The 45,198-nt window shown below is 39.8% G+C and carries 47 protein-coding genes and 2 pseudogenes; 24 read left to right on the top strand and 25 right to left on the bottom strand.

Features of this window, described 5'->3' with window-relative positions; translation table 11 throughout:
• Positions 1-216: 216 nt before the first annotated feature.
• The 5 genes from lpdA to AC1DVB_RS12260 all read right to left on the bottom strand — a co-directional run bounded on the left by lpdA (position 217) and on the right by AC1DVB_RS12260 (position 6,514).
• Complete coding sequence (gene lpdA / locus AC1DVB_RS12280; protein WP_057279024.1) at positions 217-1,629, bottom strand: dihydrolipoyl dehydrogenase; 1,413 nt, start codon at positions 1,627-1,629, stop codon at positions 217-219.
• Positions 1,630-1,632: 3 nt separating this feature from the next.
• Positions 1,633-2,991, bottom strand: coding sequence for a dihydrolipoamide acetyltransferase family protein (locus AC1DVB_RS12275; protein ID WP_477589427.1), 1,359 nt, complete (start codon positions 2,989-2,991; stop codon positions 1,633-1,635).
• A gap of 120 nt (positions 2,992-3,111) precedes the next feature.
• Entirely contained in the window at positions 3,112-4,089 is a 978-nt protein-coding gene (locus AC1DVB_RS12270; protein ID WP_034314063.1) for an alpha-ketoacid dehydrogenase subunit beta, read from the bottom strand.
• A gap of 3 nt (positions 4,090-4,092) precedes the next feature.
• Positions 4,093-5,208: a pyruvate dehydrogenase (acetyl-transferring) E1 component subunit alpha gene (gene pdhA / locus AC1DVB_RS12265; protein ID WP_034314064.1), complete on the bottom strand. Its 1,116-nt coding sequence runs from the start codon at positions 5,206-5,208 to the stop codon at positions 4,093-4,095.
• 643 nt (positions 5,209-5,851) lie between these two features.
• Complete coding sequence (locus AC1DVB_RS12260; RefSeq protein WP_057279023.1) at positions 5,852-6,514, bottom strand: YkyA family protein; 663 nt, start codon at positions 6,512-6,514, stop codon at positions 5,852-5,854.
• A 210-nt stretch (positions 6,515-6,724) separates the two neighbouring features.
• Between AC1DVB_RS12260 and AC1DVB_RS12255 the strand changes: the two genes are divergently transcribed.
• A complete protein-coding gene (locus AC1DVB_RS12255) occupies positions 6,725-6,880 on the top strand; it encodes a YjcZ family sporulation protein (RefSeq protein WP_063576945.1) in 156 nt (51 codons plus the stop codon).
• Positions 6,881-7,117: 237 nt separating this feature from the next.
• Positions 7,118-7,672 (top strand): peptide deformylase, encoded by a 555-nt coding sequence (def, locus tag AC1DVB_RS12250; protein ID WP_057279022.1) that lies wholly within the window; start codon positions 7,118-7,120, stop codon positions 7,670-7,672.
• A gap of 46 nt (positions 7,673-7,718) precedes the next feature.
• On the opposite strand, the gene AC1DVB_RS12245 is transcribed toward def, so the two are convergent.
• The gene (locus AC1DVB_RS12245) at positions 7,719-8,486 is read right to left on the bottom strand and encodes a Cof-type HAD-IIB family hydrolase (RefSeq protein ID WP_095680025.1); all 768 of its coding nucleotides are present in this window, start codon (positions 8,484-8,486) and stop codon (positions 7,719-7,721) included.
• 882 nt (positions 8,487-9,368) lie between these two features.
• Between AC1DVB_RS12245 and AC1DVB_RS12240 the strand changes: the two genes are divergently transcribed.
• Together AC1DVB_RS12240 and rnjA are read left to right on the top strand one after the other, a co-directional pair.
• Positions 9,369-9,578, top strand: a complete 210-nt coding sequence (locus AC1DVB_RS12240) for a DNA-dependent RNA polymerase subunit epsilon (protein ID WP_034314070.1) — start codon at positions 9,369-9,371, stop codon at positions 9,576-9,578.
• A gap of 3 nt (positions 9,579-9,581) precedes the next feature.
• Positions 9,582-11,252, top strand: coding sequence for a ribonuclease J1 (rnjA, locus tag AC1DVB_RS12235; RefSeq protein ID WP_034314071.1), 1,671 nt, complete (start codon positions 9,582-9,584; stop codon positions 11,250-11,252).
• Between the two features lie 468 nt (positions 11,253-11,720).
• Here the strand turns inward: rnjA and AC1DVB_RS12230 are convergent, their stop codons facing one another.
• From AC1DVB_RS12230 to AC1DVB_RS12215, 4 genes are all read right to left on the bottom strand, one after another.
• Positions 11,721-12,380: a potassium channel family protein gene (locus AC1DVB_RS12230; RefSeq protein WP_057279020.1), complete on the bottom strand. Its 660-nt coding sequence runs from the start codon at positions 12,378-12,380 to the stop codon at positions 11,721-11,723.
• A gap of 61 nt (positions 12,381-12,441) precedes the next feature.
• Complete coding sequence (locus tag AC1DVB_RS12225; RefSeq protein ID WP_477589434.1) at positions 12,442-13,566, bottom strand: N-acetyldiaminopimelate deacetylase; 1,125 nt, start codon at positions 13,564-13,566, stop codon at positions 12,442-12,444.
• Positions 13,567-13,641: 75 nt separating this feature from the next.
• Entirely contained in the window at positions 13,642-14,352 is a 711-nt protein-coding gene (dapD, locus tag AC1DVB_RS12220; protein ID WP_034314078.1) for a 2,3,4,5-tetrahydropyridine-2,6-dicarboxylate N-acetyltransferase, read from the bottom strand.
• Positions 14,353-14,476: 124 nt separating this feature from the next.
• Complete coding sequence (locus AC1DVB_RS12215) at positions 14,477-15,361, bottom strand: LysR family transcriptional regulator (RefSeq protein WP_477589422.1); 885 nt, start codon at positions 15,359-15,361, stop codon at positions 14,477-14,479.
• Positions 15,362-15,474: 113 nt separating this feature from the next.
• Here AC1DVB_RS12215 and AC1DVB_RS12210 point away from each other — a divergent pair, with 113 nt between their 5' ends.
• The 3 genes from AC1DVB_RS12210 to AC1DVB_RS12200 are packed head-to-tail and all read left to right on the top strand — an operon-like array spanning position 15,475 to position 16,200.
• Complete coding sequence (locus AC1DVB_RS12210) at positions 15,475-15,639, top strand: hypothetical protein (protein ID WP_239860639.1); 165 nt, start codon at positions 15,475-15,477, stop codon at positions 15,637-15,639.
• Positions 15,620-15,946 (top strand): TSUP family transporter, encoded by a 327-nt coding sequence (locus tag AC1DVB_RS12205; RefSeq protein ID WP_477589432.1) that lies wholly within the window; start codon positions 15,620-15,622, stop codon positions 15,944-15,946. The genes AC1DVB_RS12210 and AC1DVB_RS12205 overlap by 20 nt, the downstream gene beginning before the upstream one ends.
• Positions 15,844-16,200, top strand: coding sequence for a TSUP family transporter (locus AC1DVB_RS12200; protein WP_230135321.1), 357 nt, complete (start codon positions 15,844-15,846; stop codon positions 16,198-16,200). The genes AC1DVB_RS12205 and AC1DVB_RS12200 overlap by 103 nt, the downstream gene beginning before the upstream one ends.
• 47 nt (positions 16,201-16,247) lie before the next feature.
• Here the strand turns inward: AC1DVB_RS12200 and AC1DVB_RS12195 are convergent, their stop codons facing one another.
• From AC1DVB_RS12195 to AC1DVB_RS12180, 4 genes are all read right to left on the bottom strand, one after another.
• The gene (locus AC1DVB_RS12195; protein ID WP_477589430.1) at positions 16,248-17,741 is read right to left on the bottom strand and encodes an MDR family MFS transporter; all 1,494 of its coding nucleotides are present in this window, start codon (positions 17,739-17,741) and stop codon (positions 16,248-16,250) included.
• A 141-nt stretch (positions 17,742-17,882) separates the two neighbouring features.
• Positions 17,883-18,323 (bottom strand): cyclic-di-AMP-binding protein CbpB, encoded by a 441-nt coding sequence (gene cbpB, locus AC1DVB_RS12190; RefSeq protein WP_477589420.1) that lies wholly within the window; start codon positions 18,321-18,323, stop codon positions 17,883-17,885.
• Between the two features lie 120 nt (positions 18,324-18,443).
• Positions 18,444-18,590, bottom strand: coding sequence for a hypothetical protein (locus AC1DVB_RS12185; protein ID WP_094246583.1), 147 nt, complete (start codon positions 18,588-18,590; stop codon positions 18,444-18,446).
• Between the two features lie 116 nt (positions 18,591-18,706).
• Positions 18,707-18,946, bottom strand: coding sequence for a YkuJ family protein (locus tag AC1DVB_RS12180; RefSeq protein ID WP_034314086.1), 240 nt, complete (start codon positions 18,944-18,946; stop codon positions 18,707-18,709).
• A 183-nt stretch (positions 18,947-19,129) separates the two neighbouring features.
• Here AC1DVB_RS12180 and AC1DVB_RS12175 point away from each other — a divergent pair, with 183 nt between their 5' ends.
• Complete coding sequence (locus AC1DVB_RS12175) at positions 19,130-20,089, top strand: MBL fold metallo-hydrolase (protein ID WP_057279018.1); 960 nt, start codon at positions 19,130-19,132, stop codon at positions 20,087-20,089.
• Positions 20,090-20,177: 88 nt separating this feature from the next.
• On the top strand, positions 20,178-20,411 hold the full coding sequence (locus tag AC1DVB_RS12170; protein WP_034314090.1) for a glutaredoxin family protein: 234 nt from the start codon (positions 20,178-20,180) through the stop codon (positions 20,409-20,411).
• A gap of 70 nt (positions 20,412-20,481) precedes the next feature.
• Here the strand turns inward: AC1DVB_RS12170 and AC1DVB_RS12165 are convergent, their stop codons facing one another.
• The 3 genes from AC1DVB_RS12165 to AC1DVB_RS12155 form a co-directional block, all read right to left on the bottom strand.
• Positions 20,482-20,961 (bottom strand): DUF3993 domain-containing protein, encoded by a 480-nt coding sequence (locus AC1DVB_RS12165; protein ID WP_063576948.1) that lies wholly within the window; start codon positions 20,959-20,961, stop codon positions 20,482-20,484.
• A 183-nt stretch (positions 20,962-21,144) separates the two neighbouring features.
• Positions 21,145-21,372 carry a hypothetical protein gene (locus AC1DVB_RS12160; RefSeq protein ID WP_057279016.1) on the bottom strand — a complete coding sequence of 76 codons (228 nt, stop codon included), beginning with the start codon at positions 21,370-21,372 and terminating at the stop codon, positions 21,145-21,147.
• Positions 21,373-21,446: 74 nt separating this feature from the next.
• Positions 21,447-22,652, bottom strand: coding sequence for an EAL domain-containing protein (locus tag AC1DVB_RS12155; protein WP_057279015.1), 1,206 nt, complete (start codon positions 22,650-22,652; stop codon positions 21,447-21,449).
• 466 nt (positions 22,653-23,118) lie between these two features.
• Here AC1DVB_RS12155 and AC1DVB_RS12150 point away from each other — a divergent pair.
• Positions 23,119-23,291: pseudogene (locus AC1DVB_RS12150) on the top strand (transposase); the annotation flags it as partial.
• Here AC1DVB_RS12150 and AC1DVB_RS12145 read toward each other — a convergent pair.
• Complete coding sequence (locus AC1DVB_RS12145) at positions 23,292-25,148, bottom strand: SLC13 family permease (RefSeq protein WP_063576951.1); 1,857 nt, start codon at positions 25,146-25,148, stop codon at positions 23,292-23,294.
• 163 nt (positions 25,149-25,311) lie between these two features.
• Here AC1DVB_RS12145 and AC1DVB_RS12140 point away from each other — a divergent pair, with 163 nt between their 5' ends.
• Entirely contained in the window at positions 25,312-26,175 is an 864-nt protein-coding gene (locus AC1DVB_RS12140) for a metallophosphoesterase (protein WP_454862148.1), read from the top strand.
• A 171-nt stretch (positions 26,176-26,346) separates the two neighbouring features.
• Here the strand turns inward: AC1DVB_RS12140 and crcB are convergent, their stop codons facing one another.
• Positions 26,347-26,709 (bottom strand): fluoride efflux transporter CrcB, encoded by a 363-nt coding sequence (gene crcB / locus AC1DVB_RS12135; protein ID WP_053534280.1) that lies wholly within the window; start codon positions 26,707-26,709, stop codon positions 26,347-26,349.
• Positions 26,706-27,086 (bottom strand): fluoride efflux transporter FluC, encoded by a 381-nt coding sequence (locus AC1DVB_RS12130; RefSeq protein WP_057279012.1) that lies wholly within the window; start codon positions 27,084-27,086, stop codon positions 26,706-26,708. The genes crcB and AC1DVB_RS12130 overlap by 4 nt, the downstream gene beginning before the upstream one ends.
• Before the next feature lie 162 nt (positions 27,087-27,248).
• Here AC1DVB_RS12130 and AC1DVB_RS12125 point away from each other — a divergent pair, with 162 nt between their 5' ends.
• A complete protein-coding gene (locus AC1DVB_RS12125) occupies positions 27,249-27,560 on the top strand; it encodes a hypothetical protein (RefSeq protein WP_370028936.1) in 312 nt (103 codons plus the stop codon).
• A 291-nt stretch (positions 27,561-27,851) separates the two neighbouring features.
• Complete coding sequence (locus AC1DVB_RS12120) at positions 27,852-28,358, top strand: YkyB family protein (protein WP_052137475.1); 507 nt, start codon at positions 27,852-27,854, stop codon at positions 28,356-28,358.
• A gap of 55 nt (positions 28,359-28,413) precedes the next feature.
• Here the strand turns inward: AC1DVB_RS12120 and AC1DVB_RS12115 are convergent, their stop codons facing one another.
• The 4 genes from AC1DVB_RS12115 to AC1DVB_RS12100 form a co-directional block, all read right to left on the bottom strand.
• Complete coding sequence (locus AC1DVB_RS12115) at positions 28,414-29,319, bottom strand: chemotaxis protein (protein ID WP_063576953.1); 906 nt, start codon at positions 29,317-29,319, stop codon at positions 28,414-28,416.
• A gap of 894 nt (positions 29,320-30,213) precedes the next feature.
• On the bottom strand, positions 30,214-30,789 hold the full coding sequence (locus tag AC1DVB_RS12110) for a DUF2238 domain-containing protein (protein WP_239858410.1): 576 nt from the start codon (positions 30,787-30,789) through the stop codon (positions 30,214-30,216).
• Between the two features lie 20 nt (positions 30,790-30,809).
• Positions 30,810-31,385, bottom strand: a complete 576-nt coding sequence (locus AC1DVB_RS12105; protein WP_239858409.1) for a DUF2238 domain-containing protein — start codon at positions 31,383-31,385, stop codon at positions 30,810-30,812.
• A 126-nt stretch (positions 31,386-31,511) separates the two neighbouring features.
• Positions 31,512-32,624 (bottom strand): GerAB/ArcD/ProY family transporter, encoded by a 1,113-nt coding sequence (locus AC1DVB_RS12100; RefSeq protein WP_477589414.1) that lies wholly within the window; start codon positions 32,622-32,624, stop codon positions 31,512-31,514.
• 557 nt (positions 32,625-33,181) lie between these two features.
• Between AC1DVB_RS12100 and AC1DVB_RS12095 the strand changes: the two genes are divergently transcribed.
• The 10 genes and pseudogenes from AC1DVB_RS12095 to AC1DVB_RS12050 all read left to right on the top strand — a co-directional run bounded on the left by AC1DVB_RS12095 (position 33,182) and on the right by AC1DVB_RS12050 (position 43,623).
• Positions 33,182-33,535 carry a GNAT family N-acetyltransferase gene (locus AC1DVB_RS12095; RefSeq protein WP_283928785.1) on the top strand — a complete coding sequence of 118 codons (354 nt, stop codon included), beginning with the start codon at positions 33,182-33,184 and terminating at the stop codon, positions 33,533-33,535.
• A gap of 606 nt (positions 33,536-34,141) precedes the next feature.
• Positions 34,142-35,822 (top strand): annotated as a pseudogene (locus AC1DVB_RS12090) (spore germination protein).
• Between the two features lie 35 nt (positions 35,823-35,857).
• Positions 35,858-37,036, top strand: coding sequence for a Ger(x)C family spore germination protein (locus AC1DVB_RS12085; protein ID WP_454861451.1), 1,179 nt, complete (start codon positions 35,858-35,860; stop codon positions 37,034-37,036).
• A gap of 6 nt (positions 37,037-37,042) precedes the next feature.
• Entirely contained in the window at positions 37,043-37,276 is a 234-nt protein-coding gene (locus tag AC1DVB_RS12080) for a hypothetical protein (RefSeq protein WP_053535516.1), read from the top strand.
• 13 nt (positions 37,277-37,289) lie between these two features.
• On the top strand, positions 37,290-38,375 hold the full coding sequence (locus AC1DVB_RS12075) for a GerAB/ArcD/ProY family transporter (protein WP_057277859.1): 1,086 nt from the start codon (positions 37,290-37,292) through the stop codon (positions 38,373-38,375).
• Positions 38,376-38,566: 191 nt separating this feature from the next.
• Positions 38,567-39,553, top strand: coding sequence for an SIS domain-containing protein (locus AC1DVB_RS12070; protein WP_057277860.1), 987 nt, complete (start codon positions 38,567-38,569; stop codon positions 39,551-39,553).
• Between the two features lie 116 nt (positions 39,554-39,669).
• Positions 39,670-40,956 carry an ABC transporter substrate-binding protein gene (locus AC1DVB_RS12065; protein WP_477589410.1) on the top strand — a complete coding sequence of 429 codons (1,287 nt, stop codon included), beginning with the start codon at positions 39,670-39,672 and terminating at the stop codon, positions 40,954-40,956.
• Positions 40,957-40,997: 41 nt separating this feature from the next.
• On the top strand, positions 40,998-41,876 hold the full coding sequence (locus AC1DVB_RS12060) for a carbohydrate ABC transporter permease (protein ID WP_034307788.1): 879 nt from the start codon (positions 40,998-41,000) through the stop codon (positions 41,874-41,876).
• An 86-nt stretch (positions 41,877-41,962) separates the two neighbouring features.
• Positions 41,963-42,769, top strand: a complete 807-nt coding sequence (locus AC1DVB_RS12055) for a carbohydrate ABC transporter permease (RefSeq protein ID WP_226990416.1) — start codon at positions 41,963-41,965, stop codon at positions 42,767-42,769.
• 17 nt (positions 42,770-42,786) lie between these two features.
• Positions 42,787-43,623, top strand: a complete 837-nt coding sequence (locus AC1DVB_RS12050) for a PfkB family carbohydrate kinase (protein ID WP_057277863.1) — start codon at positions 42,787-42,789, stop codon at positions 43,621-43,623.
• 38 nt (positions 43,624-43,661) lie between these two features.
• Here the strand turns inward: AC1DVB_RS12050 and AC1DVB_RS12045 are convergent, their stop codons facing one another.
• Positions 43,662-44,420: a GntR family transcriptional regulator gene (locus AC1DVB_RS12045; protein ID WP_057277864.1), complete on the bottom strand. Its 759-nt coding sequence runs from the start codon at positions 44,418-44,420 to the stop codon at positions 43,662-43,664.
• Between the two features lie 317 nt (positions 44,421-44,737).
• Here AC1DVB_RS12045 and AC1DVB_RS12040 point away from each other — a divergent pair.
• Positions 44,738-45,198, top strand: a 461-nt coding sequence (locus AC1DVB_RS12040) for a M14 family zinc carboxypeptidase (RefSeq protein WP_477589407.1), incomplete at its 3' end; no start/stop codon positions are given.

The following is a 45,198-nucleotide window of genomic DNA, read 5'->3' as shown; positions in this document are numbered from 1 at the left end:
GAAGGTACGAGACTCCTGCGGGAAAAGCGCGTCTAGGGGAGACCCCGCAGGCGAAAGCCGAGGAGGCTCCCCGACCGCCCGCGGAAAGCGAGTGCCTAGAGTGGAAATCAACGTCCAAATTGTACAAGCCATAAAAAATAGACAAACTCGATTTTCATCGAGTTTGTCTACAGTCTGAGCGTACTGCATTTAGCAGTACGCTTTTATAAATCTCAATTACTTAATGATGTGGATAGGAGTTCCAAGGGCAACTTCAGCAGCTTCCATTGTGATTTCCCCTAAAGTTGGATGTGCATGGATTGTCATCGCAATATCTTCGGCAGTCATTCCTGCTTCGATAGCCAAACCTAGTTCTGCAATCATATCAGAAGCGTTTGGTCCTGCAATTTGTGCTCCAATAACCAATCCGTCTTCTTTGCGAGTGATAAGCTTCACAAATCCGTCCGTATTATTTAATGAAAGAGCACGTCCATTTGCAGCGAATGGGAATTTAGAAGCAAGCGCTTCGATTCCAGCTTCCTTCGCTTCTTTTTCATTATAACCGACAGAAGCAAGTTCCGGTTCAGAGAATACAACAGCCGGAATAGCAAGATAGTCGATTTCAGATGAATGTCCAGCAATGGCTTCAGCTGCAATTTTACCTTCATAAGAAGCTTTATGAGCTAACTGAGGTCCAGAAACGATATCACCGATTGCGTAGATGTTTTTCACGCTAGTACGGCATTGTTTATCCGTTTCGATCAAACCGCGGTCAGTCATTTTGATTCCGACTTGTTCCAGGCCGATTTCAGCAGTGTTTGGACGACGTCCAACTGTTACTAAAACGTAATCGGCTTCAACTTTTTTCTCTTCGCCTTTTACTTCATAAGTAACGGTTACACCTGTATCAGTTTCTTCCACGCCTTTAGCATTTGCTTTAGTAACAATTTCAGCACCTTTGTTTTTAAGGTTACGCTTAACAAGTGCTGCCATTTGTTTTTCAAAGCCTGCAGAAAGGATTTCTTCGGTACCTTCAAGGATCGTCACTTTAGTGCCAAAGCTAGCGAATGCTCCGCCAAGCTCAGTTCCGATGTAACCTCCGCCGATTACCACGATCGAACTTGGAACTTCTTCCAAAGCAAGAGCGCCAGTTGAATTAAGTACGCGTTTCGTATATTTAAATGACGGAATCTCGATTGGCGATGAACCAGTAGCGATGATTGCGTTTTTAAAAGTATATGTTTGGGCTGAGTCTTCATTCATAACACGGATGCTGTTTTCATCAACGAAATAAGCTTCGCCAGTTACAACATCAACATTATTGCCTTTTAACAGGCTGCTTACACCGCCAGTTAATTTTTTTACAACAGTACCTTTCCAAGCTTGTACTTTAGAAAAATCAACAGTAACTTTTTCTGCAAAGATACCCATATCTTCTGAATGCTGAGCTTCATGGAAACGGTGTCCAGCCGAAATTAAAGCTTTCGATGGAATACAGCCTACATTCAAACAAACTCCGCCGATTGTTCCTTTTTCAACGACCGTTACTTTCTGTCCAAGCTGTGCTGCGCGAATTGCGGCAACATATCCCCCTGGGCCTGAACCGATTACTAAAGTATCTGTTTCGATTGGAAAATCTCCTACTACCATTGTTTACGCCTCCATTAACAATAATTCTGGGTCGTTCAATAACTTTTTGATATGATTCAATGCATGTTGAGCTGTTGCTCCATCAATCATGCGGTGATCAAAGCTCAGTGATAATGCCAGAACTGGAGCGGCGATAATTTCCCCGTCGCGTACAATTGCTTTTTCGGCAATGCGTCCAATCCCTAGAATGGCAACTTCTGGATGATTGATAACAGGTGTGAACCATTGACCGCCTGCGGAACCGATATTCGTAATGGAGCAAGAAGCACCTTTCATTTCGTTAGGAGCCAATTTGCCGTCACGGGCTTTCGTCGCTAATTCGTTAATTTCTTGTGAAATAGCGAAAGTTGATTTACGATCTGCATCTTTTACAACTGGAACGAGCAGTCCTTTGTCTGTGTCTGCCGMAATTCCGATATTGTAATAGTGTTTATGGATAATCTCACTAGCTTCATCATCAAATGATGTGTTAAGCATARGGAATTCACGCRATGCACTTGTTAACGCTTTAACAACATAAGGTAGGAATGTAAGCTTGATTCCTTTTTGTGCAGCAATTTCCTTGAATTTCTTACGGTGAGCAACCAATAGCGTCACATCGACTTCATCCATTAATGTAACATGCGGAGCTGTCTGCTTGGACTTAACCATTGCTTTTGCGATCGCTTTTCTCATACCGCTCATTTTCTCACGAGTTTCAGGATATTGCCCTTCTGGAATTGAAACTTTTTGTTTTTCGGTTGTTTCCGTATCATTTTGTTGTGAAGCTTCACTTTGAGCTGCTGGTTGCTGTGGAGCGGTTTTGCCGTTTTTGAAAGCATCAATGTCTTCCTTCATGATGCGGCCGTTATCCCCAGAACCAGTGATCTCACGAATATTTACCCCTTGTTCGCGTGCATATTTCCTGACAGAAGGCATGGCGATAATACGGCGTGAAGGATCTGCCTCAACCTGTGGTTGTGCTCCCGCGCCCGTTACTCCGCTATTTTCTTGAACCGGAGCAGCCTCTTTCTTGACTTCCTGTCCAGCTTCAGCAGTTGCTTGAACCTGGGCCTCCGTATTCTTCTCGCCTTCTGCCTTCGCTTCTTCTCCATGATCCCCTTTAAACTGAAGATTTTCATAACCTGGAGCATCGAATGTTACAAGTACATCGCCAACAACGGCAACCGTTCCTTCTTGAACAAGGATTTCTTCAACGGTACCTTCCACCGGTGATGGGATTTCAACAACGGCCTTATCGTTTTGAACCTCGCAAAGCACGTCATCTTCTTGTATCTTATCTCCTGGCTTTACAAACCATTTCACTATTTCACCTTCGTGTATACCTTCTCCGATATCAGGGAGTCTAAATTGGAATGCCACTGAGTTCAACCTCCTATATTAAATCATACTTAGTGCTTTGAATAAAGTCCTTTATCTTGCATTACCGTTAATGCAAAATCACTTTCCCGAGCAGGACATTCATTCCATTACTTAAGATTGTTAAAACTTCAAGACTTTAGTCGCCGTTTCAATAATGTCTTTATAATTAGGGAGCCATACTGTTTCAGCTTGTGAAAACGGGAATACCGTATCAGCTGCCGCCACGCGCAGTACTGGAGCATCCAAGCTCAAAATGGCACGTTCGTTAATTTCCGCTACGACATTCGCTGCTATACCAGCTTGCTTTTGTGCTTCTTGAACAACGATAGCGCGTCCTGTTTTTTCTACAGAAGCAATGATTGTATCAATATCCAATGGTGATACAGTCCGTAAGTCGACCACTTCGACGGAATGGCCATCCTTAGCCAATTCCTCAGCTGCCTTGATGGATTCCTGCACCATCGCACCATAAGTAATAATGGATAAATCCGTTCCTTCTCTTTTCACATCCGCTTTTCCTAATGGAATTGTGTATTCTTCTTCAGGAACTTCCTGACGGAAAGAACGGTACAATTTCATGTGCTCAAGGAAAATGACAGGGTCATTATCACGAATCGCTGAAATCAATAAGCCTTTTGCATCGTAAGGAGTGGAAGGGATAACTACCTTTAACCCTGGTTGCTGGGCCATTAAACCTTCTAAGCTATCAGCATGCATTTCCGGAGTATGGACTCCGCCCCCAAAAGGTGAGCGAATTGTAACCGGTGCACTGTAACGTCCGCCTGAACGGTAGCGCATACGAGCAAGCTGACCGCTTACGGAATCCATTACTTCATATACAAACCCAAAGAATTGAATTTCAGGAACAGGACGGAAACCTTGTAAAGAAAGACCGACCGCTAATCCACCGATTCCAGATTCAGCAAGAGGTGTATCGAATACACGATCTTCACCGAATTCTTTTTGAAGATTTTCCGTTGCACGGAAAACTCCTCCATTAAGACCTACATCTTCCCCAAAAACGAGTACATTCTCGTCATTTTTAAGTTCTGTACGTAATGCTTCTGTAATTGCTTGAATCATCGTCAATTGAGCCATGGCTTACTTCGACTCCTTCTCTTTATAAATTTCATATTGTTCTTTTAAGTTATAAGGCATTTCTTCATACATGATTTCAATTAGGTCTGTAACCTTTTGTTTAGGTTCTGCATCAGCCAATTTGATTGCTTCTTTAATATCGTCTTTGGCTTTCTCTATCGTTTCGTTTTCTAATTCTTCATTCCAAAGTTTTTTGCTTTCCAAGAACTTGCGGAAACGAACCAATGGATCTTTCAGTTCCCACTCGTTATCCATTTCGGAAGTACGGTAACGTGTCGGGTCATCCCCAGCCATCGTATGTGGTCCATAACGGTAAGTTAATGTTTCAATCAATGTAGGGCCTTCACCATTGATTGCACGTTCACGCGCTTCTTTAACAGCTGTATATACGGCCAACGCATCCATACCATCAACCTGGATTCCAGGAATACCTGCAGCCACACCCTTTTGGGCCAATGTTTTCGATGCTGACTGCAAATCAACTGGTGTAGAGATTGCGAAACGGTTATTTTGCACGATGAAGATAGCTGGCGCTTTAAAGGCACCTGCAAAGTTAATTCCCTCATAGAAGTCACCTTGTGAAGTTCCACCGTCACCCGTATATGTAATGGCAACAGCTTTTTTCCCGCGTTTCTTCAACCCAAGAGCAACTCCGGCAGCTTGGATATATTGAGCGCCGATAATGATTTGAGGAGAAATTACATTGACGTCTTCAGGAATTTGATTTCCCTTAAAATGACCCCGGGAGAATAAGAATGCTTGCCAAAGCGGCAGGCCATGCCAAACGATTTGCGGAACATCACGATAACCAGGCAAAATGAAATCTTCTTTTTCCAAAGCATACTGGGAAGCGATTTGAGAAGCTTCTTGACCGGCAGTCGGTGCATAGAAACCTAATCTACCTTGACGGTTCAGTGATATGGAACGTTGATCCAAGATGCGTGTATAAACCATACGGCGCATTAATTCTTGCAATTGTTCATCACTTAAATCAGGCATAGCCGCTTCATTCACGACTTCTCCCTCTTCATTTAAAATTTGAAAAGTTTCAAATTGTTCTTCTACTTTCTTAAGCTGATCCTGAACATTAATTTTAGCTTGTTTAGTTTTTTGAGCCATTTGGCACCTCATCCTTTCATTAAAAAGGTTTGCTATTATTATTCTATAAAGCAAAAATAGTTTGCTTTTTAGTTTCTGCAACAATACATTCTTTTATTTTTCCCTTAAGACCAATCCTCAAACGTGGATATGCTTAATATGTCTCAATCTTATTCTGTACCATAAAAAAAATCAAGGAAAATGATACAAGAATTTTTATAGATTAAGTTTACAAGATGAATTAACATCAAGTCAATCACTTGGAGTTCCTAATAATTTTGATTTAATAGAATTTCCAATACTCATACTTCTTCTCTGTATTAGTTTTCAATTTACAACTGTACTATTAAATTTCCCTTATTTATCAATTTAAGGATGGCCAAGGATAACATTTCAATTCCCCAGCATATCCCATCGATTCCAAAACCGCTTTAACTAAAGGCATTTGAGCCTGTAAAATAATATACCGAAAAAATATTCAAACGCTTTCATCTAAGTCTGCTGTTAGATTTTTAATTTTCGTTTTTTTTTAGTACAGGTATGAAAATTTAAATCAGGCTGGTTGCACAAAAAAAAGACCATTCTAAAATTTTTTATTCCAAAAAGAACTGGATTGAAAAAAATAGGGGCTGTGAGTGAGGATCACAGCCCATCATTATTTATATTAATTTGTTGAATCCGCCATTTCTATGCCGGAACTATCATAAAAACTTTCTTTTTTTTGATTTGATTTTTCCGTTAATGCATTAAATTCCTCATTTGCTTTCAAAACTTTTGTATAAGAGGTATTTATTTTCTCGATTTGCACTTGTAATTCATCCATTTTCAAATCCTCTTTTTTGAAAAGCTCATATAATTCACGATCATAAGCTAGACTTTGTTGATAGGCATCATATAAATCATCATAGGTGCTATAGCGCTCACTCATGATCTTTTTCATTTCAGTCGCTTCTTCTTTTATCTTTTCATCCTCTATTTTCCCGATTTGTTCATCTATTTGATTGAATTGTTCTTTTGAGGATTGCATACTGCTTTGTTCCTTTTCAATTATTTTTTCCCTTTCGTCGATATTCTTGGTTGCTTCATCTGAAAGCTCGACGATCTGTTCATAATCATCCAATCCAAGTTTAATGATTTTCTCATATTTTTCTTTTTCTTTTTTCTCCAAATCATTAAGCGGCTCTTGATTCTCGGTGAAATCACTTTCCTTTTCTGCAGTTTTCTCCAGGATTTTGTGGATTCTTTCTTCCGGTGAACCATTAAAACAACCAGTCAAGGTCACTAAAGAAAGAAGTAAGATAACAAATGGACCAAAACGTTTCAACATAGACAACTCCTTCTGATAGTTCTTTGAAGATTCATGTTCCTCAATTCATTCTTAAGCCGCAGACATTTGTTACAATCATATTCCGAGCAGGTTTTTTTCATTACTGGGCGCTAGCCTACACCCTTTAAACCATACTGCATAGGCTGTAGGGACCGTTTCAAATTTGAATGGTCAGCATTTTAATAAATACAAAAACGGAGGTATGAAATTATGTATGGAGGTTTCAACCAAGAATGTTGTTATCCGGTTTCCGCTGCACCCAGCTATGGATATGGCGATGGTGGAGGCTGCGGCTTTGGAAGCGGCTTTGCCCTGATCATTGTCCTGTTCATTCTGTTAATCATCGTCGGCGCGTGCTTATGCTAACCAGGTAATTACTATTACCTTTACCCGAAAATGTTAACGATTTACCCTGATTCACAAAAAATGATAATATTTTTTAAATAGACCAACATGCAATAAAATAATGGCAGGGATAGGAAATCATCGACTTGATTCCATCCCCTCCATTTTTCTTTCATTAAACCATTCATTAACTTTCAGCCTCTTTTTTGTTAAAATAACCCTATACATATTATAAGAATTTTTATGGGGTGAAAGATTATGCTTACCATGGATGATTTTGTTAATGAAGACGATCCAATCTTAAGGCAAGTTGCGGTAGAGGTTCCGCTTCCGGCATCAAATGAAGATAAGCAACTTTTAGCCAGCTTGATGGAATATGTCCAAAACAGCCAGAAACCTGATATTGCTGCTCTATACGGGTTAAGGGCAGGAATTGGCTTGGCTGCACCACAGGTTAATGTTTCAAAAAGGATGATTGCGGTTCATTTAAAAGAAAAGGATGATCAACTTTATAGCTATGCACTTTTCAACCCTAAACTCGTTAGCCATTCAGTCGAAAAAGCATACTTGACATCCGGAGAAGGCTGTCTTTCCGTAAATCGGCCCGTTTCCGGCTATGTGCCACGTTATGCCCGAATAACGGTTGCGGGTACGGACCTGGAAGGGAAATCGGTTCAACTCCGCCTGAAAGGCATCGCAGCCATTTGCTTTCAACATGAAATCGACCACCTTAATGGTATCATGTTTTATGATCATATCAATCAGGAAGACCCCTATGCCATTCCGGAAAATTCAATTGCGGTAGAAAGGTAACGTAATAAGCAAAACCCCCGTCTGTTGGCTGACGGGGGTTTATTTTTTATATCAGTTCAAGTTCCTTCAAACCAAAAAGTATGCCATCATCATCGACATCCTTCGTTACAAAGTCGGCCTCTTGCTTCACAAGCTGACCGGCATTCCCCATAGCCACGCCATATCCCGCTACTTTTAACATCTCTATATCGTTTAAGCCATCTCCAAAGGCGTAAACATCCTCAAGAGCAAACCCGACTTTTTCCATTAATATTTTAATCCCTTCAGCCTTTGAACCCCCGAATGGAAGTACATCCGTCGAATACTCATGCCATCTAATGAAGTGAAAATCATCATATTTCCCAACAAAGTTCCCTTCTTCAGCTTCCGAACAGAATAATAAGGCTTGGTATATATCATGGTCCTCATAAAAATCCGCAACATGTTCAGGGTGGGGAAACTTAAGGCTGCTCAATGCTTCTTCAATTCTGCTATGATGCGGAACACTCGATTTCATTGTCTCCTCATTCATGAACACGATCGGTATTTCATTTTTTTCAGCATGTTCGTGAAGGCGTTTTATCTCAGGTTTGCTCAAAGGGTTTTTATAAACGACTTTCCCTTCAAAAACAACGTATTGTCCATTGAAACTTACGAATGTATCGATGCCAAGCTCTTCCCTTAAAGACTCGAACATGAACGGAGCCCTTCCTGTGGCAATCGCTACAAAAACCCCGCTATCTTGCAGTTGCTTAATGGCTTCTTTTGTTGAAGCAGGTAACTTTTTTTCATGATCAAGCAATGTTCCGTCAATATCAAAAAATACGATTTTCACTTGCGATTCACTTCCAATTCATTCATTTTTTCCTTTTTAATATGTAACCATTTAATAATTGTCATCAAGATAAGTCAAGTAACTCTACCGGACCCAACTCAAAGTTACGTTTTTTATTCAGGAATGGGCATATACTATTCTTAATAGAAACCAACTCAGGCTTTCCAGATTACACTTCTCCCATCCTTCTGCCTCTCAAATCCCAGTTGCTTGTTTGAAAGAGCCTTTTTTTTCAAAAATGGGCCATGTACCTGTAAAGACGTATTTACATTATTGAATAATCCTATACAATAATAATTAAGGGAGCGTGATCGCCATGTTAAAAAAGCTTCGTAAAAAGCTTGTTAAACAGTGGAATGATCTTTTAAGAAAAAAATCTATCGCATGATTTGCCACTCATTCCTGCCTTGGCCGTCATCCATATGCGAATTTTTTTCGGACAGCCCTTCAAAAACTTGCGGAGGGCTTCTTCCTTGTTGTAAAGTTCTTGTTAGGCATTCTTTCTATCTTGGCTTTTATATGGTCTGGTGAATACATATTTCAATCAAAATATGAGTCGCTGTGTTTTCATGAAACGCTACACACAGTGGTACTGTATTAATTTAGAAAGAAATCGTTTAAAAAAAGATCCCATGATTTAAGTTTTACACATGGCAAAAACGGATAGGATATAAGATAGAGGAAGCTACAATTGGATTGATACCAGATTCGGCCATCTATTTTTTTATATACTTTTAGACATTGGTATATTTAATTCATCAAACCCCTTCCGTTTTTATGGCGGAGCTGGGTTTATTTTTACATGATGTTGAAAAACATGAAAAAATTGTTGTTTTTATATATAATGAAAAAAGCAATGCAAACAAGTGAGGAGAGATTAAAATGGTTTTTAAGGTATACTATCAAGTAACCATATCAGAGGTTCCCATCAGGGAGAATACTAAAACAATGTTTGTCGAAGGTGAATCCGTTCGTGACGTTCGTTTAAAATTAAAAAAAGAACCTTATAACGTAGAAATCGTACTACCCGTAACCGGAGCATATTTAGAATATGAAAAACAAAATGAAGATTACAAAGTATTGGAGCTATAATTTATGAAATTCGTAAAAAACGATCAAACAGCTGTATTCGCCCTGGGCGGTTTAGGCGAAATCGGTAAGAACACATATGCTGTTCAGTTTCAAGATGAAATCATCATCATTGATGCTGGAATTAAATTTCCTGAAGATGAACTCCTCGGTATTGACTATGTGATTCCAGATTACAGCTATTTAGAGAAAAATGTAGATAAAATCAAAGGTGTCTTCATTACCCATGGTCATGAAGATCACATTGGGGGGATTCCTTATTTACTTAGAAAAGTGAATGTCCCTGTATACGGCGGGAAGCTTGCACTTGGACTGCTTCGTAATAAATTGGAAGAACACGGCCTTTTACGTCAGACAACCATGATTGAAATCAGTGAAGATGAAGTGATCAAGTTCCGGAAAACGTCCGTCTCTTTCTTCCGTACAACTCACAGTATCCCTGACTCATATGGAATCGTCGTAAAAACCCCACCTGGACAAATTGTCCATACTGGTGATTTTAAATTCGACTTCACCCCAGTGGGTGAGCCTGCAAACCTGACCAAGATGGCTGAAATCGGTAAAGAAGGTGTATTGTGCTTACTCTCGGATAGCACAAATAGTGAAGTGCAGAACTTTACTATGTCCGAAAGCCGTGTCGGTGATACCATTCAAGACATTTTCCGCAAGGTTGACGGCCGGATTATTTTTGCAACGTTTGCATCGAATATCCATCGCCTTCAGCAAGTTGTGGAAGCAGCCGTGGCCAACGGCCGTAAAATAGCCGTTTTTGGCCGAAGCATGGATTCAGCCATATCAATCGGACAAGATCTTGGTTATATCGTAGCGCCTAAAGATACATTTATTGATGTACAGCAATTGAATCGTATGCCTGCGAATAAAGTGACCATCCTTTGTACAGGCAGCCAAGGTGAACCAATGGCAGCACTGTCGCGCATAGCGAACGGCACTCACCGTCAAATTCAAATCATCCCTGGTGATACGGTAGTATTTTCATCTTCACCCATCCCAGGTAACACAATCAGCGTTTCCAGAACGATCAATCAATTATATCGTGCAGGAGCAGACGTCATTTCAGGTCCTCTGAATGACATTCATACTTCAGGACATGGCGGACAGCAGGAACAAAAGCTTATGCTCCGTTTGATAAAACCAAAATTCTTCATGCCAATCCACGGTGAATACCGTATGCAAAAACTGCATGCCCGCCATGCAGTCGATTGCGGCGTTCCGGAAGAAAATTGTTTTATCATGGATAATGGCGAAGTTCTTTCCTTAAGTGAGAACACAGCTCAAATCGCTGGTAAAATCCCTTCAGGTTCGGTTTATATCGATGGAAGCGGCATTGGGGATATCGGTAATATCGTTCTCCGTGATCGTCGGATTCTTTCCGAGGAAGGCCTTGTCGTTGTTGTGGTCAGCATCAATATGAAGGAATTCAAAATTGCATCCGGTCCTGACATCATCTCACGCGGATTTGTTTATATGAGAGAATCAGGAGACCTTATCAGCGATGCTCAATCCTTGATCACAAAGCATTTAAATAAGGTGATGGATCGCAAAACTACTCAATGGTCTGAAATCAAAAATGAAATTACAGACACTCTATCTCCATTCCTATATGAAAAAACGAAACGCCGTCCGATGATCCTGCCGATCATCATGGAAGTGCAATAAATAATAGAAGCCCAGCCATCATTTGGCTGGGCTTTTTTTGTTTAGGTTTGTAAATCCCCCCACCTTGAATTCCACTCCAGGCACTCACTTTCCCTGGCGCCTTAGAAGCCTGTGGGGTCTACACGTCTCCCGCAGGATCTCGAATACCCGCTCCAATCAATTTTCTTTTAAAAGTTAGATAGAACTCCTTTTGTCAACAGTCTTTCTTGTTTTAAAAATGGAAAGCTTCCGAAAGTAAACTGATAAGAAGCCTATTTTTGTTGATTCCACACTGTCGAAGTGCCGGAAACACGAGTTTATCATGTACGCAAAAAAAAAAAGGGAATTGAAAAATTGTCGATGCAAGCTATTCTCTATAACTCCTTAAGATCCAATTAAAAAACAAAAAGGTTTCGGAATGAGGCCATTCCGAAACCTTTTTGTTTTTTAATTGATAAAAGCGCTGCTCGATTTTAGCAGGACGCTTACTTATTCCACAATTTTTTTTTCAAAGCGATTGATGTCCGAATCCGCGCCGATGACGATCAATATATCACCTTTATGTATTAAATCGCTCGCCTGTGGGGAAACATTAATTTCGTTCCCTCTCTTGATTGCGACTATATTCAGTCCATAGTGGGCACGGATATCAAGGTCAATTATCGAGTTTCCATTCATCTTTTGGCTTGCAACAATTTCGACGATGGAGTGTTCATCAGAAAGCTCCAAATAATCGAGAATATTATTGGAGACGATATTATGGGCAATCCTTCTCCCCATATCCCGTTCGGGGTGCACGACATAGTCGGCCCCGATTTTACGAAGAACCTTCTCGTGATAATCATTTTGCGCTTTAACCGTAACATTTCCGACACCCAATTCCTTAAGCATGAGAGTCGTCAATATACTGGCTTGAATATTCTCGCCAATCGCTACAATGACGTGATCAAAATTTCGAATCCCTATATTCCTTAGTACATTTTCATCTGTCGTATCCCCTACTACGGCATGTGAAGCTATTCTGGCAAATTCATTCACTCGATCTTCGTCGGCATCGATAGCCAGAACCCCTAATCCTTCTTCAGCTAATGTCTTGACTATGCTGCCGCCAAAACGGCCAAGTCCAATCACCGCAAATTCTTTTTTCACAATAAGCCCTCCAACGTCATTCGTTCTTTCTTTAGAGCATGTTCTGCACTGAAAATCATTTTTATGCTTCGCTTCCTTTAAACGTTATATAATCCGTTAAGTGATCGATCGCGAGTTCAATGGCTTTTTCGTCCGGTCTTAACTTGGCGTGATGCAATCCGTATTCCGATGAAACCCCCAGCCAGAACATGAATCCTGGAATCTCCTTTAACATATAACCAAAATCTTCGCCAGTCATTGCTTCAGTACATTCATGCAAATGAACAGCAGTTGACCTCTCTGTGAAATCCATGAATTCCCGGGTCAACCGCTCTTCATTATATACCTGATGATACATCGCGCCATAGTCGATTTCAGCCAAGCACTCATATCCTACTTGTATACCATCCACAAGCGCTTTTATCCTAGACTTGACCTTTACCATCGATTCGGGGTTAAGAGTGCGTATTGTGCCCTCTAACCGCGCTGTCTCCGCAATAATGTTTTGAACGGTGCCTCCAGTAATCTTCCCAACTGTAATGACAGCTGAATCTAGCGGATTGACATTCCTGGAAACGATTGTTTGAAGCTGCCCTACAAGCGAGCAGGCCGCAATGACCATATCATTTGTTTCGTGCGGATAGGCTGCATGTCCTCCTTTCCCCCTCAAATCGATGAATAATTCAGATGTATTGGCAAATAGAAGCCCTTCTTTAACGGCAATCGTCCCAACTGGATACTCCGGAGCAATATGTAAAGCAAGGATCATATCAGGCTTCCATTTTTTCATCGTTTCCGATTTAAGCATTGGTTCAGCTCCGCCAGGACCCTCTTCTGCAGGCTGGAAGATGAATAGCAAGTCATCATCGATCGGATTTTCCGTGAAATATGTCAATAATCCCAAACCTATGCTCATATGAAAATCATGACCGCAGGCATGCATATATTCCTCGTGGTTGGATGCAAACGGCAATCCGGTTTCCTCTTTTATCGGCAAACCGTCTATATCAGCCCTGTAGCCAATGGTTTTTCGCGGGTTCATTCCCTTCACTTTCACGAATATCCCAGTTCGCCATGTTTCTATTTCCATTCGCTCCTGGGCCAGATTCGTTATGTAATTCAGTAGGTATTGCTGCGTCTTGAATTCTTTGAACCCTATCTCCGGTATTTGATGCAGATCACGCCGGATCTTGGCAAAAGGGTTTATTTTCACATTATTCCCTCCCTATACAGAAAGCGTGGATATAGTTATCCACGCTTCAGGCAATATTCACTAAAGAAATTAAAGTTGACGAAGTTCTTGCATGATTTCTGTTTTTGATTTTGTTTTTTCGTCAATTTGTTTAATGACCCTCGCCGGGATACCAGCAGCCACGGAATATGGAGGAACGTCTTTCGTTACGACGGCACCAGCAGCGACAACGGAACCTTCTCCGATTTTGACACCTTCCAGTACGACCGCATTGGCTCCGATCAATACATCATCTTCCAAAATGACCGGCTGTGCGGAAGGCGGCTCGATGACACCTGCTAAAACGGCACCAGCACCTACGTGACAGTTTTTGCCCACTGTTGCACGTCCGCCCAGTATTGCGTTCATGTCAATCATTGTACCTTCACCGATGACAGATCCAATATTGATTGATGCACCCATCATGATGACTGCGTTATCTCCAATGGAAACTTGGTCACGGATTATTGCGCCTGGCTCGATACGGGCTTTGATGCCTTTTAGATCCAATAAAGGAATGGCAGAGTTACGACGATCATTTTCAACTACATAATCCTCGATTTTTGTTCCTGCTGCCTTGATCGCTTCTTCGATTTCAGACCACTCACCGAATACAACCCCTGTATTTCCTGTTATGAAAGTTTTAGAAGCTGGACCAAAATCCAGGCCTTCTAAATCGCCTTTGACATATACCTTTACAGGTGTGGATTTTTTACTATTCGAGATAAAAGAAATAATTTCGTTTGCATCCATTTTATTCATTCCGGGTAAACCTCCTAAATATGTATCATTACTCGTTTTAAATTTACCAGACAACAGCCGGCAAGACAAGTTGAATGTCACTCATATATATTATTCTGCCCTATTGACATTTTCGTCGGCGGACCTATAACATTCCTTGGTCGCGAATATGCTCTTTAACCACTTCCGTGAATGCCTGGACTTGCTTTAACTGGAAGGCAGATTCATAGCCGCAAAGCCATGTATCACGTTCYATGGAGTGGTTATGCCCATCCAGTAGAGGGATTTTAAATACATTCGTATCTTTATCATGTAAAGTGATGGCTGGCAGGATCGCATATCCAATACCATTAAACACCATTTGTTTGCATGTTTCGATTTGATCAACGACTATGGTGTTTTTTGGTGTCGTTTGAAATTGCCGATGCCACCAATCTTGAATTTCCTGATAATAATTCGAATCGCTCTTAAACTGAATGAATGGACGGTCCGTTTCGAACACTTGATTCAGTTCCTTCATTTCAGTATCCACCAAATACAGCATATCCGTGAATAAATGCTGTTTTACGCCTTTCCAATCCGGTGCTCCCCTTATGATGCCAATATGCACTTGCCCTTCATACAAAGACTTTAAAATCTCACTGCTCCAGCCAGTGATCAAGGAAATTTTTGCATACGGATATTTTCGGACGAACTTTTTCAATACTTGCGGCAGCCAATTTTGACCGACAATCGAGGCACAGGCTATTTTCAAAGTGCCATATACTTCATGGTCCATGGCTTGAATACTTTCCCTGACCTTCTCTTCTTTTTCTATAACCTCATTGGCCAAACGAATTACCGCTTCACCTGCAGGCGTCAGTGACAGCCCTTTTTGTGAACGCAGAAACAGTTTCGAGCCCCAATCCTTTTCTATTGATTGTAAACGCTGGGATAAAGCCGGCTGGGAAACGAACAACCGCTCAGCTGCTTTTCTCATATTCATTTCCTGAGCAAGCACTGATAATAAATGAAATTCTGAAAATGACATACACACCAACCTCTTGATAATTAAATCTTATCATGATGATTTAATTTATTTAAATTTTATTATCAACAAAGTCCGCTTATAATACAAGAGAAAAGGAACGGAGTGAATATCCTTTGACGATCATTTTATTGCTTGCCATCAGTTTTGCAGCATCCTTTGTCGGGACATTGGCCGGGAGCGGCGGTCTCATCGGCATGCCGTCCCTTCTTTTGATAGGTCCACCCATTCACCAGGTTATTGGATCAGTCAAATTCCCCAATGTTTTCTTCTTTTTCTAGCTTTTATATTTTACTCAAGAAAAAGCAGCTAAAATTGAAGGTTGCCCTCCAGTTAATCCCATTTGCCCTTTTTGGTGGCTTATGCGGCGGTCTGCTTGCTAATTCATTCTCCGAGAAGGCAATGAATTTGTTAGCCATCTGCCTTTTGACTGTCGCTTTGATCATGAATTTCATCAAAAAACCGCAACCTTCCGATGAAACGGATTGGCATCTCCCAAAAAAAGTTTATCCATCCTATTCGGAATCAGTGTCTATGACGGAATGTTCGGACCGGGACAGGCGACCATGCTCATGTATACCTTTTTAAGAAATGGCGCCACCTACCTTCAATCCCTGGCCTTTACTAGATTCCAAACTTTCATTAGCTGTACAGCTGCATTCATTACCTATTCATGGCCGGTAAATTGGATTGCCATTTATTACACGTTCGGTTCCCTGATCGGATCACGGCTGGCCTTGCGTGTGGCTCAAAAAATCTCCACTGGACAGTTGAGATTCATTTTACATTCGGTCACGATCGCATTATTGATTCAATTGGTCATCAGAGTTGCGTTTCCTTAAAACAAAGGCAAACTACATTAACGAGTCTGCCTTTTTCCTATGCCTTCTTATTCTTCCTTATTCTTTCTTAGTCTCGTTAGAAACAGGAAGCTGATTACAGAGAAGACTAGAACAATGAGATAAATCGTCTGTAAAGACAATGTAAGTCCTTCCTGTAAAACATTTACCACATTTTCAGGAAGCGACGTGCGTTCTTCATTGTTCAACAATTTATTTGCCGTATCTATCGTCACTCCCGATCCGGCCGGCGCATTCTCGTTCAGATAAGCGTGAAGTCTCATATTCATGATTCCTCCAAGTAATGCAGCACCTACAGTATTTCCTAAATTACGCATGAACATATTGGAAGCTGTCGCAATACCCCTTCGTTCCCAGCTGACGGTTTTTTGAATGACGACAATGAATGAAGTAGAAGTCAAGCCCATCCCTACACCGACAAAAAAGGATCCCATGGCGGCAATAATGGGCCCAGCTTCCGGCTTCATCCATACTAGGATCAGACTCCCAAGGATCAATGAGCACCCTCCAAGAAGGGAGGTTGATTTAAATCCTATTTTCAACAATAACTTGCCTGACACCATAGATGCGATCGGCCAGCCAATTGACATGGCTGTCAATGTAAAACCAGCTACCGTAGGCGAGCGCTCCATCACGCCCTGAACGAATGTGGGGAGGAAACTTGATAATCCAATCATCATCACCCCTGTCGTCAAGGATACTAGGTTCGCAATCAGAATGGAACGCTCCTGCCAGATTTCAAATGGCATCATCGGTTCGGCTGCTTTCTTTTCCTGAAGAATGAATAGGATAAAGGTGATGATGGCCACTAATGCCAGGGATATGACCGGAGCTGAAGTCCATGACCACTTCACTCCTCCTTCTACGAGCAGCACCATAAGAGTGGATATGGACAATGTCAATAGCGTAGCACCTAGGTAATCGATATCACGTTTTTTCTTTTCGATATTTTCATGAAGGAATAACCAAATTCCAATAAAAGATAGTACGCCCAAAGGAATATTGACCCAAAAGACAAGTTTCCAAGTCAGGGATTCAACGAGCAAGCCGCCCAATGCCGGTCCCATTACCGCTGAAATGCCCCAAACGCTCGAAAGATACCCTTGAACGCGTGCCCTCTCTTCATTTTTATAGATATCACCAATAATTGTCGAGGCTACAGGCGCTACAGCTCCCGCCCCAAAACCTTGTACAAAGCGATAAATGATGAGTTCCGTCATTGAATTGGAAAAGCCGCAAAGAAGGGAGCCGATTAAAAAGACAACGATTCCAAATAATAAGACGGGTTTTCTCCCGAGTATGTCCGATAGCTTTCCGTAGATTAAAACTGTTACGGCGTTCATTAACAAATAGCCTGAAAACACCCAGCTGTATAGTGAAAAACCCCCTAAATCACTTACAATGGCCGGCATTGCCGTCGAAACGATCGTTCCTTCAATAGCATTCATAAACATCGCTAACATGATGGCAGCCAATATGAAGGGACGTTTCAATTTTTTATTCTGCACGTTTGCACTATCCATTGCATGGCCCAATTTTTGCATCCTCTCCTAATAGATCCTACCTGTTAATAGACTTCACCACTAACTGGATCAAATATGTAAAAAAACAAGAAAACTCGCCAACTGGCGAGTCTTGGGGTTAACCGTCATTTTATGCCTTGCTTATTTATCAGGTGTATGTTGTTTAAATACTTTTTTCAAGATTGCCCTTCTTGTTAAGATGCCTTCAAATACATGTTCGTCATTCTCCACACAGACAAACGGATGATCAATCAACAATTCCACACCCTTGGTCAATGTATCTTCAATATGCAGGCGAGGTATTTCTATATTCATTATTTCGGAAACTTTTTTATGCTCAAGATTATCAAATTCAATTCGTTCCAGTCCCAAGATTGAATCGAGAATGACTGGTGTGCTAATTAAACCATGCAGTTTATACATCGGATCTAACACAGGAATGGCCGTATAACCGCTCTTTGTTAATACCAATAGTGCATGTTCTAAGTTATTGGTTACCTGCACGTGGGCCACGCGTTCAGAAGAAATCATTAAATCTTTAACGCTGGATTCCAATAAATCCCCATCATGAGTACCGATCATGTTAAAACCCCTTACCATATGTTTTTATAAACAGCTCTTTCTATAGTTTAACATATGTAAGCAGAAAAGGCTCATTCCTAGACCAATAAAATCCCAATTGGCGGGATTCGTGAGAGACCCTTAGCCCTTACTAGTTTTGATGTTAACCTGTTTAAAACCGCATTCCGGGCATTGATAAATCACATTTTGGTTGGATTGTGCCGTTAATACATTTTCCATTTCCCTTTCCTCGCCGCATTCCGGGCATATTACCATCGGATTTTTCATTTACATCCCTCCAACTAATAAGATGTCGTAAAAATCACTACTTCATTCAGTAAAAATTGACCGGTTTTTCACAATAAAAAAGCCGCTTCCAATGGAAGGCGGCTTTTTGTGTTTTTTTAAGATTGAAGAAGATCAAAGATTTCAATGGTAATCATATCAATATTATCAAATTGATATTTTGATGATTTCCCTTTATCACTGTATACTTCAAGCTCGAACATTTCTGTTTTGCTGAAATATGTAACCTGGCACTTTTTCACACCATCTATTTCAAAAAAACGTTGAGCAGATTCAGATTCCTTCGCTTGCTCTTGAAGACTTTTCAATCTGGTAAGGATGCCCTGTAATTGAGACATACTCCCTCTCCTTTCTGAATAAAACCTTTTCGATAGGTTTCACTATACCATACTTTTCTATCCAGTAGCCACGCGGAAATAAATTCAGAATAATTTAAAACTTCATTCTTTACATGGCACTATTAACAGAATAAAATAAGGAATGGATTTTGTACATGAAAAATTTTCTGGGGGTAGATTCTGTTGCAAAACATTAGTGAGCTTGGTTTTCGAATTTCATTGATTGATGGTTTTGATTTGGATAGAAGAAATCGTACAGGAACATATGTAATTGCCGATGAGGACATCACCTTAGTCGAAACTTCCGCCAGCCCTTCCATCCCCCACTTAATGAAGGGGCTCGAACATTTGGGAATCGCCCTCGAAGATATTACATATATCATTCTTACCCATATTCATTTGGACCATGCAGGTGGAGCTGGACTTTTTTTACAGCATTGTCCGAATGCCAAAGTGATCGTCCACCCAAAAGGTGCAAGGCATCTAGAAGATCCAACGCGTTTGATCGCTGGGGCTAAAGCAGTCTATGGTGAAGAATTCAACAAGCTTTTCGATCCGATATTACCTATACCTTTTGAAAGAATGCTGATTAAACAAGATAGGGAATCCCTAAAAACAAGTGATACTTCCACGTTGACCTTTTATGATACGCCAGGACACGCGAACCATCATTTAAGCATATACGATTCGGTTTCAAAAGGGATGTTTTCAGGTGACACCGTAGGCATCTATTATCGTGAACTCGATGAAGAAGGTTTGGAATTTTACTTACCGTCCACATCGCCAAACCAATTTAATCCCGACGCGATGCTTGCTGCAGCGGAATTGTATGAAAGCATTGGCGTCGAACGTATATATTTTGGCCATTACGGCGTATCGGAAAACCCTAAGGAAGTATATAAACAACTTCATTACTGGCTGCCTAAATTTGTGGAGACTGCCAAATCGGCATATAGGGAATATGCTAGCTTCGAGGACCAAGTGGCAGCAACCAGTAAAAATATTTTCACGGAAGTCGCTGTTCATTTAGGCGAAAAAGGAATCACTGCTGATCATCCAGTTTTTGAAATCATTGCCATGGACTTGAACGTTTGTTCCATGGGATTGATAGACTATCTTGTAAAACAGGAGAAAGGTCGGTAAAACGATCCTTGAGGTTTATCCCTATTCAAATGTCTTGGCATTCTCTATAATGAAAAAGTACTTACTAAAGCATATATGGAGGAATGAAATGAAAGACGTTACACTCTATACCCAACCTGATTGCCCTCCCTGCAAAATCATGAAAATGTTCTTTGATGATAATAATATAGTATACAAAGAAAAAGATATTAAAGCAGATGGGCATGCACGTAAAGAACTAACCAATAAATATGGGGCTTATTCCACACCAACGGTCGTCATCGATGGGAAAGCCATTATTGGTTTTGAATTGGACGAAATAAAAAAGGAATTGAATATATAATAAAAAGTCTAGGGAAGGCTGTGGCCTTCCCTAGACTTTTTCATTTCAGCTTCCTTTAAAATCCCCAATTCTATTTTCTGTTTTCATACTTTACATCCTTTACCTTCCAAGCGCCATTTTCCTTTTTCAAAGTAACTGCTTCTACATGTTTTTCCATCGATACAGGTCCGTCCCCATTGTCCTGGAATTCTTCCTGAACATAAATGACATCACCTTTTTTCCCATATACAATTTCCGTATTCTTATCGTAACTGAAGAAAGGGATATAATACGGAGCGAAATCTGAACCAAATGCGGTATAACCGCCATCGACTTTCACTACATTCGCTTGGACGAACTTCTCGATGAAATCACCAGTGAAATGTTTTTCCAACTTCCCTTCAATCGCTTCCTTAGAACGTACTTCCTCACTGATCGAAACCTGATTCTCCATGGCATCATGTATTAAAGATAGTACTTCCTCTCTATGTAAGCCCTCCGCTGAAGCAGTGACCCCCCCACTTAAAAATAAAAGGACGCTGGCAAGACATGCAACTAAATATTTACTCATTACAATCATCTCCTCGTTATAGAATTTCTCCTAATGATTCGGATTTTTTGCCTATGTCTTTCAATACCCGTCCAGATCAAAGCCAAACTACAAAATCACATTCTCCGTTAGACCTTGAAACCATCGCCCCATTTTTCACAATAAAAAAGAAGATTTCATGATATTGAAATCTTCTTCTTACATCTATCGAAAAGCATAGTAAAAAATAAAACCGGCAACCAAAATCGTCCCAATAAAAAGAGAAACGAATATCGGGTTCTTTAAATAAGGATGTTCCTTAACTGAATCATCGATAGTCGAATCATAACCGGCTTTCACTTTCTGTGCCCTTGCTACAGAATAAGTATAAAAGAGCAGATATAACGCCATGACTGTAACGATAATGATTAGAATCCAGATGTACGTGCTCAAAATATGTCTCCTCCAAGCGCATCATTTCTGCTTATCGTTACACATTTAAAGCGATTATATTCATGAATCGTTTTTTATAATAGTGCTTCATTTTCATATAAATAACTATAAGAAAGATCACAGAAAATATATTCCTTATTATTCAGTGGATAGGAAAAGGTCCGAATGGTTTCCCCCGTTTCAATATCACTGTATAAATCGGATAACCTTCCTTTTTTCTCGTTACGCATCTTTACAATATTTTCGAGGAAATAAGGTCTCCAGCTCCAATTTTTATTCATATAACTCGGTTGGACCATCCATTGTCCGTCCTTATGGAGGATATTGGGGGATTTTTGATACCCCGCTTCATCACATATATATAGACGAAAACATATTGAATCCAATTTTTTCGCCAAAACTCCGAGAAACTCTTCATGGGAGCCGGCCCGCTTGTGCTGTTTTAAGAAGTTATGCATATTCTCGTTGAATTGCAAAGTCTTTTGATAAACGGCTTCAAGCTTCTTGGTCTCTAAAGAAATGAAGGACTGGCATTCTTGATGGAATTTTTCACGAAGTAAATCTTTATTAATGAATTCGCCTTCCGGTTTCGCCAAGAAATACCCTTGATAATATCGTCCCCCATTCTTCCATGCAAAGCGAAGCTGGTATTCAGACTCAATGTTCTCAAATAGTAAGTTGGCGCCGATTTTACGTGCTAGCATGCTTAAAGAAAACAGGATGACCTGATAGGCATCCCCACCTGAGATGCGAAGCTGGTCCAGGTTAACTTTTAAAATATTCGGAGAAATCTGTGCGATTCGGTCCAGTTGCGTATCTTGTCCTAAATGATCTAAAGCTATCTTAATCCCATATGTTTTAAAGTAAGCAAGCACATGCTGCAGAGGATCTATGTTTTCCGGACTGATCGTGTCTGATAATTCCAAAACGATCCGGTGCATTTCCTCCGGTTGAAAATGACGGTGTAAAATCTCCATGAATTCTTCGCCATGATCCAGCATAAGCAAATTAGGATCTCTGTTGATAAAGATAAGAAAATCTTCACCATAGTCCTTTATTCTCTCCAAGGCAATTTCAAGTACGTAATTATCCACTTCCACCCTATACTCTTCCGGCACTGCAGAATCGTGAAAAAATGGGCCAAGGCTTTTATATTCAGATTGTTCCTCATAGCGCCCTAGAATTTCATACCCGATTACCTGATGTTGATCTGCACTGAAAATCGGTTGAAAGAATGGTGTCACCCTGTCTAAATTCTTTAATATCTTTTCTGTATCCATGATGCATCTTCCCCCTAATTACGAAAACACCAATATGCCAAAATTATACCATTAGTTTCTTGCATTGATAATAAATAATTTTAATTCCTACTGCATAACTCTTTTTTCAATACACTATAATTCCCCATTCATCCTATCGTTTTGAAAAGAAATACATTGAAAAGGCATTGTCCGGAACAATGCCTACCATTTTTTATGGTTTGTAAATGAACGCTGATTTCCTCTCCAGGCACTCGCTTTCCGCAGGCGGTCCGGGAGCCTCCTCGGCGTCTTTGCGCCTGCGGGGTCTCCCCTGGCCTCGCTTTTCACGCAGGAGTCTCGAACACCCGCTCCAATCAACTTTCTTTAACTTTTAGATAGAACCCTTTGCCTAAAGTCTTCATGGTTTTAAATAGAATTAATAAAACTAGATATGACAGGATGCATATCTGTGTCATCATCAAGATATAAAACCTATATATGCTAACGTAAAGAAACGATTGAGCTTGTATCCGCAGATGCAAAAGAAAAGCATGGTATGCATGGAATACTTTAAGGGGACTTAAAAAATTGTCGATTGCTGCGATGCTTACTTTCGCTGCGATTAATTTAAAGAAACTGAAGGCATTGTCCATAAATGGAACAATGCCTTCAGTCTGATCAAAAAGGGAAGAACCATGGTATCGTGATCACCATGATAACGCCAATGAAAATCTGTATGGATATCCCGATCATGATAAAATCTTTATGCTTGTAATCACCTGCCGTCATGACAAGCGCGTTGGTAGTGGCAACCCTTGGAGTGGATAACGCCAAACTGCCAGCAACGGCAAGGCATAGAAACACAGGAAGTGGATCGATTCCTTGATTAACCGCAGATGTCAGGGCGATGGGCGTCATGATAACCGTCGCGGCTCCATACGGGATGAATTGGCTCAGAATCAGTGTCAGGAGGTAAAAGACCGCTAAAATGCCGTGTGCTCCGATATTACTGAATAAAACGGCAAGCCAATCACTTATCATTCTCACTCCACCCGTATTATCCAATGCAGCAGTAATTCCGAACATAGCAGCTATCAATAGCACAGGTTCCCAGTTAATCTTTTGGTAAGCATCCTCCATCGACCGGACACAGCCAGTAACCACCATCAACAATGCAGCCGTCAATACCGACAGTACAGCAGGGACGGATTCCATCGATAAAAGAATGACCATCAAAGCAGTGATTCCCAAGGCAATCCACGCTTTGCCCTTGGAATTCACCGGAGAGCCATCTTCTGATGTACTCCCAATAACGATGACATCCTGCAAATCCGAGGAAATCCTTTCAATGTTCTCCCATTCTCCATGTATCAGGATTGCATCCCCCGGTTTCAGGCGTTCCGTTCCGACATCCGCTTGAATATATTCGCCATTCCGATTGATTGCCAGTACATTACATTGGTATTTCTCACGAAAATGGACATCTATCAAAGTTTGATTTTCATAATCCGAATTCGGGACGATCAATATTTCCGTCAATCCAAATCTACTGCTAAGAAAATGTTTCTTTATTTGTTCGGTATTGAAATGTTTAAATTCCAGTTCATAGTTAAGTGCCAATCTCTCAACTGCCTCTTCTTCTCCAAACACCAAAATGATATCTTCAGGGTGAAGAACCTCATCCGCCCTGGCAGAAATCGTCTGCTGCCTTTGCAACAGCGGCAGTTGCTTATCCTTTGGCTTCCGCTGGATTTCAATTAAAGTCAATTCATACTGAATAGGAAGCTGGAGGTCCGACAGCCTTTCCCCAACAATATCGGAAGTAGCGGGTATATGCAGATAATGCAATCGGTCATATACTTTGTACATGCCGGCAAGCTCCCCTGCCGACAGTCCCTTTACACTATTGTTCGCTGCAATGGTCTTCTCGGGAAGCAACAGGCGTCCGAGTGTCAACATGAAGAATAACCCTGCTGCAAAGGCGACTAAGCCCACAGGTGTAAAGTCAAAAAATGATAAATTCCCTATTCCATTTTGCCGTAATACATCAGCGACGATCATATTGGAGGGAGTACCCGTAAGTGTTAATAGCCCTCCAATACTGCTTGCATAGGCAAGGGGCAATAAATACCTTGTCGGACTTGTTTTTTGTTGTAAGGCCATGCTCATGACGAGCGGCAGCAGTATGGAAACAATTCCAGTTCCGCTTAAAAAAGCACTTAATATTCCTGCTGTCAGCATGACGATAAGCAGCGATTTCCATTCACTGCCCCCACATAAACCCAACAACTTGTTTCCTGCCTTTTCCACGATTCCTGTATTTAACAGGCCTGCACCAACTATGAATAGCCCAGCCAGCATGATGACCACTTGATTCGCAAAACCGGCCACTAGTTCATCCAATGAAAGAATCCCCAGTAACCCAAGAATGGATAGCGCACTAAGTGCAATTAAATCTGCTCGAAATTTTCCTTGTATAAAAAGCGCAATCGCGCATAGAAGTATAATCAGTGTAATAAACATTGGTTCGGTCATCATGTTACCTCCGTATAGATGTTCAATTTCAAACCGGATACGGTTTCATCAAACCCCAGTTTACATGTTTTTCATAAGCTTATAGAAGATATTTTCTTCAATTTATGTATATTGTTTGTTAGTATGAGGAAGTAACATTTTTATATTAGATAGGTTGATTAATTTGAATAAACCCATTTCCAGAAGAACATTCTTAAAGAAAAGCCTTGGTACTTTGGCTACCTTAACCGGTTTAGGTATTGGCGGAAACTTTTATGCCCATAATTTGGAGCCGAAATGGTTGGAAACCAAGCATAAAATCATCAGCAATCCGCTTATCCCAAAAGGTTTTCATGGCATGAAAATGGTCCAATTCAGCGATACGCATTTAGGCTTTCAATTTCAGCTTAAGGATTTACAAGCAATTGTCAATAAGATAAACGAACTGGACCCTGATGTTATTTTATTTACTGGAGATTTAATGGACCAGCCTAATAAATACAAGGCTTACCAAAAAATCCCTCTCGTTTTGAATCAGCTCAAAGCGCCGCTTGGAAAATTCAGCATCTACGGTAACCATGATCATGGGGGATATGGCTCAGAAATTTACAGCGATATCATGGAAAAATCCCATTTTACCATGTTGCAAAATACCTCAGCTAAGATAACCTTATTAACGGCTGAAGAAATAATCATTGCCGGTGTTGATGATGCCATGCTAGGAAAGCCGGATTTTGAAAAAGCCCTTTTCGGCATCCCGAAAGAAGTGTTCACCATCATGCTTTCACATGCCCCTGACCTTGCCGACATATCAAGGACTTACGACATCCAGTATCAAATAAGCGGTCACAGTCATGGAGGTCAAGTGCAAATCCCCTTCGCCGGTGCCCTGGTAACTCCCCCATACGCTGAAAAGTACCGGGAAGGCACATATGAAATCGATTCATTAACGTTACATGTTAATCGAGGCCTTGGCACTACCCGTCTCCCCTATCGTTTTCTTTCACGTCCGGAGTTAACTGTTTACGAATTCCAAGCCGAAAAATGATAGAAAAAGAACACAGGGGAAAACCGCCACACTTATTAACAAAACCTGTGCGGATAAAACAACTTGTTGCCATGAATCATTTGTAATCGACTCCTATGAATTATAGCATTAGATGTATATCTGAGAAAACCAGGTTTTTTTTACCAGTACCCATGGTAATTACCATAAAGGTTATACCATACTTAAATAGCCACATAGGAAAGTGCCGATACAACCTAAAACAGACACCGTTATATAGATAAGGCAATCTATATAACGGTGTTTTCTTATAAGTTCAAGTGTTTCCATACTGAATGTTGAAAAGGTCGTAAAAGCGCCAAGGAAACCTATCGTCAGAAAAACCTGCAAAGATAAAGCCCAGCTTTCTTTCTGTGGCAACACCATTCCCAGCCCAAAGGATCCTATAAGATTAATCAGTAAAATGCTAACGGGTATTGAGACGGCTGGCAATAGCCTATTAAAAATAATCTGCAAGACATATCTAGAAGCTGCCCCAAAAAAGCCTCCTATAAAAACTGAAAGGACCTCAATCAAAGGGTCTCACCTCTCCTTTTTTCAAACAGGCCCAGTCCAAGGAAACCAGCGGCCAAACCAAATAAAAGCGTGGCTCCAAGATACATTCCCGCCAATGGCAAAGAAGTCTGCAGGAGATTCACCACTTCCTGAGAAAATGTGGACATTGTGGTAAAACCGCCGCAAAACCCGCTGCCCAGGGCAAAAAAAACAAACGATTTCTTTTTTGAGGCGAAATACCCATTTATCATTCCAAGTAAAAAGCTGCCTACTATATTTATTAAGAGGGTTCCAAGCGGGAAGAAGGAATGGCCGGCAGACAAGATTACGCAATAACGCAATATCGCTCCAGCCGCTCCTCCAAAACCGACTGCAAAAATGTTTTTAAACCTTTCCATCCAGGACACCCCAAATTTTTATCATAAGTAGCTTCATTATAACAGATTAAGATGAAACAGGCTCTTTTCTTTAAAAAATCCATACTATGTAAAGAATTTGAGAAAAGGAGGCTAATTATGCAAACACAGTATTTACCTTACTACCACTATCCACAGACCATAATGCTGCAGAACGATTACAGAAATGCATATGGGAATGAATATGGACCTGAATATTGGAATGACGAGCGCTTCTTTCCTTTCTTTCCGCTATTGGCTCCTGTAGCTTTTGTTGCAGGATTGGCAATTGGACCGTTGCTATTCAATAACCGTCCACCTGTCTATCCTCCATATCCTCCTCCATACCCGCCCGCCTACCCTCCTTACCCTGCTTATCCAGCGTACCCTCCCTATCAAGGCTTTCAGGGTTACCAGCAACAACAATTCGGCGCACAGGCTGGGGTATCTGAAAATATCAATATCTACACTCAATAAGAGTTGGACAGAAGGCGACATAAACGCCTTCTTTTTCTTGGACCAAAAGGGAGCCGGATTGAATTTTACTTCCCTATATATTTTGAAGTGGTATAATATGAAAATGAATAGATGGTAAAGTGTTGGGAAATGATGGTCATACCCTAGAGATGTACATGCTTAATTTTTTCACTATTTTCTGCCTAGTTGCACATACGTCCCTATTTCAACCAATATATAAAACAGGTTTTTCCTGAAGGAAGTCTGTATGTAACGTCCTTCTAACCTTATTAAGAAAAGGAGTTTCCACTAATGAACCAAACGAAAGGACATTCTGAAAGGGATGAGTTTTCGATAAACTCCCTTGCCCAAGCCGTGTTTATTGTCAATAAACATGCAAAGACTGCATTGGAGCCAAAGAATTTATATAATTTAAAACGGCTCGCATTAAGCAAGCTTATGCAAGAAGGAAAAGCGAAGAAGATTGGACTTCATTTCTCTGATAACCCTCGCTTTGCAGCACAACAATCCGATGTCATTGTCGAATGCGGATCATATGTTTTTCATTTACCTCCCACTAAGGAAGATTTGAAAAAACTACCCCACCTCGGCAGCCGGGCAGCCTCCATACGGAACCCTAAAGCCGCGTTGTCATTATCAAAAGCCAAACAGATCCTGCAATCTTACGTTGGACAAGCAGGTGAAAAACAACCGAACACAACCAATACCGAGAAAAGGGCTCACGGGCGCAAGTCGGTCAAGCAACCTTTTCACAATCCATTCCCATCCTCCTTTTTAGGAAAAGGTTCCAAGTATTGATCATTGATAAATCAAAAGGGCCGTGAGGTAACGCCTCATCGGCCCTTTTTCACATTCATAATACCAATCTGTCTATCAACTGTATAAGCTCTGCAATTTCAGGCTTGCTGATTTGCGCGTCAGCCCCTACGACCTGACCTTTATGACGCAGGCTGTCAGTAATCAAAGAAGAGAAAATAATCACTGGCAGCCCAGCGAGTTCTCCGTTTTCCTTTATTCTTCTAGTCAAATGATGTCCATCCATCTGGGGCATCTCAATATCAGTAATCACCAGTTGCACTTCATCTTCAACCACTTTTCCTGATTCAATCAAATTCTCAAGATAATTAAATGCATCAAGTCCATTCTCATAAAACTCCAAGTACTTGAATCCTGCTTCTGACAATGTATCGAACAGCAGCTTTCTCAGTAATGGTGAATCTTCAGCAATCAGGATCCTCTTGTCAGAATTTTGCCGGATACCAAGCTTTTTTACCTGTTGGATGTTTATTCCTGATTCTGGATTGATTTCGACCACTATTTTTTCAAAATCGAGTAACAGTAACATTTCACTATTTAATTTTATTACTCCGATAATCTGACTTTCAAGGCCCTGATACATATCCGAAGGCTTTTCGATTTGGGACCAGGAAATACGGTGGATCTGTGTTACGGTATGGACATGGAAAACCACTTTTTGCTGATTGAATTCAGCCACTATGAATTTATCCTGCTCAGGAGTTTCAGATGGCGGAAACCCTAAAGCATCCGCGACATTCACAACCGGCAGTACTTCTCCGCGAAGCTCGATGATCCCCTCCACATTTGGATGGGAATGAGGGACAAGCGTGATGGGGACAGGATTGATGATTTCCTTCACCTTAATTACGTTAATGCCGAATTTATTCTTTCCGAGACCGAATTCCACTATCTCAAGCTCATTCGTTCCACTTTCCAGTAATATTCCTTTATTTGCTTCCACGGTTTCATCTCGCCCTTCTGCTTTTTCATTTCAAAATTCCATAAATCATTAAACCGCTAGGAAAAATATCATGGTTTCATCAATGAACTCATACCTAATAATTCGGTTAAATATTTCTTTTGTTTAGAGCATGGATAAAAAAAATCCAGAAGTGATCATTTATTAAGGCTGTTTTCACAGACTTTGTTGCTATTTACCAGGTAGTGAGTTGTGGTTGATTTCCCCTCCAGAGGCTCGCTTTCCGCGGGGCGTGCGGTGAGCCTCCTCGGCGTAAACGCCTGTGGGGTCTCACCTGTCCCGCTGTTCCCGCAGGAGTCTCGCACTTCCGCTCCAATCAACCTTAAATAGTTTCGTTTTAAAAACTCTTTACGAAAAGAGCCTTTAAAATAAAAAGACCTATAATGGAATATGGTGGTCTCAGTTAATTCGCAAAATAGGGATGAATGGTCTTATCCGAATCCCTTTCACGATTTTTCTGAGGGAAATGATACCATAATTTTAAAACAGACTTGGTTATACACCATGACTTTTTATTCATTTAAATAGAAAGAAACCTCATTAGATTGAAGAAATTTGCGACACTCCTGCCGAATAACTGGCTAGCCGAGACCCCGGAGACGCTTGCGTAGAGAAGKCTTGACAGACAGTCGGCGRAAAGGGAKCAGGYACCTRAAATCAACTGGAACGTTTTTTAAAATGGCTGTTTTCCCATACTTTGTTGCAATATACCAGGTAGTGAGTTGTGGTTGATTTCCCCTCCAGATGCTCGCTTTCCGCGGGGCGGGCGGTGAGCCTCCTCGGCGTAAACGCCTGTGGGGTCTCACCTGTCCCGCTGCTCCCGCAGGAGTCTCGCACTTCCRCTCCAATCAACCTWAAATAGTTTCGCATGCTTTTTTATATTTTTTTTAACTTAATCTTTGTCCGCACTCCAGCCCACACTGCAATGATAAGTCCTCCAATCGTATCCGCGATTAAATCGATCATTGTATCTTTATTTCCCCCGCCTTGCAGTGTCATTCCGAATAATTGATCAGAACTAAATTCGTAGATCTCCCATATGACACCTCCAAGTGCCGAGAAAGAAAGGGTGAACAAAAAGACGAACCAAGGGGATATCTCTTTGCCCGCATTTCTGTATACCAATCGTTCATATAAGGCAATTCCCGTAAAAGCAAGAAGGGAACCGCTTAACAAATGCAAAAATGTGTCCCACCAACCCAGTCCATACCAACCTAAAATAGATCCTAAAAATTGTGAACCGAATAAGAAAATCAAATAGGAAATGGTAATTGGCAAATTGAATTGAAGCTTGGTAAATAAGGCCAGTGAAAGGGGAATTGCCCCACATACCACACCGCCTATCGAAACCAGTGATTTGAAAGTTTCATCGGCTGTATAGTAATAAATAGATAAAGCTCCCATGAAAAATACATACACTAAACTTAATGAAATAACTAGCTTACGATTCATATGATTACCTCAACAAATCATCATAATTTTAATTTTTGTACACTAGAATAAATGGAAATGAGCAGGCCGCCGGTTAGTCCGAAAATTATATCGTACATGGTATCTTTGTTACCGCCTCGCTGCATGGTATGAGTAAAAGTGAGATCTCCCACAAATTCATATATTTCCCAAAAAACAGTGACACAAGCTGAAAGTGAAAGAACAAAAAGGAAAATGACCCACCTTGAAGTGTCTTTTCTCGCTTTTTGAGGGATGTAAAGTTTATAAAGGGCAATCCCCACAAAACCCACGAAGATGCCTTTGTAGAAGTGAAGTCCAGAGTCCCACCATTTAAAATCAATATAAAAATTTGCGATGGATCCTAAAAATGCCGTACAGAAAATAAAAACATAATAGCCGATTATGATAGGAATGTTAAAGGGATTATTTTTTACAAATAGTAATGAAATGGGCAAGGCACTTACCACTATTCCGCCAAGAGCTACCATCCATCGGGAAGAATCATCTTTTTTGAGGTAAAAGATGAGTAACCCAGTCATGAATGCTATAAATACCAAACTAAAAATAATGATTATTTTATGTTTCAATATACTCACCTCATTCGTAAATATTCATTACGATCATCCAATCGAGCCAGATTGAACCCGGAAAAAATGACTATTTGGAGTATTTTTATAACGTTCATTTAAACTCTCCAACTCACTCAGTATATGATCACAATATTATTGGCTACCATGGTGCTTTTTAAATATGTTTCTAAATTTAGCCGTTATAAACAATAATAAAGGCATGACCAGACCAAAAGCCGCTGCATGGAATAACCATATATTTTTATTGTATTCCCCGGATGAAGAGACCGTCGGAAAAACAATCAATGAATAAAAAACCATTATCACCCCTAAAGCTGTAGTAAATGGCCGATAATCCTTTATATTGAAAATGTTTGAAAATACGACAACCGAAACATAAAAATACATAACCGTCCTCGTATAGGTTGTGAAAATCCAAATAGTGGCAATTACTGCTTCGATCCGCATTAGGAAATTCCCTACATTTATTTTTTTTGCCATCGTGTAACTTGGAGCAATATTTCTTGCGGTGTTATCGGGTCCAAGAACCAAGATATCCAGCATGATAACCAGAATTAATATGATTCCTCCGATCAAAGTGCCAATATAAAAGGCTTTTCCCCCTTGTTTTCTTTCATTTACTTTTGAAGGGAAAATCATTAAAAACATAACAGGGGAAAGCGTGAACACGCTAACATAAAAAAGTATCGCCCGTATTAAGGGTTTAGTGCCTCCTTCAAATACTGGCTGAATGTTTTGAATGTTTGCTTGAGGAATGATGGAAACCAAAAAAATAATCAGTAATAGTAATACGGGAATGAAGAATATTTCCAACGTGCGTGTAAAAGTTTCAAAACCAAGGCGGACTGTAAAGATCACTACGGCAGCTAACAATATATTTAAAGCTACAAGAGGAGTATCCGGCATCCAAAAAGTTTTAATAAAATTCCCCACATAATAAGTGGTCTCGGCAGCAGTTGAAAAAGACCAGAAGAAAAATGTGAGATTGATCATCTTTCCGACTAACTTACCGAAAACCTTTTCATTTATATGATCTAAAGCGAGATCAGGATATAAATTTCCAACCCTGATGTAAAACCATACAAAAATTAATGCGATTCCTGTTCCAAATAATGCAGCAAGCCACGCATCCTGCTTTGCAAAACCAGCTAAAGGAGAAGGAGTATGTAAAATAACCGTTCCTACCGAATACAAGAGGATTAAAATCATCAATTGATGTGATGAAATTTTGAAACTAYCAGGCATTATTTTTCACCTATTTGTTTGTTCCTTCCTTCCTTCCTTCTTAATACTCCCTATTTTTGGCTATTCTTGTTCAAGTTATTCACACGGACATCAATTGCCTATCTTCAACAATCCACCCCCGTTACATCAATCGGTCGCGAATTTTCTGCCTTTTTACTGATGTAGCTCTACTATACAATCATAGAATTACGTCCAAGAGAAAGTAATTTAATTCCTTAGTCCCGAACCTTAATGGTTTAGGAACCGTATATTGTTTTAACTATGGCCTAACTTTTCAGTCATTCCTCATAGTACTTGATAGGGACCTTCTTGACTTTCCTGGAAGATATTAATTGCACTGAACGTGTACATTTCCTTTGATATGGCACAATTCTTGCAAATGATTTATTGGTATATCTAATATTTAGAGAAAGGAAGAAGAACTGTTGGACATATTGAAAAATATTTAAGCTCTAGGTTATCAAGCATATTTGATAGGCTTAAATGTCAGAAACTTAATCCGGATTCATAAAGGGCAAGGCGAAGCGGTTAAAATTAAAATGTTAGGAGAAATTAGTATGAAAATACCAGTGGAAAATATAGTGGAGTTAACTGTAGAACATCAATTTTTACAGGCTTTTCCTATATTGAGTCAGTTACGTACAGATTTGACTTTAAAGGAATATCTAGATTTATTAAATGATATGCGTAAGGAGGGTAAACGGTTATTTGCTTTATATCATGATACAAGCATTGTAGCATTAGCAGGTATTAGCTGGCGTGAAGATTCATATAATGAACGCTATGTTTATGTACAAGATTTGGTTACTGATGTAAATCATCGTCCTAGTGGCCTTGGATTTAATCTGCTCAGTTATATACATAATTGGGCAAAAGAACAAGGAGCTGAATATATTACATTGGAAGCTTGAAATCGGCGCCTTGTCACCCATATTAGGATGGGGAAGAGGACTTATTGGGCGTAGTCTTTTTATCGTACATATGTACCGGAAATGAAATGTTGCGACTTCAAGAGTGTTGGGGAAATGGGGACAAAACAATTATGAAGTTGAGTTTGGAAATATACTTGGAATGAAAACAAGTTGAAGGAAAAAGCTCTTTACTCCCTAATTCTTGCCATCCAAAAATTAGTTGAAAGCTTTTAAAAACTCTGTGGAAATCTGCAGGGTTTTTTTTTGCTCTAAACCATCCCTTTTTCTGTCAATTTAGTCCAATAATGGATTATGCGAATATTGGCAATCTATGCATTTACTCATAGAATGCTTTTATACATAATTTCCAATGGATTTGATTTAGATTGTGCACTCTGCCGAAAGGCAAATTTTTTCCGAGTTTGAAAAGATGGCGGGAAGTGGTTGATAACAATCGTGGATTTAAGGGAAAAAGTGAAATTTTGATAAAAGATTATCATGTATATAATGTTTTTTGCACAGCGATTTATTTTACATACATGGATATAATTGCAGCGAAGGTGAAAACCTAATTTTAACAAGCTTTTGGTTATGAGGGGGTTAGCAATGAAATCTCGAGTTCCTATCCCATTGAGGAAGTTAATTGAAGATAAACAATCGGTGAAAAATAAAAAACAACTAGAGGACCTGAATCAAAGCGAAAATCCAAACTCCAGCAAAACCAAAAATCAAAACCAAAATTCAGTTACATCCCAAAACAGAAGTAAGGACTCAAAGAATCATCAAACAAAACTTATATCCCCTGATCTTCAATATAATATAGACCATATTAAGAAAACGTTAGGAAATAGTTCAGACATCGTTATAAGGGTTTTCCAAGCAGGTAAAAATGGGGAAATTAAATTAGGCATCATTTACACAGAAGGATTAACGGATTCAGCTTCCATCCAGGATTTAATCCTCGACACTTTGATGGTTGAAATTCGGAACTCTGACTTGGAAGTAGCGGTCCCTGATTGTTTTGAAATGATAAAATCACATACTCTTCCTGTAGGGGGAATAGTGGAAATAACTGATTTTCAAAAGCTTTTTAACCATGTTTTATCGGGAGACACGATCTTATTGATGGACGGCTCCCCAAAAGGATTGGCACTCGGCTCAAGAGGTTGGGTCGATCGCGGAGTTCAAGAACCTTCCTCCCAAACAGTAGTAAGAGGGCCAAAGGATGGGTTTACTGAAACACTGCGAACAAATACTGCTTTAATAAGACGGAGAATAAAAGATCCTAACTTATGGCTTGAAACAAAGCAGATTGGAGAAAAAACGCAAACAGACGTTGCGATTATGTATTTAAAAGGTGTTGCCAATGATAAAACGGTTTCAGAGTTGCAAAGCCGGTTAAATCGAATCAATATAGATGCGATTCTTGAGAGTGGATACATTGAAGAGCTTATCCAGGATGAAGTATACACTCCATTTCCAACTGTTTATAATACGGAGCGTCCTGATGCTGTAGCCGCTGCCATTTTAGAAGGAAGGATTGCGATAATGGTTGACGGAACGCCGTTTGTCCTTATCGTTCCAGCACTGATGGTGCATTTTTTCCAGTCCAGTGAAGACTATTATCAACGGGCAGATATTGCCACATTAATTCGAGTATTACGGTATTTATCCTTTTTCCTAGCTTTGCTAACACCGTCACTTTATGTAGCTGTCTCGACTTTTCATCAAGAAATGCTTCCTACTCCATTACTCATAAGTCTAGCTTCACAACGAGAGGGAGTTCCTTTTCCTGCTTTTGTGGAGGCGATGCTGATGGAGGTAGTGTTTGAAATTTTGCGTGAGGCAGGTGTGAGGATGCCTAGGGCAATCGGTTCATCCATTTCCATCGTTGGTGCATTAGTTATCGGACAGGCTGCTGTGGAAGCAGGGTTCGTTTCAGCAACAATGGGTTATCATCGTGTCCTTAACAGCCATCTGCAGCTTTGTGTTCCCAGCCAATAGTATGGCCAGCGCTTTTCGGATGCTTCGATTCTTGTTTATGATCCTTGCCGCTACATTTGGACTATACGGGATCATTTTGGGGCTGATCGTGATGGTCCTGCATTTAAATAGCTTACGATCTTTTGGTTTACCATATTTAGCTCCAAATGCACCATTCATTTTACAAGATCAAAAAGACAACATCATTCGTATGCCGCATTGGTCATTATTAAAGCGGCCTAGATTGATCAGTAAAAATGATACAGACAGAGGAGATGTCAGTTCTCCAAAACCACCTAGATAAAATGATGAGATTATGAGGGTTTTACGAAGAAAAAAATGCTAAAGGTATTTTTAATGTTACCTATAATTTGTTTATCCGGCTGTTGGAGCAGCATTGAGTTGAATGAACTTGCCATCGTTACTGCCATGGGAATTGATAAAACGGAAGATGGGTATCTTGTATCCGTCCAAGTTCTGAATTCGAGCGAGCTGGCAGGTGATGCCAGGTCCGGGCGCACGGAAGTTGTAACCTTCAGGAAAAGCGGTGCAACCATTGCTGAAGCAATAAGAAGCCTATCAACTGATGTACCAAGGAGGTTATATGTCGCACATCTTCGAGAAATTGTCTTTGGTGAGGAAATGGCCAGGGCAGGAATTGCAAAGCCTCTGGATGTCCTTTCCCGGCAAAAGGAGTTGCGTTCCGATTTCTATATGACCGTTGCGAAGGGTTCAACTGCTTATGATACGCTTAATGTGCAAACGGCCCTTGAAAAAATACCGGCAAATAAAGTTTTTGACTCCTTGGAAAATTCAGAGACAAGATGGGCGCCGACAAGGACGGTCACTTTGGATGAGCTGGTCAGCAGTATCGTCAGCAAAGGCAGACAGGCCATGCTAACGGGGATTCTAGTTTATGGTGATCCCGAATCCGGAAGCAAGGTTACGAATGCACAAAATATCTCCCCGAAATCCGGTTTGCGATTGGATTATCTTGGAGTATTCAAGAAGGATAAACTTGTCGGCTGGTTAAACAGGAACGACAGTAAAGGTGTTAGTTACATTACAGATCATGTTAAGTCCACTGCGGTAAACATACCATGTGAAGGTGAGCAAATTACGGTCAACACGACTAGTTCAAAAACGAAAATCAAGGGGAAAGTGAAAAACGGAAATCCGAAAATTGATATAAATGTAACGTCAGAAGGGAGTATAGGTGAAGTTGAATGCACTATCGATTTAACCAAACCTGAAAAAATCGAAGAATTGAATAAAAGATACGCAAAAGACATTAAGGATAAAATAGAAGGATCGATAAAAACGCTTCAAACGAAGTATCGAAGTGACATCTTCGGTTTTGGTGACGAAATTCATAGAACCGATCCCAAAGAATGGAAGCGTTTAAAAGGAAATTGGGATCAGGAATTCGCAAATTTGGACGTGAATGTATCGGTTGAAGCAAAGATTCGCAATTTAGGAACGATATCAGAATCCTTTCAAAAAGAAATCGAGGAGTAAAGACCAATGTGGGCAATTATTGGAACAGTTTGTACTGGAGCTATTATTTCATTTTTCGAAATACCGCCTCTTATTAAAAAGAAATGCTGGAAGGAAATTGTCATTTTTATTTTATTGCTGTTAGTTGGCATGACATTGAGTATTTTAATAATCAAGGATATTACCATTCCCACCCCTATCGACTGGATAACGAAAATATATAGTCCACTCGCTCATTTCATGGATCGCATTTTATCCTAGGGAGGAATGGAATATGCTTGAAAAAGGAAAAATCAGCTCTGGTGAATTTCTTATAATGGTCATCATATTCACCATTGGAGGAGCGATACTTACTTTACCTTCCGTACTAGTTTCATTAGCAAAACAGGATGGCTGGATTGCTTATATTATAGCTACTCTCATCGGGTTATGTTTCGTTCTGTTATTTACCCGGCTCGCCTTACTTTACCCATCCATGAATTATATAGAAGTTAATGAAAAAATATTTGGGATATGGATCGGGAAGATCTCGGCACTGCTTTTCCTATTATATTTATATTACCTTTCTTCAGCGTTACTTAGTGAAATTGGGAATTTTTTTTCAACAGAGGTTCTGGTTGAGACACCTATGGAAATGATTATGATCTTGTTTATATTAACAAGCTTATTTGGTGCAAGGCTAGGATTGGAAGTCATCTGCCGAACGGCATTAATCTTTTTCCCTTGGCTTGTACTGCTGCTTTTCATATTATTCGTGTTTCTTATCCCGGACATCAAAATCGATAATATGCAACCTGTATTTGAAGAAGGCATGAAACCGATAATGAGGGGATCATATCACTCTTTAGCCCTGCCTTATGTTCAGCTTGTTTTCTTTTTAATGATCACTCCATATGTACATGAAAAGGGTGAAATGAAGAAAAGCTTTTATTTAGGGACCATATTAGGTGGCGGCGTTCTATTCTTAGTGATCATTTTCTGTATCCTTGTTTTGGGTGCTGATAATACAGCAAGATTAACCTACCCTTCGTATAAACTGGGAATGAGGATAAGCATTGGTGATTTTTTTGAAAGGGTCGAGGTCATTGTAGCCTTCATATGGGTTTTTACAGAGTATTTTAAGTTGACCATATGCTTTTATGGACTCGCCTTGGGACTAGCACAATTGATGGGACTGCAAAATTACAAAATACTTCTATTCCCATTAGCTTTTCTAATTCTCACGTTTACCATCTTTTCGCATCCCGATCTTGTGCATTATCAACACTTTATGGCTACAGCTTGGACACCATTATCCTTAACGATTTGTTTTATTATGCCATTGTTATTATTAACAGTTGGGAAAATTAGGGGAAGGTAAGGGGGCGTCACTTGTTCAGGTGGACATTACTTACATCTGGAAAAAATTTACCATGAAAATTTTGATGGGACATGGAAATGGAGTAAATAAAATATTCGGACAAATCCATTGACTAAAGAAAGCTGATGATTTAATATAACAATATATAACATTACATAATGTTGTATATCAAATATTAAAGGAGTGGGAAAATGAGTAAATCGGTTATGAATGTAAAAAGTAATGTAAAAACAGTATTGGATCAATTAAAGGGTAAGAAAATTAACAATATTTATTTGGTAGCATGCGGGGGATCTTCTGCCATTATGTATTCAGCTAAGTATATACTGGATCGTGAAGCTAAAAATATAACCTCCGATCTGTATAGTTCAAATGAGTTTATACATCGCAATCCACAACATCTAGGGAAGGAATCTTTAGTCATTTTATGCTCGATGTCCGGAACAACTCCTGAAACAGCTGAAGCGGCTAAGTTTGCAAAAAGTAAAGGTGCCTTTACAGTGGCATTAACGAACGAACCAGCATCACCATTGGCCCAAAATGCGGACCTTTATATTAAATATGAATGGGGGAACGGTGTAAACGCCTTCGATACAAACCTCAGTGTTTTATATCAATTAGTTTTTGGTGTACTTCATATGGCGGAAAACAATGAAAAGTTCGGAAAACTGGTATCAAGTTTGGAGAACTTACAGCCAGTGTATGAAAAAGCCCTGGAGCAAGAAGCTTCCAATGCAAGGGTATTCGCACAATCTCATGCAAAAGAACCTGTTATCTATACAATGGCAAGTGGTTCAAACTATGGGACAGCCTATTCTTTCAGCATTTGTATCTTAATGGAAATGCAATGGATACACTCACATGCCATTCATGCTGGTGAGTACTTCCATGGACCATTCGAAATTATTGACGAAAATGTACCGTTTATCATTCTATTGGGATTGGATGAAACAAGACCATTGGAAGAAAGAGCATTATCTTTTTCTCAGCGTTATGGCAAAAAGCTAACGGTGTTAGATGCAAAACAGTATGATCTTGATGGTATTGATGAAGAAGTAAAAGGATATATTGCACCGCTTATCTTAAATCGTGTATTACGTCAATATGCAGATGAATTAGCGGAAGCGCGTAATCATCCCTTAAGCAAAAGGCGTTATATGTGGAAAGTAGAATACTGATAGCTAGAGAAAACTTAATATTCTGTATATTTTATTTGCGAATTATACTATAATGTTTTATAACATTATAGTATAATTTCCTGATGATAAAAGCATTTATAAAAAGGAGGGTATTCATGAGAAAAACAAAACTTATATTCGCATCATTTTTAAGTTTATCTTTAATGCTTGGGGGATGTTCTGGTGAAAGAACATCTTCAGAATCAGAAGTTGGAAAAACCACCTTAACATTTTTCCATAGGTGGCCAAAGGAACCGGAAAAAACTTACTTTAATGAAGTTGTAAAAGAATTTGAAAAACAAAACCCCGATATCCATATTAAAACCGAAGCAGTCCTAAACGATTCGTATAAAGACAAAATTAAAGTAATGACAGGTACAAATAATCCACCTGATATTTATTTCTCTTGGAGTAATGAATTTGCCAGTCAGTTTGTGCGAGGCAATAAAGCTTTGGATTTAACTTCTTATTATAAAAACGATCCGACATGGTCTTCTCAACTCGTTCCATCCCAAGTCAAACCATATACATTTAATGATAAGGTGTATGGTGTCCCCGTAACAATGGATGGGAAAATGTTTTTCTATAACAAGGATGTCTTCGAAAAATTGAACATACACCCACCTAAAACCTGGAATGATTTTATCGATGTATTAAAAGTGTTAAAAAAGAATAACTACACAGCTCTTCAATTCGGCAGTCAAGATACTTGGACAATTTCCCATTATGTGGGCACATTGAATCAACGTCTGGTTAGTCCGGAAGTGCTGGCAATGGATTATAATCGAAAAACCGGAAAATTCAAGGATGACGACTACATAAAAGCGCTTAAGAAATTCCAAGAGTTGTTACCTTACTTTAATGAGAATACTAATTCAATAGATCATGAATATGCAAGGCAGCAATTTTCAAATGGTAAAGCACCTATGTTTTATGCAGAAACGGCAGAGATCAAGTTATTTGGACCCACTAAGTTTGAACTTGGAATGTTTAACTTCCCTGAGGTAGAAGGAGGAAAGGGTAATCAAACAAATCTTACGGGATCGCCTGAAGGCTTTATGGTTTCTTCCAAGACAAAGCATCCCAAAGAAGCGATGGAGTTTTTAAAGTTTCTAACCACTAAACATATGGGAGAAAAACTAGTCACTGATGTGGGCAAGTATAGTGCAGTTAAAGATACGGTGAATGAAAATAATTCTTCCCCGGAACAGCTGGAAGCGGTTCAAAGCATATTAAACACAGAAGAAATGGCCCCGTGGTTTGACATGAGCATCGATGCGCGTATTGCAGATGCCTATTTAACCGGAACACAAATGATGTTAAATGGAGATAAAACACCTAAACAAATTATGCGTGATGTTCAAAAAGCTGCTGATACCGTTAGATTTGAAGCGGGGAAATAAGGGAATTCATTTTTCCGTTTTATTAAGGGAGTGATATTTTAATGATAAAACCCGATAAATTTGTACCTTATCTATATCTTCTTCCAGCCTTAGTTTTTTTATTGCTTGTTTATATTCCCATTTTCCAGAATATTGGCGATAGTATGTATAATTGGAGTACATTTTCACCAGATAAAGCATTTGTAGGGATGGATAACTACTTTACTTTATTTAAAGATCCCGTATTTTATGAAGCTTTAAAAAATAATATTCTTTATGCTGTCATTTCGATTGTTTTCCAGGTTTTTGGAGGGTTAATTGTTGCAGCCGTTTTAGAAGATAAATTAATCCGTAAATTTTCACCTATATTTCGCACAGTCTATTTTTTGCCGGTCGTCGTTTCAATGACAGTCATCGCATTGCTGTTTTCATTTTTTTACAACCCGGAAGTAGGGTTGTTAAATCAGTTTCTTAAAATGATTGGATTGAATAATTTAGCACTGCCATGGTTGGGTGATAGTGAAACGGCAATCTATGCAGTCATTGCTGTCTCACAGTGGCAATCAATTGGTTATATAGCCATGCTATATATCGTATCCATTCAAAAAATTTCACCTGAACTATATGAAGCAGCTGAAATGGATGGAGCGAATAAAATAAAAACGTTTTTTCACATTACGGTTCCAGCAACAAAGGAAATGACATTCGTCGCCGTAATATTAACATTGACAGGTGCCTTTACAGTGTTTAATGAGCCATATATCTTAACCGGAGGGGGACCGGGAACTTCTTCGGAAGTCCTGAGTACCTATTTATATAAAACGGCTTTTTCAAAAGATATGATGGGATATGCTTCTGCCATAGCAACGGTTATCTTAATTATTACGTTACTTATTTCTCTTGTTCAAATGAAAATATTTAAAACGGGAAAGGAGGACTAATAATGGAGATGCCTAAATCAACGATCGGAGTACCGGAATTAGTTGTGGAAGATCTAGAGTATGCAAGGAAAAGAAAAACCTATAATATGAGAATAGCCCTTGTTTATGCAGGTTTGATCGCCTACTTTCTTGTTGTTGCATATCCCTTATTATGGATGGTCATCAGTTCCTTCAAAAGCACAGAGGAAATTTTTAACCATAGTTGGTCACTTCCTCATACATGGTTGTTTGAAAATTATGTTACAGCTTGGAATAGTGGGATTTCTTCCTACTTTTTAAATAGTGTCATGGTTACTGGCATGACTTGTATGCTAACGGTTTTAGTAAGTGCGTTAGGTGCATACGGATTATCTCGCTTCGATTTTCGTGGAAAGGCTTTCATTTTGGTCATATGCTTAGGCGGTTTGATGCTATCTCCCCAAGTAAGCCTGATCCCTTTGTATAATATCATTCAGAAGCTTGGGATATATAACACCCATTGGGCGCTAATCTTACCTTATGTAGCATACAGAATTCCGCTAACCATCTTGTTGATTCGTGCCTACTTCCTGTCCATTCCGAAAGAACTGGAAGAAGCTGCCCGGCTGGATGGGTGCACAAACCTTGGAATCCTTTTTAGGATTTTCATACCCATGAGTAAACCTATTTTATTAACGACGGTAATTTTAACAGCTTACTATACATGGAATGAATTCATGTTCGCCATCATCTTTATAGATGATGATAGTTTACGTACGATACCTGCCGGTTTAATGCAATTCCGAGATGCATTGCAAACCGATTGGGGAGTGTTGCTTTCTGGATTAACGATTTCAGCGGCACCTATCGTCATTTTATTTTTATTCATGCAGAAGTATTTTATCCGTGGAATTGCTAGTGGAAGTGTAAAATGATAACAGGGGGAACAGGCATGAAGCTAATTGGAATTGGGGATAACGTAGTAGATTATTATAAAGACCAAGGAAAGATATATCCCGGCGGCAATTCATTAAACGTGGCAGTCATGTACAATCGTTTAAATGATGAGCAATCTTCATATATTGGCATTGTAGGAAATGATGGGGCGGCAGACCATGTGTTGGAGGTATTGCAAAAGGAAAAGATGGAGATTAGTAGAGTAAGACAAGCGGTAGGAGAGAACGGTATGGCCGTCGTCGCGTTGGATAAGGACGGGGACCGAATTTTCATTGGTTCCAATAGAGGGGGAATTCAATCCAGATTGGGGATTGTACTGAATGACAAGGATTTGAATTATATTCGGCAACACGACCTTCTTCATACAAGTGTTTATAGCCATATAGAGCATAACCTCCCATCATTAAGCCAACTCATTGACATTTCTTTTGATTTTTCGACAAATCAAGAGGAACACTATTTACAAAAAGTTTGTCCGTATGTGACATATGCATTTTTTTCAGGAAGTAATTTAAACACTGCAGAGTGCCATGCACTGATTCAAAAGGTGCATTCGTTCGGCTCAAAAGTGGTATGTGTTACTCGTGGGGAAAAGGGAGCACTCTTATCAATTGAAAATCAATTATATGAACAAGCTATTATCCAAACCAAAGTTGTAGATACATTGGGGGCGGGAGATTCATTTATTGCTGGTTTTCTCTCATCGTATGTCCAAGGGCAAGATGTAAATAAAGCTTTACAAAAAGGAGCTTTAGCTGCCTCCCAAACCTGCCAGGATTATGGAGCTTTTGGGTATGGTAAAGAATATATTCCTGACCATATGCTGGTTTAACATGATTTATAGATGGAAAAAGGTAACGAGATCCCGGATTAGGAGGGGGATTCGTTACCTTTTTCTTGCGACATGGAACTATCAATCGTAAAGGTCACGCGATTGGCAGGATAATATAAGAAGGAGGAATGGATGGGCTGCTTCTTTGCGTCATATGCCACTTTCTCCACTTTGAAAAGGGGATCTCCCACTTCGCACTCTAAAAATTTTGCTTCATCTGCATTTGCCAATACCATATTTAAAAGTTTCGTGTTATGAACAGGAGTTATATTATATTTATGCTTTATGATGTCATACATGGAAACGGAGTTATGGACATGTTCATTTAAATTAGGCAGAACCTTTAAGGAATAATGAGAAATTTCCAAGGTGAGAGGTTGATTATCATAGTATAAGATCCGTTGTAATTCAAGAACATCACTTTCAGGAGTAATCTCCAAGGATTTAGAAATATTAGCCGGTGCGGGTATGATCCCAAATGAAAGGATTTTAGTTTGAGGTATCTTCCCTAATTCTGACATATATTCAGCATGACCGTTAACAGCAAATAGTTCCCTTTTTACTTTAGGATATTGGACAAATGTTCCCTTTCCTTGTTGGCGTATTAGAAGACCCTCTTCCACCAAGTCCAAAACCGCTTTTCTAACAGTAATGCGACTTACTCCATATATCTCACATAATTCTGTTTCGGTTGGTAATCTTTCGCCAGGAGAGTAAATCCCTTTGTTTATATCTTCAATAATAGATTGTTTCAATTGCATATATAATGGCGTAGAACTATGAGTGTTGAGTTTCATGTTTTCCCCTTTCTCTTATTTTTTCTTTTATTATAACGTAATGTGATGTTATAGTACAAATCATCAATTCGACTAAATGCATAGCCAATATATATATGGTTAAAGGCATCCGGCAACAACGATCGTTGTTGTGGGAAAATATGCATTTTTGCACTAACATAAAAAGATTATATTTTAGTGCAGCTCCCAACTTTTAGCTCAAGCCAGTGGCAGCATCTTAAAATAGCCATAATACGACATCAAATTCCAACATATTTCTACTTTTMCATTTTGTATAATGAGATAGAAAAATATTTTTAGGGAGTGATTGTTGTCATATGAAAAACAGGAAGGTTATTTCAACTCTGGGAGTTGCCGTTTTATCGGCGAGTATTGCGGCACCAGCATTTGCAGCTAATGAAACATCCCCGGGAACACCCATTCAACAAACTTATTCGGTTTCAGGTTTTACAGATCATGCTGAACTAGGGAAAAAGCTAGAACAAATTGCGAGTGATAGCCAAGGTAAAGTAAAAGTGGAGGTAGCTGGATATTCCAATAGACATAGAGAAATCTATAAAGCAACCGTAGGAACTGGCGACAAAGTCGTTTTCATTCAAAGTGAGATCCATGGGAATGAGAAAACTGGTACGGATGCCATCTTGAATATCTTGAAGTTTTTGGGGACCAACTCACCTGAAGCGGAAAAAATTCGTAAAGAAATTACCTTGGTAGCTTTGCCTAAAATGAATCCCGATGCCGCTGAATTGAACCGTCGCGGAAATGATATGACCTGGGC

The sequence above is a fragment of the Peribacillus sp. P4_D6 genome (assembly GCF_056401795.1).
The sequence above is the reverse complement of the archived record's forward strand: the minus strand, read 5'-3'. Positions and strand labels throughout refer to the sequence as shown.

Coding starts and splice junctions, on each gene's coding strand:
- rnjA (WP_034314071.1), top strand. CDS start 9,582: ATGAAATTCGTAAAAAACGATCAAACAGCTGTATTCGCCCTGGGCGGT.
- AC1DVB_RS12085 (WP_454861451.1), top strand. CDS start 35,858: ATGCTAAAGGTATTTTTAATGTTACCTATAATTTGTTTATCCGGCTGT.
- AC1DVB_RS12240 (WP_034314070.1), top strand. CDS start 9,369: ATGGTTTTTAAGGTATACTATCAAGTAACCATATCAGAGGTTCCCATC.
- AC1DVB_RS12255 (WP_063576945.1), top strand. CDS start 6,725: ATGTATGGAGGTTTCAACCAAGAATGTTGTTATCCGGTTTCCGCTGCA.
- AC1DVB_RS12145 (WP_063576951.1), bottom strand. CDS start 25,148: ATGACCGAACCAATGTTTATTACACTGATTATACTTCTATGCGCGATT.
- cbpB (WP_477589420.1), bottom strand. CDS start 18,323: ATGATCGGTACTCATGATGGGGATTTATTGGAATCCAGCGTTAAAGAT.
- AC1DVB_RS12110 (WP_239858410.1), bottom strand. CDS start 30,789: ATGAATCGTAAGCTAGTTATTTCATTAAGTTTAGTGTATGTATTTTTC.
- lpdA (WP_057279024.1), bottom strand. CDS start 1,629: ATGGTAGTAGGAGATTTTCCAATCGAAACAGATACTTTAGTAATCGGT.
- AC1DVB_RS12195 (WP_477589430.1), bottom strand. CDS start 17,741: ATGGATAGTGCAAACGTGCAGAATAAAAAATTGAAACGTCCCTTCATA.
- def (WP_057279022.1), top strand. CDS start 7,118: ATGCTTACCATGGATGATTTTGTTAATGAAGACGATCCAATCTTAAGG.
- AC1DVB_RS12045 (WP_057277864.1), bottom strand. CDS start 44,420: ATGAAACTCAACACTCATAGTTCTACGCCATTATATATGCAATTGAAA.
- AC1DVB_RS12125 (WP_370028936.1), top strand. CDS start 27,249: ATGCTGCAGAACGATTACAGAAATGCATATGGGAATGAATATGGACCT.
- AC1DVB_RS12185 (WP_094246583.1), bottom strand. CDS start 18,590: ATGAAAAATCCGATGGTAATATGCCCGGAATGCGGCGAGGAAAGGGAA.
- AC1DVB_RS12080 (WP_053535516.1), top strand. CDS start 37,043: ATGTGGGCAATTATTGGAACAGTTTGTACTGGAGCTATTATTTCATTT.
- AC1DVB_RS12055 (WP_226990416.1), top strand. CDS start 41,963: ATGAGAATAGCCCTTGTTTATGCAGGTTTGATCGCCTACTTTCTTGTT.
- pdhA (WP_034314064.1), bottom strand. CDS start 5,208: ATGGCTCAAAAAACTAAACAAGCTAAAATTAATGTTCAGGATCAGCTT.
- AC1DVB_RS12165 (WP_063576948.1), bottom strand. CDS start 20,961: ATGAGTAAATATTTAGTTGCATGTCTTGCCAGCGTCCTTTTATTTTTA.
- AC1DVB_RS12060 (WP_034307788.1), top strand. CDS start 40,998: ATGATAAAACCCGATAAATTTGTACCTTATCTATATCTTCTTCCAGCC.
- AC1DVB_RS12120 (WP_052137475.1), top strand. CDS start 27,852: ATGAACCAAACGAAAGGACATTCTGAAAGGGATGAGTTTTCGATAAAC.
- AC1DVB_RS12050 (WP_057277863.1), top strand. CDS start 42,787: ATGAAGCTAATTGGAATTGGGGATAACGTAGTAGATTATTATAAAGAC.
- AC1DVB_RS12180 (WP_034314086.1), bottom strand. CDS start 18,946: ATGTCTCAATTACAGGGCATCCTTACCAGATTGAAAAGTCTTCAAGAG.
- AC1DVB_RS12270 (WP_034314063.1), bottom strand. CDS start 4,089: ATGGCTCAATTGACGATGATTCAAGCAATTACAGAAGCATTACGTACA.
- dapD (WP_034314078.1), bottom strand. CDS start 14,352: ATGAATAAAATGGATGCAAACGAAATTATTTCTTTTATCTCGAATAGT.
- AC1DVB_RS12095 (WP_283928785.1), top strand. CDS start 33,182: ATGAAAATACCAGTGGAAAATATAGTGGAGTTAACTGTAGAACATCAA.
- AC1DVB_RS12260 (WP_057279023.1), bottom strand. CDS start 6,514: ATGTTGAAACGTTTTGGTCCATTTGTTATCTTACTTCTTTCTTTAGTG.
- AC1DVB_RS12205 (WP_477589432.1), top strand. CDS start 15,620: ATGTTTTCTTCTTTTTCTAGCTTTTATATTTTACTCAAGAAAAAGCAG.
- AC1DVB_RS12065 (WP_477589410.1), top strand. CDS start 39,670: ATGAGAAAAACAAAACTTATATTCGCATCATTTTTAAGTTTATCTTTA.
- AC1DVB_RS12130 (WP_057279012.1), bottom strand. CDS start 27,086: ATGGAAAGGTTTAAAAACATTTTTGCAGTCGGTTTTGGAGGAGCGGCT.
- AC1DVB_RS12070 (WP_057277860.1), top strand. CDS start 38,567: ATGAGTAAATCGGTTATGAATGTAAAAAGTAATGTAAAAACAGTATTG.
- AC1DVB_RS12075 (WP_057277859.1), top strand. CDS start 37,290: ATGCTTGAAAAAGGAAAAATCAGCTCTGGTGAATTTCTTATAATGGTC.
- AC1DVB_RS12170 (WP_034314090.1), top strand. CDS start 20,178: ATGAAAGACGTTACACTCTATACCCAACCTGATTGCCCTCCCTGCAAA.
- AC1DVB_RS12155 (WP_057279015.1), bottom strand. CDS start 22,652: ATGGATACAGAAAAGATATTAAAGAATTTAGACAGGGTGACACCATTC.